Genomic DNA, 57,671 nt, shown 5'->3' with positions numbered 1-57,671 from the left:
GGCGTTCGCGTTGCGCCAGGGCGGCGGCAGCTTCCACCTGGCCGACTGGCTGATCTTTGCCGCCGTGCTGCTGGCAGCACTCGGCTATGCCGAAGGCGGGCGCCTGGCGCAAACGATGCCGGGCCAGCATGTGATTTCCTGGGCGCTGCTGCTGGCCGTGCCTTTTGTCTTGCCCGTGACGCTGTGGAACGCCTGGCCGCAACGCGCGCTGATGGCGCAGGCCAGCAGCGTGGCCTGGCTGGGTTTTGCCTACATCTCCGTGTTTTCCATGTTTATCGGCTTCTTTTTCTGGTACCGTGGCATGGCGCTGGGCGGCGTGGCGCGCGTGGGGCAGACGCAGCTGCTGCAGCCTTTCCTCTCCCTGGTGGGCGCGGCCGTGCTGCTGAATGAGCCATTGACGGGCGAAAGCCTGCTGTTTGCCGGCGCCGTGATCGCCGTCGTGGGCATCGGACGCAAGCTGAAGTAAGGTTCCCTGACGCCCATTTGCAACGCCGTTGCGCGTGCGCATGGGCACGGCGGCGTGCAAGCCGTACAATACCGCAGCACCATGGCGACGCCTATCCGGCGCCGCTTGCGCACGCACCGCCACAAGCGGGCCAACAAATCCAGCCGGCGCAGCTCGGCATCTTCTGTGAGACTCGTATGAAAATTGAAAATCCGAATCCGATCCAATGGCGCTTTGCCGAACGCGCGGAACAGCTGCAAAGCTCGTTCATCCGCGAAATCCTGAAGATCACGCAGCGTCCCGAGATCATCTCGTTTGCCGGCGGCCTGCCCTCGCCCGCCACCTTCCCCGTGGAAGAAATGAAGACCGCCTTCGACAAGGTCCTGTCGAACAATGGCAAGGTGGCCCTGCAATACGGTCCCACCGACGGCTACCTGCCGCTGCGCCAGTGGATCGCCGACTCGCTCTCCGGCAATGGCAGCACCATCCTGCCCGAACAGGTGTTGATGACGTCCGGCTCGCAGCAGGCGCTGGACTTGCTGGGCAAGGTGCTGATCGACGAAGGCAGCCGCGTGCTGGTGGAAACCCCCAGCTACCTAGGCGCCCTGCAGGCGTTTTCCGTCTACCGTCCCGAATTCGTGTCCGTCGATACCGATGACGAAGGCCTGGTGCCGTCGTCGATCAACCCCGTCGCCGATGGCGCGCGCCTGTTGTACGCGCTGCCGAACTTCCAGAACCCGACGGGCCGCAGCCTGTCCGTGGCGCGCCGCGTGGAACTGGTGGAAACTTGCGCCCGCCACGGCCTGCCGCTGATCGAGGATGATCCGTACGGCGCTCTGAGCTACAGCGGCGAGCCGTATCCGAAGATGATCAACATGAATCCGGACGGCGTCATCTACATGGGCTCGTTTTCGAAAGTGCTCACGCCCGGCATCCGCCTCGGCTACGTGGTGGCGCCGATGCCGCTGGTACGCCGCCTGGAACTGGCCAAGCAGGCGGCCGACCTGCACACCTCGCAGCTGACGCAGATGGTCGTGCATGAAGTGATCAAGGACGGTTTCCTGGAGCGGCATATCCCCAGCATCCGCAGCCTGTACGGCAACCAGTGCCAGGCCATGCTGTCGGCGCTGGAAGAGCACTTCCCGGCCGGCGTCACCTGGACGAAGCCGGAAGGCGGCATGTTCATCTGGGTCACCCTGCCGAAACACATCGATGCGATGAAACTGCTCGATGAAGCCATCGCCAACAAGGTCGCCTTCGTGCCGGGCGCGCCGTTCTATGCCAACACGCCGGACACGCACACCTTGCGCCTGTCGTTCGTGACGGTGCCGCCGGAACGCATCCGCGAAGGCATCGCCATCCTGGGCAAACTGATCGCCGCAAAAATGTAATCGCACTCTCCACGCCCCGCAACTGCGGGGCGTGCCCCCCGCTGCCCCGGCGCCACCGGGCACGCATCTTTGCCGTTTAAAAACAGCTTTCACGATAGCAACTGCGTTTATTTATTTTTAAAGATAGCATAAAAATAATATTTTCACGCCTCGCGCAGCATCGATTTTTTCACCCAAAAAATTGGCGAGGCGGTATGATTTGACCGCTGCATCAGATTTGAGCCCGGTCAGCATCACCGAAAATGCAGCAAACGCTGGCAGCGCAGAGTACATCGAGAAGGCCGGAAGCAATGAGTCCAGGCAGTGTGGAGCATTCCCAGCGGCATGAAGCCGCCATTTTGATTGTCGACGATGCGCCGGCCAACCTTGAGCTGCTGCGCAAGCTGATGAGCGAACAGGGTTATCAAACCTATGTTGCCACGTCCGGCGAGCGGGCGCTGGCGATTGCCCAACGCGCCCAGCCCGACCTGATCCTGCTCGACGTGATGATGCCGGACATGGACGGCATCGAGACGTGCCGCCGCCTCAAGCAGCATCCGCTGACGCAGCGCATCCCCGTCATCTTCATGAGCGCCAGGACGGAAACGGAAGACGTGGTGGCCGGCTTCGACTGCGGCGCCGTCGATTACATCAGCAAGCCGCTGCGCATGGCCGAAGTGCGCGCGCGCGTGCGCGCCCAGCTGCAAATCCGCAGCAACAATGAAACCCAGCAGGAACAGGCCGAGCGCCTGCGCACCATCGTCAACAACATGGCCGAGGGCTTGCTGATCATCGAGGCGAACGGGCGCATCCAGTACACCAACCCGGCCTGCGACCAGTACCTGGGCTACCGCGAAAACGAACTGGCCGGGCGCTTCATCGGCGAGCTGCTCAGCCCCCTCGTGACGCAGGAATACCTCGACTACTTCGCCATGCACGCGGCCAATCCGGAAAAGGCGCACAACCACGGTACGCGCGAAGTGGCGATCCGCCACCGCAACGGCGCGGCGCTGAGCATGGACCTGACCCTGACGCCCATGTATCTGCGCCAGCCCCTGTATATCGGCCTGCTGCACGACATCACGCACCACAAGCAGTCGGAAGACGCGCTGCAGCGCGCCGCCTATCTCGATCCGCTGACCCAAATAGCCAACCGCCGGCATTTCGACAGCTTCCTGGAAAAAGAGTGGCAGCGCGCCGTGCGCGGCGGCGGCGCCCTGTCGCTGGTGGTGCTCGACGTCGACCACTTCAAGCTGTACAACGACAGCCTGGGCCACCCGGCCGGCGACAGCTGCCTGCAGCAGGTGGCGCAAGCCATCGATGCGCATGCTAGCCGCTCCGGCGACCTGGCGGCCCGCTACGGCGGCGAGGAATTCGTCCTGCTGTTTGCCGATACGGACGCGGCCAGCGCCCTGCACCTGGCCGAGGCCATCCGCGCCAGCATCGAAGCGCTGCGACTGCCGCATCCGCGCTCCACCACCTCGCCGTGGATCACCGTCAGCATCGGCGTGGCGACCATCCGCCCGCACCAGCTGGACGACCGCGAAGCGCTGTTCGTCGCCGCCGACCGCGCCCTGTACGTGGCCAAGGAAGCGGGCCGCAACCAGGTCCGCGCCACGCACTCGGGCAGCACGGCATGGGAAACGGTCAAGGCGATCGTTTTACGTTGACGTTTGAAGTTGGAAGTTCAACGAAACATGTCGCGAACCAAGAGTGGGCCCACGCCCGATGCAAAGGCACTCCGGGCCAAGCGGGCCTGAAAAATGTCGAGGGCAAGGCGCAGCGACGCAGACAGTACGCATGTACGGCAAGGAAGCTGCAACGCTGCCATCGGCATTTTCTCAGGCCCGCGTCTCCGGCCCGCCATTTTCAGAAATAATCAGAATTTTCTCGACACGCTCAATTTCGCATTGCGCCCCACACCGGTGACCGCCTCGCTCAGGTAGGGCATGTAATTGCGGTTGAAGACATTATCGACCGTCAGCCGCACCTCCGTGCCGCGCCACACGCCCTGCCTGCCATTCCATGACGCGAACAGGGTATGCAGCGCATAGCCTTTCGACGGCGGCAGGCGGTACACGTTCCCCACCGGCAGCACGCGCTCCTGCTTCGCCACGAAGCGTCCCTGCCAGCCCATGCTGGCGCCCAGGTCGGGCATGCGCCAGCCCAGGCCCGCCATCAATTTATCGGGCGCGATGGTCGACACGGGTTCGTCCCGGCCCCACGGGTCGCGCTGGGAACCGGTGCGCGTGCCGCGCTGCTTCGACAGCGAGGCGCTGGCAAACAGGCGCGGCGAATTGTAGTAGGACTCCACTTCCACGCCCTGCGTATGGAAACCGGCCAGGTTGCGGTAGTCGGACAGCGCCGGCGGCACCTTGCCCGAGCCCGGCTCGTAGCCTTCGACCAGCACGCCCAGGCGCGGGCCGATATTGTCGCTGACACGGTTGCGGTAGACCGTCAGGCGCAACTGCGCGTCGTCGCGCTCCATGAACACGTTCTGGCGGTGCAGCATGGCGCCCGCGCGCACGGCCGTCACGCGCTCGACGGCCAGATCGCGGCTGGTGCCCGGCGTCGATGAACCGAGCCTGGACGACACATAGTATTCGTTCGAATACATCTCGTCGATCGTGGGCGCGCGCCAGGTGCGGCTCAAGTCGCCGAACAAGGCCAGCGTGCCGGACGCCTTCCAGAACAGGCCCAGACGGGGCGACCAGTCTTCGTGCGCCTTTTCGCTGAAGTCGTGGCCGGCCGCCGCCAGCGGACTGTTGTAGCGCGGCGCCTTGTTCGGCACGCCCTCGGAGACGACCCGGTCGTGGCGCAAGGCCGCCGTCAGCGTCAGGTCGCCATACGTCATCGCATCCTGCAGATACAGGCCCGTCGTTTCCTGGCGCCCGGCCGGCATGTAGTAGGGCTGGAAGTAGCCGTAGTTGTAGCTGGGGTCCTTCAACGCCGTCGACGACGGGTAGTACATCAGGGTGTCGCGCACATTCTTGTGCCATTGCAGGCCCGTTTGCAGCACGTGCGACACGGCGCCCGTCGCAAACACGCTTTCGTTGCGCACTTCCGCGATGCGGTCCACGTACGAGGCCCAGCTCTCGTTGCCCAGGGAGCCCAGGTAGGAACCCGGCGAAGCCGATGGCAGGCGCTTGTCATGCTGGTCCGTGTGCGAATAGCCGGCGCTGGCCGTCAGCTTGATCCATGGATTATCTTGCGGCGCGTACTGCCACTTCACGGAATAGGTGTCGTCGTCCTGGTCGCGGTAGACGGCCTTGCGCTGCCACGCCTCTTCCAGTCCATATTTTTTGATTTCCGCCTCGGTCGGCGTGGGCACGTCCTCGCCCATGGCGGCGAACGGGCCCCAGCCCGAACTGCCGCTCTTCATCGCCGTCAGGGTCAGCAGCTGCTCCGGCGTCAGCCGGATATTCAGCTTGGCCAGGCTCGATGGCGCGTCGATGGCGGAAAAGCGGAATGGCTTGCCGTCAGGCTTGCGCAAATCGTCGGACTTGCGCCGCGTGGTGAAGGCCATCGCGTCGAAGCGGCCGTCTTGCGTGCGGCCGTAGACGGCCACGGTGGCGTCGTTTTCTGCATTGTTCGAGTGGCGCGAGTACTTGAGCATGGCGCCCACGCTCTCGCCGCCTTCGAGCAAGTCCTGCGCATCCTTGGTCTCGACCGTGATGACGCCGCCGAAGCCGCCATTGCCGTACAAGCTCGTATGCGCGCCCTTGTTCACTTCGATCTGCTTGATCAGTTCCGGCTCGATGAAGATGGAACCCTGGCGGTATTTTTCAAAACCCTTGGGCACGCCGTCGAGGATGACTTTCACGTCCTGCACTTTGTTGAAGCCCCAGATATTGAGGCTCTGGCCGCTGGGACGGGCCGTGCCGGCCAGGTCCACGCCAGGCAAGGTGTCGAGCAAGGACGCGACATTGTCGGCCTGCTGGCGTTCGATGTCGGCGCTGGTGATATACGAGCGTCCGGCCGTGCCGGCGCTGATGGCGTCGCCAAACACGCTGATGGCCGGCATCTGTACCGCATCGGCCTTGTCCGCCTTCGCTGCCGCCCACGCATGGCCGTGCGCGCCGCCCAATGCCAGGGCCAGCGCGGCGGCCAGCGGGGTCAATCGTTGTTTGCTGCTCTTCATCGCTATCCTTGCCTGGGTTTGCTTGATGCTTGTGGAATGAAAAACGCTGGGCAGAGGACAGGCGGTGCACGATCAAGCGGCGGCGTTGACGGAAGCGTTGCGGCGGAACCCTGCCCGCGCGGACACGCCGCCGGCGCATGGCCGGCGGCGCACTGCAGTCACCGGGATACGTTGCCTTGGTGAAATGCGGAACACATCATATACTGGATGAGAATGATTCGCAATAGCATTGATGGCGTAGTTACTCCGGATAGCCGGTGATGTCGGCGATCTCGCGGTACAGCGGTTGCAGCCGCGCATACATCTTGCTGTACACGCGCCGGTACAGCTGCTCATAGATTTTACGGTGCTCGGGATGGGGCTGGAAGACCTTGCCCCTGCGCGTCATCGCTTGCACGGCGGCGGGAAAGTTTGCATGCCAGCCCAGGCCCACGCTAGCGGCGATGGCCGCGCCCAGGCCCGAACTTTCATACACGTGGGCGCGCGCGGCGGGCAAGCCGAAGATGTCGGCCGTCAGCTGCATGGCCGCATCGCTTTGCGAGCCGCCGCCCGCGATGCGCAGCTCCGTGATGGCGATGCCGCTGCGCCGCTCGATGCGCTCCTTGCCTTCGCGCAGCGCATACGCGAGGCCTTCGAGGATGGCGCGGTAGATGTGCGCGCGCGTGTGCACATCGCCAAAGCCGATCATGGCGCCCTTCGCTTCCGGCCCCGGCACCTTGATGCCGGGACTCCAGTACGGCTGCAGCATCAGACCCATGGAGCCGGGCGGCACGGCCTCGACCAGGCGGTCGAACAGCGCTTCGGCAGACAAGCCCATGCCATCCTCGGCAGCCGCCGCCCGTTCGCGGTCGCCAAACTGCTCCTTGAACCAGTTGACCATCCAGTAGCCGCGGAAAATCTGCACTTCCGTGCTGTAGGCGCCGGGCATGGCGGCCGGGTACGGCGGAATAAAACGCGTCACTTCCACGTACTTGCGGCTGGTCGTGTTGATGGTGGCCGTGGTGCCGTAGCTCAGGCACGCCACGTGCGGTTCGACGCAGCCGGCGCCCAGCACTTCGCACGCCTTGTCGGCGGCCGCCGCCAGCAAGGGCGTGCCCTCCGGGATGCCCGTCGCCGCGGCGGCCGACGCCGTGATGGCGCCCATGCGCGTGCCCGGCGTCACCAGTTCCGGCAGCATCGAGCGTTGTATCGCCAGCGCCTGCCACTTCCAGTCGAAGCGCCCGGCCCAGGCATGGCGCTTGTAGTCGAACGGGATGTACGCCACCTGCGAGCCCGTCGAATCGATATATTTTCCGCACAGGCGGTGATTCAAAAAGCCCGACAGCAGCAGGAATTTGTGCGTGCGGCGCCAGATGTCGGGCTGGTGCGCCGCGATCCAGTTGATCTCGGCCTCGCGGCGGAAGTACGTGATCGTGCCGTCGAGGCGCGTGGCGCGGAAGGCGGCGCGCCACCACGGCGCCAGCGGGGGAATGTCGCGCGTGCTGCGCTGGTCCAGCCAGGTGATGGCGGGCCGCAGCGGTGCGCCGTGTTCGTCCACGTTGACCACCGTGCCGCGCTGCGTCGTCACCGCCACGCCGGCCACCGAGGATTGATTGATGTCCGTGCTGCGCCACAGCTGCTGGCACGCTGCGCACACGGCTTGCCAGTAGCCGTCGGCGTCGTGCTCGGCCCACCCGGGGTGGTCCGAGTAATACGCTTCGAGGAACACTTGCGCCTTCGCCGCCAGCGTCCCCTCCCGGTCGAACAGCAGCGCGCGCACGCTTTGCGTGCCATTGTCGATGGCAAGAATGTACGGCCCCTGGCCGGAGACGCTGGTCATCGCTTATGCCAGGCTGGCCAGCGCGGCGCGCAGCGCCTGCAGCAGCGCCTGCGGATCTTTTTCAGGCTGCGCGCTGAAGACGGGCACTTCCCAGTCCTGCCCGCGCACGGCCACCACGCGCAAGCGCCCCTGTTCGCTCCAGGCCGGATACCAGCCCACGTCGACGATGTCGCCATTCGCGCACGTGATTTGCAGCAGGTCTTCGCCCAGGTCGTCGACGAGGGTATCGATGGGCTGGCGCAAGTCCAGCGGCGACAGGCTGTCGTAGGTGATGCGGGCGTCGCCCAGCGCCAGGGGCTGGCCAAACAGGGTCGTGTCGATGATGCTCTCCTCTTGTTTATTTTTTATGGCTTTTCAATCGCCCTGCGGCACGCTGTAATGGCGGCACCACAAGGCCAGGTAGCGCCGCTGTTCTTCCTCCCAGCGCGCATCGTCCCAGCCCAGTTCATGCTGACAGATGGCGCGCAGGCGCGGCATGATAGCAAGCGCGCCGCCGGCCAGCTGCAAACCGAGGCGCGTGCGTCGCAGCAGCAAGTCGTCCAGGTGCTGCACGTCTTCCATGCGCGCGCCCCAGCGCAGCTGCGCCCACAGCGTCTGCGTGCCGGGAATCGGCTCGAGTTCACCGTCCCGCGCCGCATCGCACAGGGCCTGCGCCCCCGCGCCATGACGGCCCAGCAGGCGTTCGCGCTGCTCGCCGTCGAGCAGCAAGGCCTTGCCCGACAAGGGCGGCGTGGCGTCGAAAATCGGCAGCGGACGCAAATCCGCCTGCCAACCCGGCAGCAGCGGCGCGGCGCGCCGCAAGGCGTCGAGGGCGATCACGCGGAACGTCGTCAGCTTGCCGCCCGCCACCGTCAGCAAGCCGTTTTCCAGCCATAGCGCATGTTCGCGCGCTTCCTTCGACGGGTCAAGCCGGCCGCTGTCGATCACGGGGCGCACGCCGGCAAACGTGGCCAGCACGTCGTCTTCGCCCAGCGCCAGCTGCGGGAATTGCCAGCGCAGCGCCGCCAGCAGGTAATCGAGTTCGCCGCGCGTGATGGCCGGTTCCAGGTCCAGGCTGGCGCCGTGGTCGACATCGGTGGTGCCCACCAGGGTCACTCCCTCCCACGGATAGGCAAACACGGGGCGGCCATCGTGCGGGTGCATCAGGCTGACGGCTTGCGCCAGCGGCAAGCGCCACGCCGGCAGCAGCAGATGGCTACCGCGCAGGGGCCGCAGTTTCGGCTGCTCTCCCACCTGGCCGCGCAAGGCGTCGGCCCAGGCGCCCGTGGCGCTGATCACCAGGCGCGCGCGCGTGGTGAATGTCGCGCCATCGACCGCATCGTTCAAGGTGGCGCCGGCGACCTTGCCATCTTCGCGCAGCAGCGATGCCACGCCCAGGTAATTGACGGCCACGCCGCCATGACGCCGTGCCTCCTGCAGCACGCGCAGCACCAGGCGCGCGTCGTCCGTCTTGGCGTCCTGGTACAGCATGCCGCCCCGCAGCCCGTCGCGCCGGACGTGCGGCGCCAGCATGGCAAAGTCAGACGCATCGACATAGCGGCGCGCGCGCTTGCCCGCCATCACGTCGTAGATGGCCAGGCCCAGCATGAACTGGTGCCGCCCCGGCTTCCTGCCCGCGTAGTCGCCGAAGGCGAAGCCTTGCGGCTCGACCAGCCCGGCCGCATCCGCCAGCAAGGCTACCCGCTCGTGCACCGACTCGCGCGTCATGGCGAACTGTCCCTGCTTCAGGTAGCGCAAGCCGCCGTGCACCAGCTTTGATGACCGGCTCGACGTGCCCCAGGCGAAATCGCGCTGTTCCACCAGCAGCGCCTTCAAGCCGCGCCGCGCCGCTTCCAGCAGGATGCCGGCGCCCGTGATGCCGCCGCCGACGATCAGCACATCCCACTCGCGCGCCAGGACGCCAGGCAGATCCGCCCTGTTCACGATGGGCCTCCGGCCTCGGGCAGCAGTTTGCCGGGATTCATCATGCCCTGCGGGTCGAACTGGCGCAGCAGCGCACGCATGGCGGCGATGCCCAGTTCTCCCTTTTCGGCCATCAGCCACGGCGCGTGGTCCGTGCCCACGCCATGCTGGTGGCTGATGGTGCCGCCGTTGGCGACGATGGCGGCGCCGGCCGCGTCTTTCAAACTGCGCCAGCGCGCCATGTTGTCTTCATACGTGGACGCCAGCCGGTACACATACGTGGTGTAGACGCTGGCGCCCTGCGCATACACGTGCGACAAATGCGTGTACGCGTGCACCTGCTCGCCGTGCTGCGCCAGCGCGCGGGCGCCCGCCTGCTCCAGCGCCGCCATCATGGGCGCCACGCGCGGCCAGTCGACGGCCGTTTCCACCGTGTCGATGACATAGCCGTGTTCCCACGCGCCGTTGCGCAGGTAGACGTTGCGAAAGCGTCCCTGCTTCCACTTGTCGCCCATGTGGCGCCCCACGTGCACGCCCCCGTGCCGCCGCGCCAGCGCCAGCGCCCCGCGCAGGGCCGCGCGCGCCGGTTTTTCGTCGCCGCTGACGCCAAGCATCAGCATGCACTTGCCTTCGCCGCAGCCGCGCAGCGACAGGTAGCCTTCCAGCAGTCCCACGAGTTTTTTATGGCCGGCCAGGGTCAGCATGGTTTGCGTTTCGACCGCGTTCGACAGGCGCAGCATGCACAGGGACAGGCGTGACTGGGCCAGCGTCCGCACGGCCGCCTGCGCCTGGCCCCAGTCGGCGAAAAACACGGCGTGGAACGCCTCATACGGCGGCAGCGGCGAAACGCGCACGGTGGCCTGCGTCACGATGCCCAGCCGCCCTTCGGAGCCGAGCACCATTTCGCGCAGGTCGATGCCGGCCGCCGAGGCGGGAAACGTGGGGATGCTCAAGGTGCCGGACGGCGTTTCCACCTCGCCGCCCGCGAACAGCTGCTCGATGCGGCCATAGCGCAGCGATTGCTGGCCCGACGAGCGCGTGGCGATCCAGCCGCCCAATGTGGAATACTCGAACGACTGCGGATAATGGCCCAGGGTGTAGCCCTGCGCGCGCAGCTGCGCCTCCAGGTCGGGGCCATACACGCCCGCGCCGAACGTGGCCAGCTGCGCCTCGCGGTCCAGGTGGCCCAGCGCGCACAGGCGCACGAGACTGATCGACAGCACGGGGCGCGGCCCCGCCGCCACCGTCAAATGCCCGGCCACGCTGGTGCCGCCGCCATGAGGAATGACGGTCACGCACGCCTGACGCGCATACGCGAGCAGCTGGCGCACCTGCAGCGCGCTGTCGGGAAAGGCCACGCCGTCGGGCACCGCGCCGATGCGGCCGTGGCGTAATTTAAACCAGTCGGGCAGACTTTGACCGAGCGCATGACGCACGCGCGTGGCAGGCCGGGTGTCGATCAGCGGATGCGGCGCCAGGCGCGAGGCGGGCACCTGCGCGCAGGCGTCGTCGAAGCTGGCGTCGGCTATGCCGCTGCCCGGCCCCAGGCGCTCGCGCAGGAATGCCAGCGCATCCTCGTTCAGCGCATACACGATGCTTTCATCTCCCCAGCCATTCCAGCGTTGCATGGACATCCCCTGTATTCGGCCAGTTGCGCGCCACGGCGGCTTGCTATACTGTTCTTGCCTGATTTTCTTGCTAGATCAATAGCATATGCCGCCACAGACGAAGGGTATTGGTTTTTCATGACAATCGCATTGTTCCATCATGACAAGCACTGACGGCCGGGTCGCCGGCGCCTATCTGCTGCCGCTGCTGGAAGCGGCCGGCGCCCACGGCATCGATAGCGTCACCCTGGCGCAGGCGGCCGGCGTGGCGCCGCACGGCCTGGAAGCGTCCGCAGCCAGCCTGGCCGCGCGCGACTACGTGCGTCTGCTCGATGCGGGCGCGCTGCTGGCGGGCGACGCGCATTTCGGCCTGCACGTGGGCCAGCGCGTGCGCATGGGCACGTACAGCGCGTATGGCTTGATCTTGCTCAGTTGCAGCAACGTGGGCCAGGCGCTGGAACAGACGGCCCGCTATGAACGGCTGGCGCACGACCTGGGCCGCTCGACCCTGCAGCGCGACGGCGCCATCGCACATTACCGCTGGGCCAGCAACTATCCGGGCGCCGGCCGGCACCTGGTCGACAGCGTCTTTGCCGGCGTCAAGGTGTGCGGCGACTGGCTGGCGGGCATGCCGCTGCCGCCGGCCCGGCTGGCCTTTACCCACGATGGCGGCGGCGACTTGCTGCGCCATGCGGCGCACCGCGACGAATACGTGCGCGTGCTGGGCAGCCTGCCCGCCTTCAACGCCCCCGCCAACACGGCCACCTTCGACGCGCAATTGCTGGACTGGCCCGTGCCGAACGCGGACGTCAGCCTGTATCCCGTGCTGTGCCGGCATGCGGAACAATTGCTGGCGCAGCGCGAGGCCGAAGCGGACACGGGCGCCGGCATCGATGCGCAGGTGCACGCGGCCATCGTGGGAGGCTTGCGTCAGGGTTCGGCGCGGCTGGCCACCGTTGCCGCAGCACTGGCCGTCACGCCGCGCACCCTGCAGCGCAAGCTGGCCGACGCGGGCACCAGCTTCCAGGCCGTGCTGGATCAGGCCCGCTATGGCCTGGCGCGCGACTATCTGCGCGAGCCGGACCTGTCGCTGGTCGACATCGCCTTCCTGCTCGGCTACCAGGAACAAAGCGCGTTCAACCACGCGTTCCGCACCTGGTCAGGCACCAATCCCGGCGCCTGGCGCCTGCAGCAATTACAGGAAAAGCAAGCCGGCTTACAGGCGTGCGCGGGCCATGCCTGACGCGTTTTCTGGCTATACTGGCAAAGTCTGACTTCCCACGATCACTCCAACCCGCAATGCAAAGGATTAATATGCAACTCAAAGACAAAGTCGCACTGATTACCGGCGCCGCCAGTGGCATCGGCAAGGAAATGGCCATCGAATACGCAAAACAGGGCGCCAAGGTCGTCATCGCCGACCTGGTCCTGGAAGCGGCCAGCAAGACGGCCGAGGAAATCAAGCAAGCGGGCGGCCAGGCGTTTGCCGTCGCCATGGATGTCTCCAGCGAAGAACAGGTCGACAAGGGCGTGGCCGATGCCGTGGCCCACTTCGGCGGCATCGATGTGCTGATCAGCAATGCGGGCATCCAGATCATCAGCCCCGTCGTCGATTACCCGTTCGACCAGTGGAAAAAGATGCTGGCCATTCACATGGACGGCGCCTTCCTCACCACGCGCGCCTGCATGCGCGAAATGATCAAGGCGGGCCGCGGCGGCGCCATCATCTACATGGGTTCCGTGCACTCGCACGAAGGCTCGCCGTTCAAGAGCGCCTACGTGGCGGCCAAGCACGGCTTGCTGGGCCTGGCCAAGGTGGTGGCCAAGGAAGGCGCGAAAGACGGCATCCGCGCCAACGTCATCTGCCCCGGCTTCGTGCGCACGCCGCTGGTCGACAAGCAAATCCCCGAACAGGCGGCCCAGCTGAACATCAGCGAAGAAGACGTAATCAAGAAAGTGATGTTGAAAGACACGATTGACGGCGAATTCACCACCACGCAGGACGTGGCGCAAACGGCCATCTTCCTGGCCGCCTTCCCGTCGAACGCCCTGAGCGGACAATCGATCGTCGTCAGCCACGGCTGGCATATGCAGTAATAGTGACGCCCGCCCACATCGGCTGCGCGGCGCCCTGTGCGGCCTGCGATGCTCGCTGTGCTCCAGCACAGCTGCGCGTCTCGGCCACACATCGCTGCCGCTCGCGATGATGTGGACGGGCGCTGTTGCGTGAGTGTTACCCCTCAGTTTTTCCCCGAAAGTTCTCAATTGCAAGACAACACTTACCGCCACCCGCGCGCGGGCTGGCCGGGGCGCGTGTTTGCCGCGCTCGCCAACTGCACGCATTTCGCCAAGCTACGCCAGGCCGTCATGTCGCGCCTGCCCTTCCTGACCCTGCACAGCGACGTGCGCGACGTCGTCTACGTAAGCTGGCTGGTCGACGCCGCTGCCGCGCAGAACTTATTGCCGCCAAGCGTGGCCCTGTGGCAGCGCGACGGCAAGACGCCATTCACCGTGCTGACCTACCGCCACGGGCATTTCGGCCCTGCCCTGCTCGGCCCGCTGCGCCGGTTGCTGCCGTCTCCCCTGCAAAGCAACTGGCGCCTGTACCTGGAGCGCACGCCAGCGGGCGCACCGGATGTGCCTTGCGTGTATTTTTTGAAAAACATCATGGCCAGCCTGCCGCATGCGCTGGGCACGCGCCTGTTCAGCGATATCCTGCCCACGCACCTGGCCGCCGGCATGGCGCTGGAGGTCACGGCCACGCAGGCCCGCTGCAGCATTGCCAGCGGCGCCGGCAGCGCTCCGGCGCTCGATGTGCAGGCGGCCATCACGGCGGCGCATGGCCTCGATGCCGAATGGCAGCAACTGTTCGGCAACTGGCGCGACGCCGTCGCTTTCCTCGCTTGCCAGGATGCGGCCATCGCGCACGTGCCGCGCAACGGCAAGCTGGTCTTCGGCGAAATCGACTTGCCCGTTGATGTGGATCAAGTGCAAGCGCTGACAGCCTTGCGCGCCGACTGCGGCTTGCTGGGGCAGTTGCCGCCCGTATCGAAGCCGTTTGCCTTCCTCGTGCCCAAGGTTGCCTTCAAGGCGCTGTCAGAGCGCCTGCTGTAACGCGGCGCTCCGGCGCGGGCGCGGGCGGGCCGCCGCGCCGCCGCTCCAGCTTGAACAGGGCCATCGCTTGCTCCAGCTGCAAGGCCTGGTCTTGCAGCGATGCGGAGGCGGCCGCCGATTCCTCGACCAGCGCCGCGTTCTGTTGCGTCACTTCATCCATTTGCGTGACGGCCATGTTGACCTGGCCGATGCCATGGCTTTGCTCGCGCGAGGCCGAGGCGATCTCTTCCATGATGCCGTGCACGCCCTGCACGGCGCCCAGCATTTCGGCGCTGCTGACGCCCGCCTGCTGCGCCAGCTTCGCGCCCGCCTGCACTTGCTCCAGCGACGCCGTGATCAATTGCTTGATTTCCGTGGCGGCCGCCGCGCTGCGATGGGCCAGGCTGCGCACTTCGCCCGCCACGACGGCAAAACCGCGCCCCTGGTCGCCCGCGCGCGCCGCTTCGACGGCCGCGTTCAAGGCCAGAATATTCGTCTGGAAAGCGATGCCTTCGATAATGCCCGTGATGTCGCCGATCTTCTTCGACGAGACGTTAATGCCCTCCATCATGCGGACCATCTGCCCGACGATTTCGCCGCCGCGCCCTGCCAGGCCGTGCACCTTGCCCGCCATGTCGCTGGCCTGCACGGCGTTGCCGCTATTTTGCTGCACCGTGGCCGCCAGCTGCTCCATGCTCGACGCCGTCTGCTGCAGGGCCGAGGCCTGCGCTTCCGTGCGGCCGGACAAATCCATATTGCCGGCGGCGATTTCCTGGCTGGCCATGCTGATGCGCAGGAAATTGCCGCGCACGTCGCCAACGATGGAATGCAGGTTCACGCGCAGTTGGCGCAAGGAACGCAGCAACTGTCCCATCTCGTCGCGCCGCGTGGTGTCGAGCTCGCCCGTCAGGTCGCCGCCCGCCATCACGTCGCAGGCCTGGCGCGCCCGCTGCAGCGGTTGCAGCACGGCGCGGTGCAAGCTGTGCCAGAAATACAGGGTCGCGCACAAGGCCAGCACGGACAGGCCCGTCAGCCAGCCGTGGGCCGCAGCCGGCAACGCGCCCGCATTCCACGCCAGTTGCAGCAGTAATACCAGGCTCAGCAGGCCCAGGTTCCAGCCGATGCGCTGGCCCAGCGGCAGGTCGCGCAAGCGCGCCAGCCTGGCCAGCCAGCCCGTGCGCACGGCCGCGCCCTGGCTGATGACGATGCCGTCGGCCTGCCCCGCTTTGATGCGCGCATACAGGGCGGACGCCTGCGCCACTTGCTGGCGCGTGGGCTTGGTGCGCACGGACATGTAGCCGACGGCCACGCCGTCTTCGACCACCGGCGTCACGTTCGCCAGCACCCAGTAATAATCGCCGCTCTTGCAGCGGTTTTTCACCATGCCGCTCCACGAGCGTCCCGAGCGGATGGTCGCCCAGAAATCGGCGAACGCTTCGGCCGGCATGTCCGGATGCCGGAGGATGTTTTGCGGCGCGCCGATCAATTCTTCCGCGCTGTAACCGCTGACGGCGATGAAATACGGGTTGGCATAGGTGATATTGCCTTGCAAGTCAGTAGTCGAGACGATGGTCTCGCTATCGCTCAGTGTGATTTCGGTATCGCTGACGGGAAGATTGAGTCGCATGGTCACATCCTCAAAAGTAGCCCGTACGGTGACGGGTTTGCGGACAAGGAACGGTCGCCAGCCAGCAAAGCGGGCACGGCACTGGCACCATTATTTTAATATTTTATTATTAACAAAATGCACTTTATTACGGCCCTGCCGGCCGTCATGCCACGGCAGGTTCGCCGGCCCAGTAACGGTCGATGTCCTGCAGGCGCCACTGGGCTGCGCTTTCCGTGGAAACGATGCGCTCCTGGCAGCCCGGCGCGGCCAGATCGAGCAGAGTCGGGACGATGCAGGTGCCGGCGCGGATGGAAAAAAACACGCGCACGGTGGGCTGGGTCAGCGGCTTGCCCGGCGACTGTCCCACCACCACGGCCAGGCGCTCCGACTGCAGCCGCACCAGGGTGCCCAGCGGATAGATGCCCAGGCATTTGACGAAGGCGGCAAACAGTTGCGCGTCCAGGTGCCCGCCGCGCCAGCCTGCCATGCGGCGCAGCGAATCGGCCGGGCACCAGCCCTGCTTGTACGGCCGGTTCGAGGTGATCGCGTCGTACACGTCGCAGATGGCGCCCATGCGCGCAAACAGGCTGATTTCCTCGCCGCGCAGCCCCTTGGGGTAGCCGCTGCCATCGAGTTTTTCATGGTGGTGCAGGCACACGTCGAGCGCCACCGGGTCGATCTCGCCCACTTCCTGCAGCATGCGGTGGCCGGCGGCCGGATGGGCGCGCACGGAGGAAAATTCCGCTTCGCTCAGGCTGCCCGGCTTGTTGAGGATGGCGGACGGCACGGCCATCTTGCCGATATCGTGCAGCAAGCCCGCCAGACCGGCCGAGCGCACCTGCTCGGGCGCCAGGCCCAGCTCCCTGGCCAGCGCCGTCATCAGCGCGCATACGGCCACCGAGTGCATATACGTGTAATTGTCGGCGGATTTCAGGCGCGCCAGGCCCAGCAGGACGTCGCCGCCGCGCTGCATCGAGGCGGCAATATCGTCGACCAGTTCGTAAGCTTGCGCCGCGGACAAGGCCTTGCCCATGCGCACCTCGTCGAACATCGTCTGCACGGCCTGGCGCGAGCGTTCGATCAGGCGCCGGGCGCGCGCCAGCTCCTCCTCGCGCGAGCGGGGCGGGCCCGGATCGGCGACGGTTTTGCTTGCGGGCACCGTCGCTGGCGCGGCCGCGGGAGCGCCTGCCGCGGCAGGCGGCGCGGCGGGCGGCGCGACTTGCGGCGCCTGCCCGCGCGTCGTGTCGATCCACACTTCGCACAGGCGTGCCGAGCGGATACGCTCGAGGTCAGCCGGCGACTCCAGCAAGAAAGAACGCGTCCAGAAAGGGGTATCGAGCCAGGAACGGCCCAGACGTTCGACATACATTCCCAGCATCAGTTCGCTACTCGTTATTTTTTTCAGCACGGCGGTTCTCCAGACATTCAGATCGCAGCATTTACTTGCGCATTATCAATATCATACGCCAAAAATAACGATTACAGCAAATATATTGTTTTATATGGCAGAATCACAACATAAATAAAAATAATCACCAATTCTATCATTTTCATTTCATAAAATATTGAATCAACAAATATATCAATTCAGCCATATTGCCTACGCTGAACTGTATGTCTGGTGCTGATGAGGGATGCGATATGCCTGCCGGCGGCCGCATAGGCCGCCACGCAGGCTGGACGTGCAGGAGGGAAGTGCGTGAGCGCCAGACGCCCCGAAGTGGGGCTGGTGCTATGCAGAAAGGAATGTCAGGCCGCTGGGCGAGCGGGGTGGCGCCCGGCAGCTTAGCGCGGCACGTAGCGCCAGCCGGCGTTTTCCAGCATGAAGGTCAGTTCCGTCTTGATGCCTTCCGGACGGCTCGGCACGCTCAATTGCGTATCGCACACGAGGTAGCCCGTCTTGCGCTTGACGTCGCACTCGTTGACGGCCTTGACCTGCATGGTGCTTTGCGCTTCCTGCATCTGCACGTCCTTGGCCGCCTCCGGATTGCGCGCCACTTCTTCCTTGGCCCAGGCGCGTATCATCGCTTGCGCCTCGGCCGGCGACGGTCCCGCAAACTTGGCATCCTTGCGCTCGACGCCGACCCAGGTGCCGTTATCGTTATGTAGCGGCAAGACCATAAAACCGTCGCGCATGCCGGCGCTCATGCCGACCAGACACACCACCTCGCCCGGCACTTCCTGCGAATCCTGGCAACCCTGCAGGCTGGTGGCCTTGACGGGAATGGGAACCGGTATCGACGATTGCATCCTGGCTTGCGTTTTGGCCACGCCCGCCTGCACGGCGGCCTGGATGTGTTCGAGCGTGGGCATGGTAGCGGCCTGGGCCGGCAAGGCGGCGAACAGGGCGGCGGCGGTCAGGGCGAGGGTAGTCAGGCGCATGGGTGTCAAAAGTAGTGATCAAAGGCCGGCAGTCTAGCACTTTGCATAAAAACAGCTGTTTCTATACAGACATGTTCCCTGCCTCGGGCGCGAGAAAGGCGCCGCCCCCGTCCGCCTGTCCGCGCAGGCGCAGGCCGATGGCGCGCAGCATCTCGACCAGCTCGCGCAAGCGCATGCCCTCGTCCGTCAGCTGGTATTCCACCTTGACGGGCACTTCCGCATAGATCGTGCGCGTCAGCAAGCCCGCCTCCTCCAGCGCGCGCAAGTCCAGGGTTAGCATGCGCTGCGAGATATTCGGCACGGCGCGGCGGATTTCGCTGAAGCGCTTCGGCCCCGCCATCAGATAGCTGAGCAGCACCGCCCTCCAGCGCCCGCCCAGTAAACGCATGGCTTCTTCCACGGCGCAGCCGGAGACATTGTCCTTCATGGCGATCCCTATCTGGTATAAAAAATGTACCTATACCACATTATTCTGCCTTCTTCCAAATAGTAACCGCAGCGACTAGACTGCCCTTCCCTCACCTGAATGGAACTCCAGCATGGAAACCACCCTGATCTACAGCGTGCCGTTCGGCTGCTCGTTTGCCGCCATCGCCGCCCTCGAATGGAGCGGCTTGCCGTATCGCCTGGCCCGCGTGGAAGCGCGCGACCCGGCCAGCAAGCAGCATCCGGCCTTTCTCGCCATCAATCCCCTGGGCCAGACGCCGGCCCTGCTCACGCACGCGGGCACGCCGCTGCTGGAAAGCATGGCGATCCTGCTGCATATCGCCGCCCGCGCGCCGGACAGCGGCCTGGGCTTTGCGCAGGGCACGCCCGCCTGCGACCGCCTGAACAGCGCGCTGTCGTTTCTGCACACGACCTTCCACGCGGCCTTCATGCCCGCCTTCCAGGCGTCGCGCGCGGCAGAAAACGATGCGCGCGCGGCCGTCTGGCGCGAAATGGCCGTCGAGAAGGTCAACAAAAGCCTGGCGCACCTGGAACGCCTGCTTGAAGGCCGCGCCTGGCTCGCTTCCGATGCCGCGCCGACGATTGCCGACGCCTACCTGGCCGCCACGGCGCGCTGGGCCGAACCGCTGCAGCTGGCGCGGCTAAGCGACTATCCGCACGTGGCGCGCGTGCTGGCGGCGCTGGAACAGGACCCCGGCATCCGCTTTGCCCACGCCATCGAGGCGGGCTTGCCGGCCGCCAGCCGGGGCGGTTTCCTGGGCCACGTGGCGCTCGACCAACTGGCAGTTCCGGCCGGCTAACCGGCGGTCAACTCCCGCAGCGGGCGCGTCTTTATTGCTATGATGTCGGGCTGCCGGCGGTACAGCCGGCCACGTTCATATCACATCAACAACGTCGCAATAACATTGGGAGTTTTAATGAGTTTACGTCTGCTGCTCTTGGGAGCATTCAGTGCCGCCATGGCCACCACCGCCGTTGCTGCGGAATCGGCGCTGGCCGCGCCGCGCGGCTTCACCGTGGAAGACATGGTCGCCATGGAACGGGTGGGCAGCCCCGTGCTGTCGCCGGACGCCACGCGCGTCGTCTACACGGTGCGCACGACCAACCTGGAGAAAAACCGCGGCAACACGCAGCTGTGGATGATCGACCTGCGCGCGCCGAACGCGGCGCCGCGCCAGCTCACGCGCGGCGACGCCAGCGCCAGCGATCCGCAATGGTCGCCGAACGGCGACGCCATCTACTTCCTCTCGGGCCGCTCCGGCTCCTCGCAAGTGTGGCAGCTGCCCCTGAACGGCGGCGAAGCGGCCAAGGTCACCGACCTGGCGCTGGACGTCGATACCTACCGCCTGTCGCCGCAGGGCGACCGCCTGGCCTTCAGCATGGGCGTCTTCCTCGATTGCGCGGACATCGCCTGCACCAGGAAGCGCCTCGATGAAAAAGCGAAAAACAAGGCCAGCGGCATGGTCTACGACCAGATGTTCGTGCGCCACTGGGATACCTGGGCCGATGGCCGCCGCAATGCGCTGTATTCGGCACCGATCGACGCGGCCGGCAAGGTCAGCGCCGCGCCCGTGAGCCTGAGCGGCACCCTCGATGGCGACGCGCCATCGAAGCCATTCGGCGACAACGGCGAATACCACTTCAGCCCGGACGGCAAGACGGTGGCCTTCTCCGTGCGCGTGGCCGGCCGCACGGAATCGTGGTCGACCAATTTCGACGTCTACACGATTCCTGCCGCCGGCGGCCAGGCGCCGCGCAACCTCACGGCCGACAATCCGGCCTGGGATGCGAAAGCCAGCTATTCGCCGGACGGCCGCACCCTCGCGTATGTCGCCATGACCAAGCCTGGCTTCGAAGCGGACCGTTTTCATTTGGTGCTGATGGATGTCGCCACGGGCAAGAAGCGCACCGTGGCCGACGACTGGGACCGTTCCGTGGCCGATTTCCGCTGGACGCCGGACGGCAAGGCCTTCCTCGTCGCCGCCGATGACGTGGGCCAGCACCGTCTGTTCCACATCGACGCGGCCAGCGGCAAGGTCAACGCGCTGACGGGCAAAGGCGCCGTGGGCGACTTCGACGTGCGCGGCAATACCATCGTGCTGACGCAAGCGAACCTGGCCTCGGGCGCGCAGCTGTACACGCGCAAGCTCGACGCGAAGTCCGAATCGGCACCGATGGTGCAGCTGACGAAACAGAATGCGGCAGCGCTGGCCAACGTGCGCTTCGGCGAATATGAGCAGTTCTCGTTCGCGGGCGCGGATGGCGAAACCGTCTACGGCCACGTCATGAAGCCATGGAACGCCAAGGCCGGCGAAAAGTATCCGATCGCCTTTTTGGTGCACGGCGGCCCGCAAGGCAGCTTCGGCAACAGCTGGAGCTACCGCTGGAATCCGCAAGTGTATGCGGGCGCCGGCTACGCCACCGTCTTCATCGACTTCCACGGTTCCACCGGCTATGGCCAGAAATTCACGGATGCCATCAGCGGCGACTGGGGCGGCAAGCCGCTGGTCGACCTGCAGAAGGGTCTGGAAGCGGCCACCAAGAAGTTCCCGTGGCTGGACCGCGAGCGCAGCTGCGCGCTGGGCGCGTCCTACGGCGGCTACATGATGAACTGGATCGCCGGTAACTGGCCGGACGGCTTCAAGTGCCTGGTCAACCACGACGGCGTGTTCGACAACCGCGGCATGGCTTACGCGACGGAAGAACTGTGGTTCACCGAGTGGGAAAACGGCGGTACCTATTACGATGCGCCAGCCAAGCACGAGCAGTTCAACCCCGTCAACTTCGTGAAGAACTGGAAGACGCCGATGCTGGTGGTGCAGGGCGACCTGGACTTCCGCATCCCCACCGCGCAAGGCCTGGGCACCTTCACGGCGCTGCAGCGCCGCGGCATCCCGAGCAAGCTGCTGGTCTTCCCGGACGAAAACCACTGGGTGCTGAAGCCGGCGAACTCGCTGCTGTGGCATCACACGGTGCTCGATTGGTTGAATACGTATACAAAGAAATAACCCGCAGCAAAGAAATAACCCGCAGCGCAAAGGCTGGGGTCGGCCCCTCAGGGTCCGACCCCGGTACTTCGCCTTCAGGGGTTAAAAAAACCGCGCGGTGCATCTCTGCACCGCGCGATTTTTTGTTTTGTAGGTCGGATTAGCGCCGCGCAGCGGTGCGTAATCCGACATCACCACCGCTCCCGCTCAATAGCTATTGAGCGCCTTGGCGAACTTCACGATCCACAAACGGCTAGGACGCTCGCGGTCGTCGCCGCGCGCCACGCGGATGGTGTTGGCGGCATTGCAGCCGGCCGCGCTGCTCGTGACGATGGTGCCATTGGCATCGACCGTGCACTTGGTCACGTCGGCGTCCGCCACTTCCACGCCATTCGCGTCGAAGAGCTTGGTTTTCAGGCCGAAGTCATTGTCGTTGGCCAGCGCGATGGTGGAGTCGTCGATCAGGGTCAGGCCTTCTGCCTTTTCCGCCGCCCAGCCGATGGCGTTCAAGTCCAGCAGCAGCGTTTTCTTCAGCGGCGTGACAGCGGCCCAGTCGGCGCCATTGACGGCGGCGCCGCCCATGCTGCTCTTCTCCAGGTCGGACGTCGTCGCGTTGAAGGCGGCGGCCGCGATGTCGGTGGCGCCCTTCAGTTCGACCAGCATCAGCTTGTTGAAGACCTTGCCCGACGGTGCGGCGCCCTGCTCGATGACGAGGAACTTGCCGCCGCCCAGCGCCACCATGTCGCCCAGCTTGGCGTTGCCCGTGCGGCCATCCTGGTAGTCGGCCGCGTTGAGCGGATACGCGTACATCTTCCCGCTGGTGCCCGTCACCGGGTCGAATTCGATCCAGCGCGTGAAGCGGGCAAAGCGCTCGACCTGTTCATTCTTCTTCGTCACAGAATATGGTGCCGTGCCGTCGGACAGAGGGCTTTGCAGGAAGGCGTACAGCTTGTCGTTGCTCGTATCTAAGGTCATGCCTTCCATGCCGCGGTTCGCGCGGCGCTTGGCGAACAGCGCCGGCAAGCCCTTGCCCGGCTCGTACTTGGCCTGGATGATACCGGTGGCCGCATCGATCCTGACGATGAAGGGACCGTATTCGTCGGACACCCACAGCGCATTGCGCTTGGCATCGACGACGATGGCTTCCGAATCGAGGCCGCCCGCGTTGAAGACGGCCTTGCCGGCGGCGTCGAACTTCATCGCATCCATGACGGGAATCTCGGCAGAATTGCCGACCGCGCCCACGGGCACGGGCAAGCCCGAGCTGTTGACGGTGGCCGACACCTTGATCGGCGTCGACGAACCCAGCACGGCGCCGTTCTTGCCGACCGTGATCACGCCGAACGAAGGCGCAAAACTGGGTGACGGGAAGATCTTGCTGCCGATGGTGCCCTTGCCCGATGGATCGGGCACCAGCGGGCCGTCGCCGTTCGGGCCGCGGTCCGTCAAGCCATAGAATTCCAGGTCGCCCGCCGCGTTCTTGCCCTTGTAGGCCAGGCCCGAGCCGTACGACGGCAGGAAGCCGTTCGGGAATTCTCCCTTGATTTTCGCATTCGCGCCTTCGTACGGCACGTAGAATTTGTCGGCCGCCTGGATCTGGTAGCGCGTCACGGTGACTTTCACTTCGCCGACAGGATTGGCCTGTGTCAGCGCCTCGTTGACGGGCGCGCCCGCCTTCGAAGCGAGGGTGTCCTCGAAATGCTCGCGCACGAGGGCGCGGCGTTCGGCATCGACCGTGCGGCCGGCGAATTTTCCGCCTACCGACGCCAGGTGCGCGGCCAGGGCCGTGTTGAAGACGGCCGGGGCGGTGGCAAAGTCCAGTGTCTTGCCGGCCAGCGCGGCCTTCACTTCGGCCGTCAGCTTGATGCCGTTCGACGGATCGCTGTCGTCGTCGAGCAGTTGCAGCGCCAGCAGGCGGTTGACGACCTTGTCATCCGCCACATTCGTGCTGGCGGCCAGCGCCAGCGGCGTGACGACGGCGCCGCATGGGGCCGAACCGAGGGCCAGGCCGCCCACGCTGAAGGCTACCGTCTCGCCCGGGTTGCAAATGAATTCGCCCTTGGCATTGGTGCTGGCCTTGGGGGCGCTGCCGGCCACATAATCGAGTCCTTCCACCGCGCCGTCGAGGAACACACCCGTCTGCGCCACGGGCTTGGAAGGCTCCGCCGGCGGATTATCGCTGCCGCCGCAAGCGGCCAGGGCCAGGCCGGCGGCGATGGCCAGCAGGGTCAGTTTCGGGGTCGACGTTACAGCAGTATTCATGCATTCCTCGGCTAAGGTGGGGTTGAAGCCGTGGAGAGTAACTGCTCAAAGTGACAAGCCCATGACAGCCGTCACGCCAGTGGCGTATCCGCAACAGGTCCGCCGATGCCGCCGAAGCGGCCATCGGCCTGGCGCCGGAATTCCTTGGGCGTGACGCCCTTCACCTGCAGGAAGCGGCGGTTGAAGTTGGCCACGTTCTGGAAGCCCACGTCGTAGCAGACGTTCGACACGTATTGGTCGGTGTCCATCAGCAGCTGGCAAGCCTTGTTGATGCGCAGCCGGCTGACGAAATCCGTAAAGCTGTTGCCCGTCGCCTTGCGGAAGAAGCGCGAGAATTTACTCAGCGACATGCCCACCTGCTCGGCCAGCATTTCCGCCGAAATCGGCTCGCGGTAATTGTCCGTGATGTAGTTGAGGACGGAATTGACCTTGGCCAGGGTGGCGTCATCGTCGTAGGAACGCAGCGAGGCGCTCGACAGCAGACGGTAGTTGGCCGTGCGCGCCAGCTTGCTCATTAATTGCACGAATTCGGCGAAGCGCTCGGCCCCATGCGTGGCGCGGATGCGCGCCAGGTGCTGTTCGGCCTCGTGGCCCATGTCGAAAAACTCCACGCCATAGCTGGAGCGTTCGAGCAGCGGCAGCAGTTCGCGCAATTCGGGAATCACGCGCGCGGCGCCGGCCAGCGGCGCATGGGCGAACTGCACGATCATGTCGCGCAGGGCCACGCCGCCATCCGGCATCACGTTGGAAATCCAGTTGTGCGGCAGGCGCGGGCCCGTCAGCACCAGGTGGCCGGGCGAGAATTCGCCGATATAGTCGCCCACGAACAGGCGCCCGCTGGTGGCGACGATGAGGTGCAGCTCATACTCTTCATGGCAGTGCCAGCGCACGCGCGAGCTGGGATAGCCATGTTCCAGGTAATTGATGATGCCGTCGTAGCTTTCGCGTTCCAGCTCGGGCGCCTTGCGCTCGCTGTCCTTGTGCCATAGGTGTTCCATGCTCGTCTCTCTCAGGCTGTCCCCGCCCGTGCCATCGAATGTACCTCAAAAAGCTTCACTCGCCAAAACGGCCCAGCGCCTGCTGGCGAAACTCCTTCGGCGTCATGCCCTTCAATTCCAGGAAGCGCCGGTTGAAATTGGCCACATTGTTAAAACCCGCCTCGTAGCAGATGTTGCTCACATAGCGCTCCGTCTCCATCAGCAGCTGGCACGCCTTGTTGATGCGCAGGCGGTTGACGAAATCCGTGAAGCTGTTGCCCGTGGCGCTGCGAAAGAAGCGCGAAAAGGTCCGCTCTGGCATGTCCACCTGCTCGGCCAGCTGTTTCAGCGAGAACTGGCTGCTGTAATTGTGCACGATGAAGTTGATGGCGGAGCTGATGCGCGCCAGCGCCACGTCATCGTCGCTCGACTGCATGGGCACCGTCGACAGCAGCTGGTAGTCGCTGGTCTGCGCCAGTTCTCCCAGCAGGGTGAGAAATTCGATGAAGCGCGGCAGGCCGCTGCTGTCGCGGATGCGCCGAAAGCGCCGCAGCGACTGCTCGCTGACGCCAAAGAATTCCACGCCGTGCAGGGCGCGCTGCAGCAGCGGGAAGATGCCCTTCAATTCGGGAATGGCGGCTGCCATCGACGCCAGCGGCGCATGGCCGAACTGGATCACCATGTCGCGCAGGGCCACGCCCTCGGCCGGCGTGTCGAGCGAGACCCAGTTGTGCGGCACGCGCGGCCCCGTCAGCACCAGGTGGCCGGGTGTGAACTGACCGATGTAGTCGCCGACAAAGACCTTGCCGCTGCTCTCGACGATCAGGTGCAGTTCGTACTCGTCGTGATAGTGCCAGCGCACCAGCGCATTCGGAAAGCCGTGCTCGAGGTAGCGGATGAAGCCGAAACTGCCTTTCGGCTCGAAGCCGGGCGTGGCGTCGCGCTGCTGTTCCAGCTCCATCTGCGGCAAGGTGGCATCGGCTTTGCGTGGCATGGCGTGCCCTCCCCGTCAGGCGACGATCTGTTCCAGCGCCGCGCGCGCGCCCAGTCCATACAGCCTGGCCAGCGACTGCCCCACCGCCTGCGTGAACGCGGGTGCGTCGGACAGGTCGCCGAACAGTTCGCGCAGTGACAGCAGCGCCGCGGCGTCCGCCTTTCCCTGCAGCGCCAGCGCGCGCAGGCGCGACGCGTACGGATCGTTCAAGGGCATCTCACGCCCCTGCTCGTCGTGGCCTTCCAGGTAGCGGAACCAGCACGCCACGGTAAACGCCAGCAGCTTGATGGCGCCGCCTTGCGCCAGCGCTTCGCGCACGGACGGCAGCACGAATTTCGGGATGCGCGCGGAACCCTCCGTGCCGATGCGCGCCAGCTGGTCGCGCACGGCCGGATTCGAAAAGCGCTCGATCAGGGTGGCCTTGTAGCGTTCCAGATCGATGCCTTCCACGCTATCGAGCAAAGGCGTGACCTCGTCATCCATCATGCGCCGCACGAGCGCGCGGATGCCCGCATCCTCCATCGCTTCATGCGCAAACGTGTAGCCGAGCTGCATGCCGATGTAGCACAGGGCCTGGTGGCTGGCATTCAACAAGCGCAGCTTCATCTTTTCATACGGCAGCACGTCGTGCGTCATCTGCGCACCCACCAATTCCCAGGCCGGCCGGCCCTGCGGGAATTCGTCTTCGATGACCCACTGGCGGAACGGTTCGCACACGACGGGCCAGGCGTCGACGATGCCGAAGCTGTCGCGCACCAGCGCCCGGTGTTCATCGGTGGTGGCCGGCGTGATGCGGTCGACCATGCTGTTGGGGAAGCTGCCATGCGTGGCCAGCCAGCGCGCCAGTTCTGCGTCGCGCAAGGCGACAAAGGCCAGCAGCATCTTGCGCGTCACATCGCCATTGTTTTGCAGGTTATCGCAGGACATGATGGTAAATGGCGCCAGTCCCCGCTGGCGGCGCAGGGCCAGCGCGGCGGCCAGGTAGCCGAACGAGCAGCGCGGCGCCTCCGGGTGCGCCAGTTCCTGCACGATGTCGGGGTGCTGCGCATCGAATTCGCCCGTGCCCTGGTTGACGTAGTAGCCGCCCTCGGTGATGGTCAGCGCGACGATGCGCGTGCCGGGGTCGGCCAGCTTTTCCAGCACGGCTTGCGGCTCGTCGGGCGCATACAGGTAGTCGCCGATGCAGCCGATGATGCGCGCGCTATCGCCGGCCGCGCTGCGCTCGACCACCGTATATAAGCCGTCCTGCGCCCGCATGGCGTCGCGCATGGCCGCATCATGCGCGAGCAAGCCCACGCCGCAGTATCCCCATTCTGCGTTGCCGGGCAAGGCCAGCAAATCGTCGAGGTACACGGCCTGGTGGGCGCGAAAAAAACCGCCCACGCCGATGTGCACGATGCCGGGCACGAGCGTCTCGCGCGCATACGCGGGCACGGCGACGTTCGTCGGCAGCTTGGCCAGGTTCGATTGCTTCAATGCGATCGCTTCCATTACAGCGCTCCTTTCGTCGCCGCGTAGGTCTTGCCTGCACGGTCGAAATAATGGACGAAGCCCGGCTCGAACGTCAGGTGGGTCTGCTGGCCCGGCTGCAGGCTGCTGCGCTCCGCACCGCGCGACACCACCTGCACATTGTTCGGCAAGCGCACATAGGTGAGCGTTTCCACGCCTAGGGACTCTACCAGGTCGACGGTGACGGGCACGCTGCCCGGCTGCGCCGCGCCCAGGTGCACGTGTTCGGGGCGGATGCCGACAAAGCCGTCCGCCTGCGCCGCGCTGCCCGCCTGCGCCAGCAGCTGCGGCGCGGCGTCGGCGGGCACCACGTTCATGCTGGGCGTGCCGATGAATTGCGCGACAAAGCGGTTGGCGGGACGGTCATACAGTTCCAATGGCGAGCCATGCTGCTCGATCTGCCCGTCGCGCAGCACCACCACGCGGTCGGCCAGGGTCATCGCCTCGACCTGGTCGTGCGTGACATAGATGGTGGTGGCGCCCAGCTCGCGGTGCAGCTTGGCGATCTCGATGCGCGTCTGCACGCGCAGGGCCGCATCGAGGTTCGACAGCGGCTCGTCGAACAGAAACACTTTCGGGTCGCGCACGATGGCGCGGCCGATGGCCACGCGCTGGCGCTGGCCGCCCGACAATTCCTTCGGCGTGCGCTCCAGGAAGCGGCCAAGGTCGAGGATGGCGGCCGCCTTGTCGACTTTCTCGCGGATGATGGCCGGATCGACGCCGGCCAGTTTCAGCGCGAACGACATGTTCTGGAACACCGTCATGTGCGGATACAGCGCGTACGACTGGAATACCATCGCCAGGTCGCGCTTGGACGATGGCAGCGCCGTGATGTCGCGCCCGTCGAGCGACAACTTGCCGCCGTCGATCGGTTCCAGGCCCGCGATCAGGCGCAGCAGGGTGGATTTGCCGCAGCCCGACGGCCCGACGAAGACGACGAACTCGCCCTGTTGGATCTCCAGGTCGATGCCCTTGATGGCGCGGTGCTCGCCAAAGAATTTCTCGATATTGCTCAGTTGAAGGTAAGCCATGATGTCATCCAATAGTGTTTACTTAACAGCGCCGAAGGTCATACCCTGGACCAATTGTTTCTGGCAGAACCAGCCCAGTGCCATGATGGGCGCGATGGCCATCAGGGAAGCGGCCGACAATTTGGCCCAGAAGAGTCCTTCCGGGCTCGAATACGAAGCGATGAGCCAGGCCAGGGTGCCCGCGTTGGAGGCGCCCAGGTTCAGCGACCAGAACGATTCATTCCATGACCACACCATGCAGACCAGCGCCGTGGAAGCGATGCCGCCCACGGACAGGGGCAGCACAACGTGGCGGAACTCGTCCCACACGGTGGCGCCATCCATGCGCGAGGCCTCGAGGATTTCGCGCGGCAGTTCCTTCATGCTCGTGTACAGCAGCCAGATCATGATGGGCAGGTTCATCAGCATGAACATGATGGTCAGGCCGATGCGCGTATCGAGCAGGCCGAAGTACTGGTAGCAGATATAGATGGGCATCAGCGCGCCCACGCCGGGCATGTAGCGCGAGCTGAGCATGAATTTCAGCAAGCCGATGGTGCCGCCTGTGGGAAAGAAGGCCATCGAATAGGCGGCCGGGATGGCGATCAAGAGGCCGATGGCCGTCGATACCACGCTGGTAAACAGCGAGTTCCACGCGTAGCCGAAGTAATTGTCGCGCGCCAGCACTTCACGGAAGCTGTCCAGGGTCGGCGTGAAAAACAGCAGCGGCGGCGTGGAAATGGCTTGCCCTTCCGTCTTGAAGGCCATCAGACCCAACCAGAAGATGGGAAAGAACAGCAGCAGCGCGCACAGCCAGGCGGCGGCCGTGCGGCCATACAGATTGAGTTTGCTATGCATCAAGGTCTCCTTATTTCGACAGATTCTTGCCGATGACGCGCATCAGGAAGAAGGCGGCGATGTTGGCGATGAGCACGGCGAACAGGGCGCCGGCGGAAGCCGCTCCCACGTCATAGGACAGCAGTGCCTGCTGATAGATCATGAAGGTGATCGTGGTCGTGTCGAAGCCGGGACCGCCGCCCGTGGTGGTAAAGATTTCCGCAAAAATCGACAGCAGGAAGATCATCTCGATCATCAGCACCACCGAGACGGCGCGGCCCAGGTGGGGAATGTAGAGGTAACGCAGTTGCTGCAGATAGGTGGCGCCATCCATGCGCGCCGCTTCCAGCTGTTCGCGGTCCATCGATTGCAGGGCCGTCATGAAGATCAGGCAGGCAAACGGCAGCCATTGCCAGGAGACCATCATGATGATGGAAAACAGGGGGTGGGCCGACAGCCAGTCGACGGGCGTGGCGCCAAAGAAGAGGCTGATTTGCGCAAACAGGCCGTAGATCGGGTTGAGCAGCATGTTCTTCCACATCAGGGCATTGACGGCCGGCATGACGAGGAAGGGCGAAATCAGCAGCACGCGCACGATGGCGCGCCCCGGGAACGCTTCATTGATCAGCAAGCCCAGCGCCGTGCCCAGCACCACCGTGATCAGCATGACGGAAAACAGCAAGGTGAACGTGTTCTGCAAGGCCGGCAGGAAGGAGGCATCGGTAAAGAAAAAGTGGAAATTGGCCAGACCATGGAAAGGATGGCCGCTCGGATCGAGCATGGAATAGCGCACGAACGCGTAATACAGGGTGATCAGCAACGGGATCACGGAAATGACGGAGACGGCAAGCACGGCCGGCGTCAGCAAAGTCCGGGGGATAATGCGTTTCATAGGATACTCTTGGGACGTGAGGGAATGATCATCAACAGAAATCCGGGGTCAGACCCGTCGGGTCTGACCCCAGTTTTAAGCCACCAATCTCTTCGCCTGTTGATAAACCAGACGGCAAGAAAGGTCTTACTTGTAGTACCCACCCTTGCGCATCTCACGTTCCGCCGTCTGCTGCGACAACGCCAGCGCCTGCTCCACCGTCACCTTGCCCAGCAGCGCTGCCGCCATCTGCTGGCCTGCCGCCACGCCGATCACCTGGAATTCGGGAATCGACGCGAATTGCACGCCCACGTACGGCGACGGCGGCAAGGTGCTTTGCACGGCGCGTGTGGTGGCCAGGGCCTTGCCTTCGGCGGCGGCAAATTTCGCCACTTTCTGGAACTCGGGGCTCGCATACGTCGACTTGCGCGTGCCCGTCGGCACGTTGGCCCAGCTCGTTTCCTTGGCCACCAGTTTCACGTAATCGGGCGACGTGGCCCAGTTGATGAAGCGTTGCGCCTCGTTCGGATGCTTCGAGCTCGATGGAATCGCCAGCGACCAGATCCACAGCCAGTTGGCGCCCCGCTCCGTCACGCCGACGGGCGACTGGGCGAACGCCACCTTGTCGGCCACCTTGCTTTGCTTCGGATCGGTGATGAAGGAGGCGGCGATCGTCGCGTCGATCCAGATGCCGCACTTGCCCTGGTTGAACAGCGCGAGGTTTTCATTGAAGCTGTTGGCGGCCGCGCCCGGCGGGCCGTATTTCTTCATCAGGTCGACATACATGGTGACCGCGTCCTTCCACGGCTTGCTGGTAAATTGCGGCTTCCATTGCATGTCGAACAGCTGGCCGCCGTAGGAATTGGCCATGGTGGTGATCAGCGCCATGTTGTCGCCCCAGCCCGGCTTGCCGCGCAGGCAGATGCCGTACACGCCGTTGGCCGGATCGTGCAGCTTGGCCGCCACGTCGCGCAGCTGGTTCCAGCTGGGGCGGTCTTCGATCGTCACGCCCGCCTTTTTGACCAGGTCGCTGCGGTACATGATCATCGAGCTTTCGCCATAGAACGGCGACGCGTACAGCTTGCCGTCGCCGGACAGTCCCTCGCGGATGGCGGGCAGCAGATCGTCGATATCGTATTTGGCGTCCGGCTTGATCGGGATCAGCCAGTTTTTCTTGCCCCAGATGGGCGTCTCATACAGGCCGATGGTCATCACGTCGAACTGGCCGCCCTTGGTGGCGATATCGGTGGTCATGCGCTGGCGCAAGACACCCTCTTCCAGGGTCACCCACTTGAGCTTGATGTCGGGATTGGCTTGCTCGAAGAACTTGCTGAGCTTTTGCATTTCGATCATGTGGCCGTTGTTGACGGTGGCGATGACGAGGTCGGTTGCGGCAAAAGCGGACGAGCTGAGGCAGAGCGCGCCGGCGCACAGCGCGGCAATGGCGGAACGTTTCATTATGTGTCTCCAGTGTTTTTTGTCGTTGGCAATGCTCAGGTACTTAGCACCACGACCACAATGTAGCACCGGACTTTGATACTTTCTGATACTCCAAAACCGCAATTCGATACTCTTTTGCACCCCCTCCATGCACCAGAGTATCGATATTGAGTAAAAACAACACTTTGAAAGAAAGTATCGGTACTTGTTCGATTTGTATCAGGGTGGTTAAAAAAGCGCTGCTAGACTTGGTTTTCGGCATTAGACCGTGTGCGGTGACCGGCCTTCCGGGGCGCCACCGCTACCACCAACATTCTTCTGGAGACCGCATGAATCGCACTGCATTGAAAACTTTACCTGCCCTGCTCCTGGCCATTGCCAGCGCTTCCGCCATGGCCGACCCCATGTACCCAAGCGACGCCGAAGGCTTCCATGGCTACTTGCGCGCCGGCGCTGGCAGCAACACCTCGGGCGGCGGCGGTTCGCAAGGCTGCTTCGGTCTGGGCGGCAATACCATGAAATATCGTCTGGGCAATGAGTGCGACGCCTACACGGAATTCGGCTACACCAAGTCCGTCGCCCAGTCCGGCGGCGTGAACTACCTGGCCACCATCTGGGTCAACGCTTACGCGCCCAACTCGGATTTCGGCGACAACAAACTGGGCATCGTCAAGGCCTATGTCGAAGCACAGGGACTCGATTTCCTGAACGGCGGCACGGCCTGGATCGGCAAGCGCTTCTACTACCGTCCTGACATCCACATGCTGGACTTGCAGTACATCAACATGAACGGCACGGGCGCCGGCCTGGACCGCATTCCTGCGGGCCCCGGTAAATTCTCGTACGCTTTCTTCAAGGACAACGACATCAACACCGTGTCGAAGACCGGCGTCGTCAGCACCAAATCGGCCGTGCGCCAGAACTTCATCTACGGCGAGATTCCCGTCAATGAAAACGGCACCCTGGACCTGGCCGCGACCTACATCATCGGCGAAGGCAAGGACAACGACGCTTACGGCCAGAAGCACAATGGCTGGCAATTGTCGGCCTTCCACCGCCAGGCGAAAGTGTTCGGCGGCGGCAATACCTTCGGCGTGCAGTACGGCGTCGGTCCCGGCACCGGCAAGGGCGCGCAGTTCGGCGCGTCGGGCGACACCAATTTCGGTTCGGACGTGAAACGCACGCGCATCTTCAATGACATGGCGATCCAGCCGATGGCCAACTTCGGCATGGAATTCGTGGCCCTGTGGCAAAAAGACGAATCGAACGCCAACGGTTCCTCGACCTGGACCTCGGTCGGCGTGCGTCCCGTGTACGCGTTCACCAACAACTTCAAGCTGGTGGGCGAACTGGGCACGGACCGCGTGACGCAAGCGGGCGGCCTGCCGGCCAAGCGCCTGACCAAGCTGACCATCGCCCCGACAATCTCGGCCGGCCCTGGCCTGTGGTCGCGCCCTGAACTGCGCGCTTTCGTGACCTACGGCAAATGGAACGATGCGGCCACCGCCTCGGTCAATGCGTCGAACAACGGCGGCCCGATCTACAACAACAATACCAGCGGCACGTCATACGGTTTCCAGGTAGAGACGTGGTTTTAAGCTGAAACAACCCAGAAGCAAAGGCTGGGGTCAGACCCGACGGGTCTGACCCCGAAAAAAGGGCGGAACCGCGGTTCCGCCCTTCTCTGTTTACCCTGCCGGATTCAACTTACGGCAAGGCCACCGGCAGTTCCGGATACTCCTGCGTCAAGGCATACTTGGTGCCGCCCACGGTGACCGTGTAGTTGGCCGGTCCCGAGATCGGCAAACGGTAGTTCAGGGTCAGCGCCACGGAGCCGCCCGGCGCCAGCGATTGCCAGGCGGGAATCGCAAAGCGGGCCCGGTTGTAGTTCTTCGTGAAGCCGCCGATATTGTTCGGCCCCGTGTAGCCGGCATTGATCACCGTCAAGCCGAAGCCGGACTGGTCGCTCATGTCCGATGGCGCCGACACGGGATAGTCGAACTCCACTACGGTGCCGCCCGGCAGGGTCGACGCCGTGTTGTTCTTCACCGTCATCACCGGGTTGATGGGGAAGTTGTTGTCGCCCAGCTTCCAGCCGCCCAGGGTGATGCTGACGTTGGCCGCCGTGCCCGGCATGGCGATTTCGGCGCGCTTGTTGCCGTACGCGCCAGCCGTGCGGAAGGCCTGGTACAGCACGTCCGTCAGGGTGGTGCCCATGAAGTACTCGCCCTTGCCGCCATTGCGCGTGGCATCCCAGGCATAGTCGCCCGCCATTTCCCAGATCATCACGCCGCCGATATTGTTATTGACGATGTACTGGGCCTTGGCCGCGATCGACTGCGTGGTTTCCGTGGAAATAAATACTTTCTTGGTCGCATTCCACAGCCACGGCGCCACCATGGTGCTGCTGTAGTACGGCACATACGTGCCCACCAGCGCCTTGTCCGTGACTTTATACGCGTCCAGGTAGCTTGGAACGATGCCGTTCTGCAAGTTCAGCGCGTGCCAGATGGGGTTGCCGCCGCCCGGCGTGGGCTTGCCTTGTGTATCGAGGTCGTACCACACGTTGTCGATGCCGGTGGCGCCCGTGCCGCACGTCTTGGTGCCGGCGCAGGTGACGGTGGAGCTGATCAGCGGCGTCGTGCCCCACAAGCCATTGGTGCCGCCCGTCACATCCTTCCAGCCCCGCGTGTAGAACGGCACGCCGATATTGATGCGGCCCGCCTGCATGGCGCCCCGGTAGTAGCGATAGGCCCAGTCCGTGTTCAGGTAGCCGATGTTCTGGAACTGGTAGGCGTTACCGGCACGCAATTCGCCATCGTTGCCGTCGTCAAACAGCGCCGCGTTCGGTCCCACGTACTGATTCCACGCGCCGTGCAAGTCATAGCTCATCAGGCTGGCGTAATCGAGATATTTCAATCCCGACATATTTTCCTCGCCACGCAAGACCCAGCCCGAGGCGGAACCGGCGATGGTCAGCAGATAGTATTTATTGTCCTGCACGGCCGCTTCGTCGAGCTTCTGGCGCAGCACTTTCAGCAGCACGTTGTAGCTCGTCATCAGCCCGGCCAGCCGCGGTTTCGAGACGGCGAAGTCGTTCGGATTGCCCGCTTCATTGTTGGTGGTCGGGTGTTCGTAATCGACATCGACGCCATCGAAGAAGTTGTACTGGCGCACGAACGCCACCATCGAGTCGGCCAGGGTGTTGATGCCGGCCGTGTTGATGCTGCCGTCCGCGTTCGTCGTGGCCGTGTAGAAGCCGCCGCTGCCGGCCCAGCCGCCCACCGAGATCATCAGTTTCACGCCCGGATACTTCTTCTTGTATTGCGCAAGCAAGTTGAAGTGGCCCTTGTACGGCAAGGACGGGTCCATGGCCGCGGCCGGCACGTTGGGCCAGGTGAGGCCCGTATCGGGATTGGCCGCGCCGCTGCCGATGGAGATCTTCGACGTGGCCGGATCGACGGAAGCGAACGCATAGTTCAGGTGGGTGATCTTATCCCAGGGCAGGTTATTCACCAGGTAAGTCGGGCTGCCATCGACGCCCGTGCGCCAGCTGGCGAAATAGCCGACGATGCGCCGGTTCAAGCCATTGCCCAGCACTTCGCGCCCATTCGCGTCATATACCTTGCAATACGGCACATTCGGCACGGCCGAAATCAGGCCGTCGGGACGGCAAGCCGTGGGGGTCGGCGTTGGAGTCGGCGTTGGGGTCGGAGTCGGCGTTGGCGTTGGCGTCGGTGTCGGTGTCGGTGTCGGTGTCGGGGTCGGGGTCGGGGTCGGCGTTGGCGTATCCGTCACGGCCCACGGGCCCCACTGGTCGGCCGCGCTGGGAACATTGCCTTGCGTCCACCATTTGGCCTTGTAGGTGACGCCCTGGTACGTCACGCACTGGCCGCCCGTGTAGACGGTGGCGGCATCCCAGACGGCGCACGCTTCCACGGCGGCGAGCAAGGTGTTTGGCGTGGCGGTCGTGCCTTCCTGGCCCCCGCCGCAAGCGACGAGCACGCCGCTGAGCAGGGCCATCAATAATGCATTCGATTTCATGTTGTATTGGTCTCCGTTATGGTTTTACATCGAGAGCTGTTGCAGGCCCCTCAAGGGGCTCTTGTCAACTGTTATCCCTGGCCGGCTGTCCTGCATAGACTGCTACTGCAACTTCACATTCCAGTTGGCTTCCACGCATTTCACGTAGTTCCCGGCCAGCAAGGCGCTGTACGGGGTTTGATAGCTGACCAGCTGGCATTGGTTCTCGCCACCGGCGCTCCAGTTCTTTTCCCAATAGATGTTGTAGGCAGCGGAACTGGCCGGGGTGAAGCGTTGCATGTTGGCGCAGGACAGCTGTTCGCCGGAATAATCCCAGCCCATGTCGGCGGCAAATTGCTTGTAGTAATCGATACGGTTTTGCGCGGCCTGCTTTTCCGTGCCCTGCCCGCATTCGGCGTTGATGATCATGATGGTGGTGGCGAAATTATTGCCGGCGCCTGCCGTCGTATCGGCCGCGTTCGGCACCCAGGTGCCGTCGAGCACGTGCAGCATCGATGGTTTCGGCGGTTGCGGATAGACAAAGAAGAACGTGGCCGACGCCAGGTTCAGCCAGGTCGAGGCGACAAGGTCCGGATTCTTCAGCAGCACGGACTGGTCGCCGTCATGCATGGCTTGCGAGAACGGGCCGTAGTTGTAGTTGTACGACAGCTGCTTGGCGCCGCGGCCGAAATACTTCTTGAAGCTGCCGTCGGCATTCTTGCCGCACGTCCATACCTTGTTGAAGACGGGATCGGCGCACTCGACGTTGTAGCCGCAGCCGGCGCCCGTCTCGTCGCAGCCCAGTTCGCGCAAATATTTCAAGCCCTGGCGCCATTGCGGCAGCGGGCTGCTGGCGTTATGGTCGCCCGTTTCCTGCCCGAAATGGGCGAACATGGTGGCCAGGCTGTGGCGGCAGATGGCGTCCGCGTTGCGCCCGTCGCTGTAGTCGTCGCACACGGCGGGAAACTTGGCCACCGCTTGCAGGAAGCGCTGGTAGGTATAGCTTGTATCGCGCGCGGCAAAATAATAATCCCACTTCGCCGCCGGCAGCAGGCGTTCGACGCGCTTGACGTTGAGCGGATTGCCGGCCAGGCCAGGCTGGACGGCTTCGACGGCCGCATTGCCCAGCGTGCGGATCGACGCCTTGACCTTGCGGAAGAAATCGTTGTTCGTCAGCGCCGCCTCGTTCGCCTCGGCCTGGGCCCTGGTGGGCACGCCCGGCGTGGGAGTAGGCGTGGGTGTAGGCGTTGGCGTCGGGGTCGGCGTCGGGGTGGGCGTCGGCGTGGTGGTATCGAGACTCCACGGTCCCCACTGGTCGTTGTTCGGCGCCGTGCCCTGCACCCACCATTTGGCCCGGTACACCTTGCCGTCGTAGACGGCGCACTGGCCCGCCGTGTAGACGGCGCTGGCGCTCCAGGCTGCGCAACTGTCGCTGGCGGCCGTGGCGGCCAGCAGGGTCGATGGGGGTTCGGTGGTGGAATTGCCGCCGCAAGCGAGCAGCGCGCTGCCCAGCAGGCCAGCCATCAAGGGCGAGGCCAGCCGGCTAATTTGCCGTGTCTTCACAGTGTCTCCTGAACGTTATACGAAAACTATCGAAGTAGCTTTTTATGTTGTACGTAAAGAAAGCACAGCGAAGCGTCGGCTTTCTGCACCAAGAATGCGACGCCGAAAATTGGTAGTCAAGTGGTTTTATAATACGGTGTTTTTTACAATACCAGTGACTTGAGGCGGCGCGGCCACGGTGCGGCAAGCGAAGAGTGGGAAGAGAGAAAAAAGGCGTTTTCAAGACAACTGCCGGCAATACCGCGCCGGCAGCGCTGCGGCAAGTGGTATTGGCACTGCCGCAGGTGTTTTCAGGCCGATGGCGTTGCCGCACGTTGGTGTTGCGGATAATACAGGTCGTAAAACCAGCCATAGGCGCTTTCGATCTGCGCCTGGATGCGCGGCGGAATCGCATGCTGCCCGGGCGCGCTGATCGTCGCCTGCTGGCGGTGCGTGTATTTCATGCGGTAGTGGCTGTCGCTTTCCTGGATACCCACGGCAAGATCGTGCGGGTCGATCTGGAACGGCGCCAGGCCCAGCCACGCGTACAGGTGCGACATGCATTCCACGGGCCGCGCCATCAAGTCTTCGAAGCGCACGAAATACAGCTTTTGCTGCACTTCGGCAGGCAGGTCCAGCACGGCATGCAGGGAACTCAGCGGAGCGCCGATGGTGCGGTCCTTGGCAAACAGCATGTCGGCCCGGCCCAGGCGGTCGAAGTCGGCCAGATGGTCGACAAAATCGAGCAGGATGGTGCGCTGGTGCTGCGCTTCGATGGAGCCGTAGACCTGGCCCAGTTCACGCACGCAGACGATGATTTTCGCTTCCGGCGCCAGCTGCAGCAGCATTTCCACGCAATGCAGCCAGGCGCGGTTCTTGTCGACCACGCCCTGCTTGCCGCAATCGCGGTACCAGCCGCGCAGAAAGCCCTGCATGGCCGTTTTTAGGTGGCCGTAGCTGGCGTCGAAGGTGCTGTCGAGCTGCGACAGGAAAAAAGCGTCATCGCTGACCATGCGCCGCATGCCCAGCAAAGCGTTGCACAGGGGCGAGCTATTGCCTTCGCAATGCAAGTCGGGATGCTGCGCCAGCAGCTGGCACAGCAAGGTGGAACCGGCGCGTGGCAAGCCGGCCACGCCGATGAAATGGGATGTCATGCGATTGTACTTTCTGTTCAGCGCTGCGCCTCTGACGGAAAACAAGGATGATGCAGCCATTGTAAAAGTGTTGCGACGATGCGAAGGCATGAAAATGCCGCCTCGAAACACGAAGCGGCACTCCGGCGCCGGCATATGGTGACGCGGCGGACCTTACTGGCTGTCCTGGCGCGTACCGACGGAAACCTCAACCGGCAAGCGCAAGCCGCTGTCCACCACGCTCAGGCGCAGGCCTGGCAAGACATTGCTGACGACGTTGCCGGCCAGTTGCACCAGCGGTGCGCTGCCCGAGCCACCCTTCTCTCCCTCGCGCGGCGCATCCTGCGCGGCGGCAGGCTTGCCTGGCGCCGTCTCGCCGCTGACGATCATGTCGGCCTGCACCATATTGCCCTGCGACGGCGCCACGGCAACAGCCGCGATCACGTTCGCAACGGCGCTTTGCAGCGCTTCCGTCGGATTAACTTTCAGCACGCCGTCCACATAATTCAGGGCGTAATTGGTCGACGCCTGGCCCGAGGCGGAGACCAGATAATTGCCTGCCGCGGAAGCCGTCGTTGCCGGCGTGCCGAAGGCAAGCTGACCGCTCACTTCGGCGGCCAGCGTGTCGCCGCCGAGCAAGCCGCTGTAGCTGGCGCTGAAGTCGGGATTGGCGCGTCCCTGGTCTTTTGCCGCATTGTCGACTTTCACCGTCAGCAGTGCCTGCGAGATCGTGGCCGTGGTGCTGGCCGTGGTGTTGACCACGTAATTGCCCGCATCCGCCCCGCTCAGGCGTATGCCCGCCACCGTCACCGTCTTGCCCGCGCCCGCATTCTTGTTGCTGAAACTGGCGCCATCGCTGGCAATATTGAGCTGATCATTGCCGATACGGTTGTCGCGCAAGGAAACGACGGCGTTCGTGGTGGCGTCGTACACCTTGTTGATGCCGGTGGCGCTGACCGTCAGGGCCGCCGGCGTGATATCGGCCGTGGTGCTGGCCAGGCTGCTGGCCAATACGTAATTGCCCGCATCGGCGCCGGCCAGGCCCAGACCGCTGATCTTCACGGTCTTGCCCGTTGCCGCATTCTTGTCGCTGAACGCGCCAAGGACGGGGCCGCCAGCCAGGCTCAGGACGTCGCCGGCCACCATGCCATTGAAGCTGGCGCCCGCCAGATTCAGGCTGGCCGCCGTGCCGCCGTCATACACCTTGTTTGCCGCCACGATGCCGGAAATGGCGCTGATGGACGCCGGCGTGATGCTGGCCGTGCCACTGGCAACCGTGCTGGCAAGGTTGTAATTGTCCGCATCGGCGCCGCCGAGCGTGATGCCGCTGACCGCCACCGTCTTGCCCGTGCCCGCATTCTTGTCGCTGAAGGCGCCGTTGCCGGCCACGGTCAGGCTGTCGCCGTTCACCATGCCATTGAAGGTCGCCGCGCCGTTGAGCGTGGCCATGGCCGAGCCATCATAGGTCTTGTTGTTGACGCCCACGTTCGTCACGCCGCTGATGGTCGCCTTGCTGATGTCGGCGTTCACGTTGGCGGGACTGCTGAAGGCATAATTGCTGGCCAGGCCGGTGCCATCCTGCAAGCTGGCGCCGCTGATGGTCACCACCTTGCCGGTACCGGCATTCTTGTCGCTAAAGCTGCCGACACCGCCGCTGAAGCCCAGCGTCTCATCCGCGACCATGCCGGTCAGGGTGCCGCCCGACAAGACTGCCGCTGTCGTGCCATCGTAGACTTTATTGCCTGCAGTCACACCGGAGAGCGTGACGGCCTTGGGCGTGATACTGGCCGTGGCGCTGGCCGTATTGTTGAGGAAGTCATAATTGACCAGATCGCTGCCGGACAAGGTGATATTCGTGATATTGACGGCCTTGTTGCTGCCCACGTTTTTATCCGTGAATGCACCGCTCGCGCTGAACAATTGCACATCGTCGCCGGCAATCTTGCCGTTGATCACCGCCTGGCCGGGACTGAGGCTGACGTTGAGGTTGCCGTTATAGATCTTGTCCAGGGCGCTCAAACCGCTAATGCTGGAAATCGTTGCCTTCGCGATATCGCCCGTCATGCCGTTTGGCGTACTCAGCGTGTAGTTGCCGGCCAGGCCGCTGCCGTCGCTCAAGCTCACGCCGCCCACCGTAATGGCCTTGCCCGTGCCCGCGTTCTTGTCGCTGTAGCTTGCCCCCTGGACAGTGAAGGCCAAGGTTTCCGAATTGACCAGGCCATTCAGGGTGCCGCCGGTCAGGTTCGCACTGGCTGTGCCGTCGTAGACTTTATTGTTGCCAGTCAAGCCCGTCAGCGTCAGCGCCTTGGCGCTGATATTGGCACTGCTGCTGGCCGTGTCGCTGGCCAGGTTGTAATTGCCTGCGTCCGTGCCGCCCAGCACGATGCCGCTGACATTGACCGTCTTGCCATTGCCCGCGTTCTTGTCGCTGAAGGAGGCGGTCGCGTTCGATACCGTCAGGTTGTCGCCGCCGGCCATGCCGCTGAAAGCGGCGCCAGCCGTATTCAGGCTGACGGCCGTGCTGCCGTCATACACTTTATTTCCGGCAACGATACCGGTCACGCCGCTGAGGGTGGCCTTGCTGATATCGGCGCTGCTGCTGGCCGTGGTGCCGGTCAAATTGTAGTTGCCGGCATCCGTGCCGCCCAGCGCGATGCCGCTGATGCTGACCGTCTTGCCTGTGCCTGCATTCTTGTCGGCAAAACTGCCGCTGGCGCCCGCCACGCTCAGACTGTCGCCACCGATCATGCCCGCAAACGTGGCGCCCGCCGCATCCAGGCTGGCTGCCGTGCTGCCGTCATACACTTTATTTCCAGCAACAATGCCGCTCACGCCGCTGATGGTGGCCTTGCTGATGTTGGCCGTGCTGGTGGCCGTGGCGTTGGTAAAATCATAATTTCCAGCGTCCGTGCCGCCCAGGACCATGCCGCTGATATTGACCGTCTTGCCATTTCCGGCGTTCTTGTCGGCAAAACTGCCGCTGGCGCCCGAGACCGTCAGGTTATCGCCGCCCACCATCCCCGTGAACGACGCCCCAGCCATGTTCAGGCTGGCGGCCACGCCGCCGTCGTACACCTTATTTCCGGCAACGATACCGGTCACGCCGCTGATGGTGGCCTTGCTGATATCGGCTGTGCCGCTGGCCGTGGTGCCGGTCAAATTGTAGTTGCCGGCATCCGTGCCGCCCAGCACGATGCCGCTGATGCTGACCATCTTGCCTGTGCCCGCGTTCTTGTCGGCAAAACTGCCGCTGGCGCCCGCCACGCTCAGGCTGTCGCCACCGATCATGCCCGCGAACGTGGCGCCCGCCGCATCCAAGCTGGCGGCCGTGCTGCCGTCATACACTTTATTTCCAGCAACAATGCCGCTCACGCCGCTGATGGTGGCCTTGCTGATGTTGGCTGTGCTGCTGGCCAAAGTATTGGTGAAATTATAATTACCAGCATCCGTGCCGCCCAGAACCATGCCGCTGATATTGACCGTCTTGCCTGTGCCCGCGTTCTTGTCGGCAAAACTGCCGCTGGCGCCCGAGACCGTCAGGTTGTCGCCGCCCACCATCCCCGTGAACGACGCCCCAGCCATGTTCAGGCTGGCGGCCACGCCGCCGTCGTACACCTTATTTCCGGCAACGATACCGGTCACGCCGCTGATGGTGGCCTTGCTGATATCGGCTGTGCCGCTGGCCGTAGTGCCGGTCAGGTTGTAGTTGCCGGCATCCGTGCCGCCCAGCACGATGCCGCTGATGCTGACCGTCTTGCCTGTGCCCGCGTTCTTGTCGGCAAAACTGCCGCTGGCGCCCGCCACGCTCAGGCTGTCGCCACCGATCATGCCCGCAAACGTGGCGCCCGCCGTGTTCAGGCTGGCCGTGGCGGTGCCGTCATACACTTTATTTCCAGCAACAATACCGCTCACGCCGCTGATGGTGGCCTTGCTGATATTGCCCGTCAAGCCGTTCACGGGCACCAGCGCATAGTTGCCGCCGGCGCTGCCGCCCAGGGCCGCGTTGACCGTCACGGCGATGCCGTTGCCGGCATTCTTGCTGACAAACGTGCCATTCACGGTCGAACTGACATTGGCCAGGTCGCCCGCCAGCACGCCATTCAGGGTGCCGCTGATGGCGGCCACGGTGGTGCCGTCGTACACTTTGTCGCCCACCGCCGCACCGCTCAGGGTGACGGACTTGGGCGTGATCAACAAGCCGCCATCGATATAGCTGATGGCGTAGCCGGACTGGCCACCCGAAGCGTACAGGCCGCTGGCCGACACGCCATAGGTGCCCGCATTGACGGCGCCGGCGGCATTGCCCGCATACACGACCGTACCGAGCAGGTTGGCGCCATCCACCGTGTTCGAGTAGGTGACGCTATTGCTGCCGCCTGCGTAGGCCACGCCGTCATACACCTTGCTGTCGTAGGAAACGCGCACGGCGATCTGCTTCATGAACGAGCGCAGGAAAGGCGCGCTCTGGCCGTCGTAGACCACCCACATCTGCGCCAGTTCCCAGCCGGCGCCCGTGTAATTCGACAGGTTTTTCAGCTGCGCCGTCGTCATGGCGGTACCGCCCATGCTATTCGCCTGGCCGCTGGCCGTCGTGTCCCAAAAGCTGCCCGTGGCGCTGCCCGTACTGGCGCCCACCAGGCCGCCCACACTGCTGGAACCGCTCACGCCGCCGTTCGCATAACTGTTGGCGATGCTGCCGCCATTGCTGCCGACGAGGCCGCCGACGATGCTGGTGCCGCTCACGACCCCGCTGGCATAGCTGTCCGCCACCGTGCCCGTATTGCTGCCCACCAGGCCGCCTCCGGTGGACGTGCTCGTCACGCCGCTGGTGGCAAAGCTGCCGCTGATCGTGCCGGCATTGCTGCCGGCCAGGGCGCCCACATTCGTGCCGCCCGCTACGCTGCCGCCGGACAAGCCCACATTCGCCACCACCCCGCCGCTGCCGATGGCACCGAACAGGCCCACGTTGTTCACGCCCGCCTTGGCAATGGTCAGGCTGGAAATGATATGGCCGGTGCCGTCGAGGCTGCCCGTGAAGGCCGAACCTGCCGTGCCGACGGGGATGAAGCCAGTGGTTCCCCAGATATCCTGGCCATTGGCCGCCGTCGTCGCGGCGCTGAAGCTGCTGCCCAGCGTGTAGCTGGCTGTCTTGTTCATCGCCATCAATTGCAGCTGGTGCGCCGAATTGATGGTATTTGACCACTCCGACGCCAGCATGGGGCGCGTGCCGGCAGCGCCATTGAGGGTGCCGTCGGCGCTGACCGCCACCCAATTATTGCCGGTGGCGCCGCCCGTGGCCGTGAAATTGAACCCCACATAATTACTCGATACCAGCATCTGCGCCGTGCTCAGCCCTTGCGCATTCGAGGTGGCGCCATTGAAGCTTCGGCCGATGCCATTCAGGCCGGAATTGATCGTGCTGTCAAAATAGGCGCGGTTGACGCTACCGCCGTTGTGCTCGCCGACGATGGCGCCCACGCTGGCGCCGCCGCCCGTCACCTTGCCGGTGGTATAGACATTCGTGATGGTGCCGCCCACGTTGTAACCGACCACGCCGCCGGCCAGCCCGGTGGTCTGCACGTCGCCCGTCGCATAGCTGTTGCTCAAGGTTCCACGCAACAGGCCCACCAGGCCGCCGACATAGCCGCCGGTGGAGGTGACCTTGCCCGTCGCGTAGCTATTGCTGATGGTCGCGCTGCCGCTGTTATTGGTCCCCACCAGGCCGCCGGCACTGCCCGAGGCGTTCATCGCGCCGGTCGCGTAACTATTGCTGATACTGCCATTATTAAAGCTGACCAGGCCGCCGCCATAGTTGGCTCCTGCGTTCACGGTGCCCGTCGCATAGCTATCGCTGATCGCACCGGAGTTGGTGACCACCAGCCCGGCCGCCACGTAGCGCGTGGAGCTGGTGGTGGCGGAGCTGGAACTGTTCTTGATCAAGCCGCCTACGGCGTTGAGGCCCACAAAGCCGCCTGCCGCGCCGTAGCCGCCCGGCCCGGGATCGCCCGCGGAGACGACCGTGCCGGAGACGCGGCTATTGCTGATCGTTCCGGCATTGATGCCCACCAGGCCGCCCAGATTGACATAACCGGAGGCGCTCACGGCACCACTGCTATACACATTATCGATCTTGCCGCTGTTGACGGCAGCCAGTGCGCCTATGCCCGCATAGGTGCTGCTATAGTTGGCGGCCGATCCGGCAACGCTGACGCCGCTAAAACCCATATTGCGCACGGCAGCGGCAGCGCCGATATTGCCGAACATCCCGACAGGCACGTCAGGGCGGTTGATCGTCAACCCCACGATTTCATGGCCCAGGCCATCGAGCGTGCCCGTGAAAGGCGCCGCATCGCTGCCGATGGGCGCAAATCCCTTGCCGCCATCCCAGCCGGAGGTGCCGCGCGCATCGATATTGCTGCCCAGCACGTACTTGCCGGACAAATTGCCCTGCATGCCCTGCACGTCGCTGCCAGTGGTGCTGTTGAAGGCGCCCAGGCTGTTGATCACCTGATACACGGTCACGCTGCCATTGCTGCCCAGCTTGGTGCTGAAGTTATTGCCCGATGGCAAATCCACTTCGGCCTTGACGTTGTACGTCGACAGATTGCCGGCGGCGACCCCGCTCTGGCCGTATTCGAGCGCCAGGCTGGCCGTGCCTGCGCCGCGCATGGCCTTGTTGATGTTGATGTTGTTCTGTGCCGTCAGGGTCAGCTTGTTGGCGGTCCAGTTGATGTTGTCGTTGACGTTGATGTTGCCCTGCGTGCCGCTGCCGCCCGACACGCTCTGGATTTGCACATTGCCCGATTTCAAGGAGTTGCTCAGGAAAGCGCCCGTCATGTCGCCGCCGGAAACGGCGATATTGAAGTCGGTCGGGTCAATCAGCCAGGTGCCGGCCAGGCCCTTGCTCGATGCCGTCGTCACCTTCAGCGCATCGTCGATCTTCACGTGCGCGGCCGACGTATCGATGAAGCCGCCATTGCCGCTGTCGGACGCGCTGGCGTCCAGGGTGCCGGCCGCGTTCACCGTGCCGCTTTGCATGTCACCGAGCAATTTGATCGTGCCGCCGCGCGTGGCTATCGTGTGCGCCTCGATCACGCCCGTGTTGTTGACGGCGGTTTTCAGCAAGTCGCCCGCCGCCTGCGCCGTGAGCACCACGCTGCCGCCGTCGGCCTGGATCAGGCCGCCATTCTTGACCAAAGCGCCCACGGCGCCTGCGTTGACGGCCACATTGAGCAAGCCGTCACCGGCCACGTCCAGGGTGATCGCCTTGCCCGCCGCCAGGGCTACCGAACCCAGACGTGCCTGGATCGTGCCTTCATTCGAGACGTGCGCGCCCAGCAGGGCCACATAGCCGCCCGGCGCGCTGATGCTGCCCTGGTTCAGGACTTTCCCCGTGCCATTGCCGGAAAACTGGTACTTGCCCGCCATGAAGTCGGCGTTGCTGATGTCCAGGGTGGACGCCACCAGCCCGGCCGTGTTCACGGACGCGCCCTGGCCGAACAGGATGCCGTTCGGATTGACGATGAACACCTTGCCGTTGGCCGACAAGTTGCCCAGGATGGTAGTACCGTCGCCGCCCAGCACGCGGTTCAGGGCCACCGCGTTGCTGTTGGGCTGCTGGAACTGCACCGACTCGCCCTTGCCGATATTGAAACTGGCCCAGTTGATCACGGCGTTCTGGCTGCCCTGCCTGATCACCGTGGCGCCCGGCGCGCCATTGATCGTTGCCTGGCCCGCCACCACCGTGCCGCCCGCCGGCCCCGCCAGCGCCAAGGAGCCGTAACCGAGCATCAGCGCCGCCGCCATGCCGGTCAAGGCAAAATGCGCCCCGCCCCCGCTGCATCCGGGCAGCGAGCGCTTGCCGGCGGATTTGACGTTTTCGGAAACGGCGGCGTAGGCGCCGGTGGCCTGGTTCCAGATGGAGCGGTAGATGCGGTTCATGGCAGTGTCCTGATTCTATTAACTTGTCTTAATTAGAAGTATTTAATGGCTTGCAGCCAGAAACGGCCTGCCGCATCCGGTGCGGAAGTCGCCTTGGCATTGCCCAGCTTGTGCGCGTAATACGCCTTCAGGACGAGCGCATTGGCGCCCGTCCACGTCACGCCCACGCCGGCGCCGCTCAGGGTGCGGCGGTTCTCGCCCGCGCCCCAGGCGTCGCGGTTCAGCTTGACGGTGCCCGTGTCGGCAAAGGCCAGCACCTGCAGCTGGCCGGGAAACGCCGTGAACGCCGTGATGTTTTGGCGCAATTCCACATTCAGCACATAGCCCTGGTCGCCATACGCCTCGCCGCCCGGATAGGCGCGCACGCCGCCCACGCCGCCGATGCCCATCTTTTCGGAAACATCGAGGTTTTTCGAGGCTGCCTGGCCGCTGATCACGCCGAACAAGCTGGTCTCGCCGCCCAGGCTTTGCACGCGCGCCGCATTGAAGGCAAGCTTGTTGAAGTGGCCGTTGCTTTTCACCGTCAGCTGATCGATCAGCAAGGCCACCGGCGTCTCGATATCGATCTTGCCCGTGGTGTAGGTCACCGAATACGTGCTCACGCCACCGCCGCCCCAGCCGTCCTTGCCATCGCCATTCAGGTTCAGCATCCACACCTTGGCTGTCTTGTCGTTGACGCTGCCCGTCGATTCCGTCCTGTCCTGGAATGTCTTGTCGTCGTAGCTCACTTGCGCATACAGATTGTTGCTGCGCGAGCGGATCAGCGGATAACTGGCATACGCGCTGGCGATCTTCGCCGTTCCCTTGGCGTCGAGCACGGCAAATTCCTTGCCCAGCTTGTAATCCATATACGTGTAGGCGCCGCCCAGGCGCAACAGGCCAGCCTGTCCCTGATAGGCCAGGCGGCCGTAGTTCAAGCCATCGGCCGAAGTGAAGGCGCGCACGGTGGCCACGTCGCCTATGCCGGCCAGCTCGTTGATGTTCAGGGTGGCGCCGATGCGGTTGCGGCCTGTGTAGCGGTTGCCCTGGTTATCCAGGTCGATGCTGCCGTTGAAACGCGAACCGGGCTGCACGTCGACGATCAGGTCGGACGCGCCCAAGGACGCCCCCGGCGCCAGGGTCGAGCTCACCTGCACGCCCGGCAAGTCCGACAGCAGCAGCAAGCGCCGCTCCAGCGGCGGCGTGGCGATCACTTGCCCGTCGAGCCCGGCCAGTATCGTGCCGGCCAGGCCGTCGGACAGCGTGCTCTGATTGCGCAGCTGCACCTGACCATAACGGCCCGGCAGCACGTCGATGGCGACGACGCCACCCTCGATATCCTGCGCCGGCAGATAGGCCTGCGCAAGAAAATAGCCATGGTTCTGGTAATAACTGGCAATTTTTGATGCCATGGTGCGCAATTCGCCCAGGGTCAGCTCGCTCCCGGGCACGAAACCCGTGGCGGCGACCAGTTCGCTTTCGGCAAAGACGGGCGGTGCCGTGATCCGCAGGCGCTGTACGGTGATGCGCGTGGTATCGCCCACCGTCGTGGCCGGCACATTGCCCTGCTGTACGCGGATGGCTGGCGGCGCTTTCGGCAGCTGGGGCGCGGCGGGAATCTGCTGCAGCTGGCTGCCTGCGCCCGGAGGATCGACGGCCCAGGCGGTCTGGATCAGCGCCAGCAAGGTCAATGGAAGTAATGTGGTGTTCAAGGTCATCCTTTCAGGCGGCGCGCCCGCGCCAGGCAAGCCGCTGGCGGCTGTGCTGACGGGGAATACAAGAGCTGCAAAGGACGTATTTTTTTAGCATCATTGTCAAATACAATGACAACAAAAAAATAAATTCCCCTCAGCAACATTGACCCATTTTAGCCCGTCATCAGGCGAGAAAATACCTATCTGATGAGCTCTTTCACCACATTGGTGCGGTCTCGACAGGGATGCCCTTAAAATTCGCAAAACACCGTGAAAATGCGCCTTTCCGGCAAGAAATTCGTTGTCATAACACAACAAAATTGCATCGCTGTCACTATCGACATGCTATTCCATGAGCGCACCATGGATGAGAAATGAACAAGAGATTGGCATTATCACAATATAAAACAATGTTATTTTTTACATATGTGCATGTTCATCTGATGACACACTTTTTTGCTGCAAATTAACATGTCACATTCTTGCAAAAAATAGATAATCAATGAATAAATATTAGGAATGGAAACTTATTTATGGCGGCCACGCGGGGAGCGGGCGGCGCATATGATCGCGGCGAGGAAAACCGGCGTGGCAGGCATCGGCCACGCCGGATGCCGGCGGAAAGGAAGAGAAGATCAGCGACGCGGCCGCGCTGGCCGGGTCTTATCTGGACAGCACATATTTGGCCAGCGTGGCCGCATCGGCTACGCTGAGCTGGCTGAATGGCGGCATGGGCACGGGGCCCCATTTGCCGGCCCCGCCATTGCGGATGTTGGCCGCCACGGCAGCGACGCTGTCCTTGCCCTTGTATCGGGCGGCCACTTCCGCAAAGCCGGGGCCGACCACCTTCTGGTCGAGGGCGTGGCATGCCATGCAGCCGTTCGCCGCCAGCAAGGTTTTCACATCCTTGCCGCTGGCGGCAAGAACAGCGGCTGCGACGGGTTTCGTTGCGGCGGCAGGCGCAGCGGCGTCCCGCTCCGCGCCATAGGTTTTCACCAGGTAATCGACCATGGCCGGCATGTCCGCGTCGTCAAACTGGGCGCCGAACGGCTTTTTCATCTTCTTGACGGTCGCCTCCCAGTAAGCGCGCGGCGAAGCGGGCGGCTGGCTCGATGCATACTGGGCCGCGTGGCAGGTCATGCAGTTGCGCTGCACCAGCTGGTAGCCGAGCAATTCGCTGGGTTTGTAGGCCGCCGTTTCCGGCGGCAGCTGGATTTCCAGCGCGCCAGCGCTGCCGGCAAGCATCAAGGCCACGGCGGTGGCGAGTGTTCTGATCAGCATCCGGTTCTCCTCACACTGCCTGAATGCGCGTGGTTTCCACCACGTTGCGCATATAACCCATGGGATTCCACAGGGCTTTCATCGGCTGGCTCTGGCCGATGCGGTTGACGGCGCGCACCATCAGCACGTGCTTGCCCTTGCGCGGCGCCTTCATGACCATCGTCCACTCGCGGAACGAGAAACGTCCCAGGTCCTTGCCCAGCGTTGCTTCCTGCCACGTCTGGCCGCCGTCTGCCGACACGGTCACCTCGCTGATGCCCTGCCCGCCATCGAAGGCGATGCCGCGCAAGGCCAGGTCGCGCCCCGCCTTCACTTGCGCGCCATCTTGCACGCTGGTGATGAAGGAGCGCACGTTCAGGCGGCTGATCGGCGTCGTCTTGCCCACCGGTGTCCCCGGCTCGATGAAGCCGGAACCGTTGTCGGGGATGCGGTAGCCCGTGCTCATCCAGAAGCCGTCGAACGGTTTGTCGAGCACCGTGATGTCGCTCAGGTGCTTGACCCAGTAAGTGCCATAGAAGCCCGGCACGATCAGGCGCAGCGGATAGCCGTTGAGGAACGGGATGTCTTCGCCATTCATGGCCCAGGCCAGCAGGACGTCGCCCGCCATGATGTGCTCGACGGACAAGGCTTTCTGGAAGTCGGGGCCGTCGCCCACGGGCGGCGTTTCCAGGCCGTTGAAGGCCACCTGCACGGCACTGGCCGCGATGCCGGCCTTTTCCAGCACGGTTTTCAGGGGGACGCCCGTCCAGCGGGCATTGCCCATGGCGCCATTGCCCAGCTGCCCGCCATTCGCGCGCGGGGCGAAGAAGCCGCGGCTGTTGCCCGAACATTGCGTCACGGCCACCACGTCGACGGGGTCGGCCAGCTGTTTCAGTTCCGCGAGCGACAGTTCCAGTGGCGTCTTGACGAGGCCGCCGATGCGCAAGCGATAGCTGCCGCCATCGATGCTGGTGGGCAGGCCGCTCCAGTGATAGCGCACGAAGAACGCGTCGTTGGGCGTGATCGCGCCTTCGTTGAACACGCTGAACGGCGTTTCCAGCTGGGGCGGTCGGCTGGTCAGCAGGATCAGCGGGCGCTTTTGCGGGAAGGCCACCAGTTCGCGCTCGCCGTTTTCAAACGGCAAGGTAAGGGAAGCGGAGGCAGCCAAGGCTGACCCAGGCCCCGCCACGGCGGCGGCGCCCAGGGCGGCCGTCGTGCGCAGGAAGCGGCGCCGGCCTGCAGGCAACAAGGTCGTATCAGACATGTTTGAGCTCCACTTTGGTATCGGCCGCTTCGCCGCCGTTGCGGTCATCGTTGACCAGCTTCTTGATGTAGTACATGACGCTCATGATGGCCACGCTCAACAGGCCGAACCAGAACGACACGCGCTGCTCCGTATCGGACGACACGCTCATGGCGCCCAGGATCACCAGCATGGCGAAGATGGTGAAATACGTCAGATAGGGGAACAGCCACATGCGCACCTTGATGCGTTCCGGGCATTCGCGTTCCAGGCGGCGGCGCAAACGCAATTGAGATATCGCAATGAGCAAGTACACGAACAGGATCAGGATGCCGTAGGAGTTCACGATGAAGGGGAAGACCAGGTCGGCCGATACATACGAGACGGCAATGGCGAAATAGGCAAACAAGGTGCTGAACAGGATGGCGCGAATCGGTACGCCGTTCTTGCTCAGCTTGACCAGGCCCGTGGGCGCGTCGCCACGGCGCGTCAGCGCGAAGATCATGCGCGACGAGGCGTACAGGCTGGAGTTCAGGGCCGACAGCACGGCCGTCAGGATGATGGCGTTCATGATGTGGGCCGCGTACGGGATGTTCATGACGGTCAGGGCGCTGACGAAGGGCGTGGCGATGGCCGGCGAATCCCAGGGCACGATGCAGACGACGACGAACATGGACCCCACATAAAACATCAGCACGCGCATGACGACGGAATTGGTGGCGCGGGCGATGGCCTTGGCCGGGTCCGACGTTTCGGCGGCCGCGATGGTGACGATCTCGGCGCCCGAATAAAAGGCCGTGGCAGCGACGGCGCCGCTGAGCACGGGGCCCCAGCCGTGCGGCATGAAGCCGCCATGGCTGGTCAAAAAGCCCAGGCTTGGGATGCTGTTAGGCAAGCTGCCCGTGATGAACAGGGCGCCGACGAACAGGAAGACGACGATGGCGACCACCTTGATCGAGGCGAACCAGAACTCGAATTCGCCAAACGCTTTCACCGAGAACAGGTTGAGCACCGTCATCGACACGAGCAACACCAGGCTGATGGCCCACGAGGGCACGTCGGGCAGCCAGAAGTTGACCAGCTTGGCGCCGGCGATGGCTTCCAGCGCCACGACGACGACCCAGAAATACCAGTACATCCAGCCGCTCATGAAGCCGAGAAATTTCGAGACTTTCGGCTTGTCGTCGAAGGCCAGGCGCGCATATTCGTAAAAGGAGCCGACCACGGGCAGGGACGAGGCCAGCTCGCCCAGCATGCGCATGATCAGGACGACCAGGCCGCCCGTGAGCAGGAAGGAAAGGATGGCGGCCGGGCCGGCAGCCTTGGCGATGACGCCGCTGCCGACAAAGAGGCCGGCGCCGATCACGCCGCCGATGGCGATCATGCTCATGTGGCGTTGCTTCAGCGAGTGCTGCAAGCCGGTACTGTTATGCGATTCGCTAATCATGTTTTTGTCTCCTGAAAATCTCTGAAGCCCGGTGCGCCCTCGCCTGCTGCGGCCGGTTCCTGCCGCGCGGCTTTGTTTTATTTGGGCAACACCGTCAAGCAGCATCGATACATCATCAAATCAGTCTGGTTGGCTGCATGCCATAAGTCAATCTGGAAATGCAGCGGCCCGGCGCGGCGCCCAAGGGGCTGGCGCGCTGGAGGATACGTACGGGGTATGGCTCAGTTATTGCTGGTTAAAAAATAGGAGCGGCGGCAACACTTGTGGCATTAGCGCCACTCCCGGGAACGTCTTACACCTTGCCCTTCCATGGCACGAGGGTACGTTCGAGGTAGCGCATCATCAAATCAAACAGGAAAGCGAAGAAGCCGATCACGATGATGCCCATGATCACGACATCACTGGCGAGGAACTCGGAGGCGCTGAGCACCATGTAGCCGAGGCCGCGCGTGGCCGCCACCATTTCGCCCGCCACCAGGGTAGTCCAGCCCACGCCGATGCCGATGCGCATGCCGGTGAGGATTTCCGGAATCGCTGCGCGCAGGATCACGTGCACGATCACCTGGAAACGGGTGGCGCCCATCGAATAGGCCGCGTGGATTTGCTCCAGTGACACGGAGCTGACGCTGGCGCGGGCCGCGATGGCCATCGGCGCGAAGATGGCCAGGAAGATCAGGTAGACCTTCGAAAACTCGCCGATGCCGAACCAGATGATAACCAGTGGCAAGTAAGCAAGCGGCGGCAGCGGACGGTAGAACTCGATCAAGGGATCGAAGATGCCGCGCGCCACGCGGTTCACGCCCATCATCACGCCGACGGGGATGGCAAACAGGCAAGCCAGGCCAAAGGCGCCGAACACGCGCACCAGACTGGCGACGGTATGTTCCCACAGGGTGGCGCCGCCGAAACCGGTGGTGGCCGCCATGATGAATTTTTCATAGACAGCTTGCGGCGACGGCAGGAACAGCGGTTTCACAAGGCCGCTGGCCGTCACGCCAAACCACAGCAAGAGCACGGCGATGACGGTGACGGTGGCGATGCGGCTGGAATTGCCCTGCCCCGGCGCGCCGAACGCTTCGCCGGGCATGGCGCAGCGGGGAGCAAACAGGCGGCCAAAAAAGCCGGCGCGCTTGGCGGTGGTGGGAGGAAATCCCACGACGGATGGGCTATGCATGGGACACCTCCAGCTCTTTATTGACGGCGCGCTCGTCGCCATAAATGATGTTGAGCACGGTTTCGCGCATCTTGATGAAGTCCGGGCTCGATTTCACGGCGCGCGCATCGCGGCATTCGAGGAAGCGCTTGTTGAAATCGAGTTCATACGTGTGCGTGATGCGGCCCGGACGGGGCGACATGACGATCAGCCGGTTCGCCAGGAACAGCGCCTCGTCGACGCTGTGGGTAATGAAGAAGAACATGGTGCTGGACTTGGCCCAGATATCGAGCAGCAATTCCTGGATGGTTTCGCGGGTCAGCGCGTCAAGCGCCGCCATCGGTTCATCCATCAGCAGCATGGCGGGATTGCTGGTCAGGGCGCGGGCGATGCCCACCCTTTGCTGCATGCCGCCCGACAATTGATAAATCATATTGTCGTGAAAGTCCTTCAAGCCGACCAGCGCCAGGTTCTTGGCCGCCTGTTCGCGCCGCACGGCTTTCGGCACGCCTTGCAGCTTCAGGCCGAATTCCACGTTTTCCATCACGTTCAGCCATGGCAGCAAGGCGTGTTTCTGGAACACGACGCCACGGTCGGCGCCCGGCCCTTCCACTTTATTGTCCCCGAGCATGATTTCCCCCTTGGATGGGGCGATAAAACCTGCCATCAGGCTCAGCAAGGTTGTCTTGCCGCAACCGGAAGCACCGAGCGCGACGACGAAGTCCCCGCTATTGATGGTGAGATTGATATTATTTAAGGCATGTACGCGTTCACCGGCCGTCTTGCCCGGATAAATCACGCTGACATCCTTGACGTACAGATTTTCCATCGTGTCCCCACAGTTCTGTTCAACGCACTCTGTTCAGTCAGCGCGCCCGGAGGCGCGCCATCGCACAACGTTTACTTCAGCAGGCCGGCGGCCTGTGCATACCTGGGTGTCACATATTTGGCGTAATCGGGAGCCAGGCTGTCGATCTTGCCTTCAGCTTTCAAAAATTGCGCGGTGGCCAGCAAGGCTTGCGCCACGCCGCCCTTCGCGCCGCCACCGAGCCAGGCCGGCGACGCCTGTTCCTGCAGCGATGGATAGGCGTACAAGGCCACGGAAGCGGCCACGTCCTTGGCAGCCGCGCCCGAATGCTTGACGTTGGCTTTCACTTGCGGGGAATCGATGGTCCACGCCTTCGGATTGGCGCGGTAGTCGGCGTCGGCAGCGGCCATCACCTTGACGAACTTGGCCATGAAATCGGCATTCGCCTCGCCCCAGGCGCGCTCGACGGCCATGCCGTCAAACGTGGCCTTGCCCTTCTTGCTCAGTTCGCCGGAAGTGACGAGCACCTTGCCGTTTTGCTTGAGTTTGCTCAAGGCCGGATCCCACACGAAGGCGGCATCGATGTCGCCCCGTTCCCAGGCGGCGGCGATCTGGTTCGGCTGCATGTTGAGCAATTTCACTTCCGTGGGCTTGATGCCCCACGTTTCCAGCGCGAACATGGTGTGGAAGTGTGTGGTGGAAACAAACGGCACGGCGATCTTCTTGCCGCGCAAGTCCGTGGGTTTGCTGATGCCGGCGCCATTGCGGGCCACCATCGCTTCGGCTTCGTTGATGTCGTCGATGATCCAGAACAGCTGCAGGTCGACGCCGCGGCTGACGGCCGCCGTCAATGGGCTCGAACCGATGACGCCGATCTGCACGTCGCCGGAGGCCATGCCCGTGGCTACCTTGGCGCCCGAGTCGAACTTGCGCCAGTTGATTTTATAGCCGGTGGTCTTTTCCACTTCGCCGCTGGCGATCGCCACCAGGAAGGGGCCGTTGATTTCCTGGTAGGCAATCGTTACTTCCTTGCCCTGCGCGAAGGCCGTGCCGCTCGATGCGACCGCCACGCCCAGCACCAGGGTGCCGAGAACGGCGCGGCGCAGCGTTGAAAAAACCGTTTTGCTCGCGTTTTTGCTCGTGTATGTGTTCATGTCTCACTCCAAGTTATTGTTATGTGTGAACGTTCGGGCAATCTCATCCCTTTAGGGAGGCGCCGCTGTTTGCTCTTTGTCAACCATGCGGCGGCTTAGTACGGCTACTGCTATTTAAAACACTTCATCCTTCAAGTGATACCAGCGGTACAGGAAGCGCTGGCCCAGGCGGCGGAACGGGGCGAACGCTTGCGACTCGACCAGTTCCATCATGTTCGGGTACGGCAATTTCGAATTGAAGATCGGCAAGCCCGTGTCGCTGGCCTTGCCCGCGATGCGTTCGGCCATGCGCCGACCCGCCTGCGCCGAGTACATGACGCCGTTGCCGCCGTAACCGAGTGAATAGAAGATCGATTGCTTGGGGTCGGGTTGCACGATGCGCGGCATCATGTCGTGGCTGACGTCGACCCAGCCCCACCATGAGTAATCGATGGGAATACCGGTCAGCGCGGGGAACTTGCGGTGCAGATCGTTGATCAAAAACTGTTTATATCTGTCGTCCGGCGCGTCGGCGCCCGTGATGGCGCTGCGGCTGCCGATCTGCACGCGGTTGTCCGGCATCAAGCGGTAGTAGTGGCGCAGGATGCGCGTATCCGTGATCACCTGGTGGGTGCGGAAGTTGCACGCCTCGATTTCCGCCGGGGTCAACGGGCGCGTGACGATGGAATTCGACAGGATCGGCAGTAGCCGGTTTTTCACTTGCGCATGCAGGTGGGGCGAGGTGTAGCCGCCCGTGGCCACGGCCACAGAGCGGGCCCGCACCACGCCGCCCGGCGTTTGCAGGTAATGCACGCCGTTGCGCGTTTCCCAGCCCATCACAGGGCTGGACGGATGCACCTTGGCGCCCAGCGCGCGCGCCTTGCGCAGGTAGCCGAAGGCCAGCTTGCCCGCGTGGATGCCGATGCCTTCCGGTTCGTGCAGCGCGCCGGCCGCTTCCTTGTCGTCGACGAATTCGCGCTTGACGGTGTCGGCGTCGAGGATGCGGGCGTCGTACTTGAAGATCTCGCGCATGACCTTGGCCTCTTTTTCCAGCGCGGGCATGGCTTTCGCTTTGTGGGCGATGTACAGGTGGCCGCCCGGCTGCGGGTCGCAATCGATGTCGGCCGTGATCTTCTTGAAGGTTTCCATCGCGTCGCACACTTCCGTGTGCAATTTGAGGGCCGTGTCCATGCCGTAACGGGCGATCCACTGCGAGCGCTTCAGGCGGCCCGTCGTGCATTGCGCCTGGCCGCCGTTGCGCGTGCTGCAGCCCCAGCTGACCCGGTTCGCTTCCAGCACGGTAGCCTTGATGCCGTGTTCCTGGGCCAGGAAGATGGCGCAGGAGAGACCGGTAAAACCCGAGCCGATGATGGCCACGTCGACGTCGATGTCATGCGTGATGGGACCGTCGTCGGCGGGCGGCTCGCCGGCCGTGCCGATCCAGTAGGTGGGCGCGTAGGCATTGCCGTGGCCGGGGCGCTGGGCCACCAGCGGATCGAAGGCGGGATCGTAGGGCGTGCGGGCGGCGGTGCTGCTGCCCAGTACGTCAGATGGAGTGTCGACAGGTTTGTTCATGATCATTCCCGGTGAACGTACTGGCTTAAGCTTTGACGACGGGTGGGCGATCCTTGCGGAAGGCGTTCTTCACGGCGATCTTGCCGTCGCGGAAAGTGAAGATGTCGACCATGCGCGCCTCGATGCGCGTGCCGTCCGCCTTGGTGCCGGCAAAGGTCGATTCCGTCACGCCGCGCTGGCCGCTGACGAAGTGCTCCGGGTTGAGCCAGGCGGCGTCGGGAAAGGTTTGCCAGGCCAGCTCGAAACCGGCGCGCACGGCGTCGCGGCCGACAAAACTCTTGCCCAGCAAGTCAGGGCCGGCCACGGCGTGGAATTCGCAGTCGTCGGCCATGGCGGCCATCAGGGCCTCGATATCGTGGCGGTTCCAGGCATCGCCGAAGGCTTGCAGAAAGTCGATGGTGACGGCGTCGGTGTGCGGTACAGGGTGGTTCATGGTGGTCTCCGTAAATCGTTTTTGATACGCTACGTTCCGTTTTTTGTCTTTTATTGAATTTAAGCCTTAAGCATGGCCTTGTCAAATCAAATAATTCAATTACCGGGACGCTTTGTCTTCTTTATTGAAATTATGATGTTTTCATGACAATCTGTGAGAATTTGGTCACAACGCTTTGTCGGATTACGCCGGGCTTTGCCCGGCTAATCCGACCTACGCCAGCACCACGCGTAAATTGCGTAGGTTGGGTAGGTTGGATTAGCCCAACGGGCGTAATCCAACAACCTCAGCGCATCAAACGTAGTCTTTATATTTATCCAGATGACGAATTGGTTTACTCAGCGCATCGCGGCGGAACGGGTCGCCCAGTTCGCGCGTGCACATGATCTCAATGATGGTGGTCTTGCCTTCATTCATCTGCATGTCGATCGCCTTCTTCAGGGCCGGCCCCACGTCTTCCAGCTTGTCGACCGTGATGCCTTCGGCGCCCATGGCCCGCGCAATTTCCGCGAAACTCTGGTTGTCGAGCTCGCCGGCAACGAAGCGGCGGTTGTAGAAATCGACCTGGTTCTTCTTTTCCGCGCCCCACTGGCGGTTGTGGAACA

Annotated in this window: 40 protein-coding genes (2 of these 40 cut by a window edge); 9 read left to right on the top strand and 31 right to left on the bottom strand. The window is 63.7% G+C overall.

Annotated features, from left to right (window positions below):
* The 3 genes from AC1RBA_RS19145 to AC1RBA_RS19135 form a co-directional block, all read left to right on the top strand.
* Positions 1-466, top strand: the 3' portion of a protein-coding gene (locus AC1RBA_RS19145; RefSeq protein WP_099410643.1) for a DMT family transporter. 449 nt of this gene lie to the left of the window's left edge; the window shows 466 of its 915 coding nt (coding positions 450-915); its start codon lies beyond the left edge, outside the window; the stop codon is at positions 464-466.
* A 176-nt stretch (positions 467-642) separates the two neighbouring features.
* Positions 643-1,836 (top strand): aminotransferase-like domain-containing protein, encoded by a 1,194-nt coding sequence (locus AC1RBA_RS19140; protein WP_492419595.1) that lies wholly within the window; start codon positions 643-645, stop codon positions 1,834-1,836.
* Positions 1,837-2,126: 290 nt separating this feature from the next.
* Complete coding sequence (locus AC1RBA_RS19135; RefSeq protein WP_492419594.1) at positions 2,127-3,485, top strand: diguanylate cyclase; 1,359 nt, start codon at positions 2,127-2,129, stop codon at positions 3,483-3,485.
* Positions 3,486-3,694: 209 nt separating this feature from the next.
* On the opposite strand, the gene AC1RBA_RS19130 is transcribed toward AC1RBA_RS19135, so the two are convergent.
* The 5 genes from AC1RBA_RS19130 to AC1RBA_RS19110 form a co-directional block, all read right to left on the bottom strand.
* On the bottom strand, positions 3,695-5,956 hold the full coding sequence (locus AC1RBA_RS19130; protein ID WP_492405097.1) for a TonB-dependent hemoglobin/transferrin/lactoferrin family receptor: 2,262 nt from the start codon (positions 5,954-5,956) through the stop codon (positions 3,695-3,697).
* Positions 5,957-6,197: 241 nt separating this feature from the next.
* Positions 6,198-7,775, bottom strand: a complete 1,578-nt coding sequence (locus tag AC1RBA_RS19125; protein WP_492419593.1) for an FGGY-family carbohydrate kinase — start codon at positions 7,773-7,775, stop codon at positions 6,198-6,200.
* Between the two features lie 3 nt (positions 7,776-7,778).
* Positions 7,779-8,018, bottom strand: a complete 240-nt coding sequence (locus AC1RBA_RS19120; protein WP_492419592.1) for a hypothetical protein — start codon at positions 8,016-8,018, stop codon at positions 7,779-7,781.
* A gap of 111 nt (positions 8,019-8,129) precedes the next feature.
* Entirely contained in the window at positions 8,130-9,698 is a 1,569-nt protein-coding gene (locus AC1RBA_RS19115; protein ID WP_492419591.1) for a glycerol-3-phosphate dehydrogenase/oxidase, read from the bottom strand.
* Positions 9,695-11,305, bottom strand: coding sequence for an FAD-binding oxidoreductase (locus AC1RBA_RS19110; RefSeq protein ID WP_492419590.1), 1,611 nt, complete (start codon positions 11,303-11,305; stop codon positions 9,695-9,697). The genes AC1RBA_RS19115 and AC1RBA_RS19110 overlap by 4 nt, the downstream gene beginning before the upstream one ends.
* A gap of 139 nt (positions 11,306-11,444) precedes the next feature.
* Here AC1RBA_RS19110 and AC1RBA_RS19105 point away from each other — a divergent pair, with 139 nt between their 5' ends.
* The 3 genes from AC1RBA_RS19105 (at position 11,445) to AC1RBA_RS19095 (ending at position 14,398) form a co-directional block, all read left to right on the top strand.
* Positions 11,445-12,527: an AraC family transcriptional regulator gene (locus AC1RBA_RS19105; protein ID WP_492419589.1), complete on the top strand. Its 1,083-nt coding sequence runs from the start codon at positions 11,445-11,447 to the stop codon at positions 12,525-12,527.
* Between the two features lie 71 nt (positions 12,528-12,598).
* Positions 12,599-13,381 (top strand): 3-hydroxybutyrate dehydrogenase, encoded by a 783-nt coding sequence (locus tag AC1RBA_RS19100; protein ID WP_099410649.1) that lies wholly within the window; start codon positions 12,599-12,601, stop codon positions 13,379-13,381.
* Positions 13,382-13,549: 168 nt separating this feature from the next.
* Positions 13,550-14,398: a DUF2071 domain-containing protein gene (locus AC1RBA_RS19095; RefSeq protein WP_492419588.1), complete on the top strand. Its 849-nt coding sequence runs from the start codon at positions 13,550-13,552 to the stop codon at positions 14,396-14,398.
* Here AC1RBA_RS19095 and AC1RBA_RS19090 read toward each other — a convergent pair.
* The 4 genes from AC1RBA_RS19090 to AC1RBA_RS19075 all read right to left on the bottom strand — a co-directional run bounded on the left by AC1RBA_RS19090 (position 14,370) and on the right by AC1RBA_RS19075 (position 18,795).
* Positions 14,370-16,004 carry a methyl-accepting chemotaxis protein gene (locus tag AC1RBA_RS19090; protein WP_492419587.1) on the bottom strand — a complete coding sequence of 545 codons (1,635 nt, stop codon included), beginning with the start codon at positions 16,002-16,004 and terminating at the stop codon, positions 14,370-14,372. The genes AC1RBA_RS19095 and AC1RBA_RS19090 overlap by 29 nt on opposite strands.
* Positions 16,005-16,149: 145 nt before the next feature.
* Positions 16,150-17,394 carry a cyclic di-GMP phosphodiesterase gene (locus tag AC1RBA_RS19085; protein ID WP_492419586.1) on the bottom strand — a complete coding sequence of 415 codons (1,245 nt, stop codon included), beginning with the start codon at positions 17,392-17,394 and terminating at the stop codon, positions 16,150-16,152.
* A 377-nt stretch (positions 17,395-17,771) separates the two neighbouring features.
* Positions 17,772-18,368 (bottom strand): hypothetical protein, encoded by a 597-nt coding sequence (locus AC1RBA_RS19080; protein WP_492419585.1) that lies wholly within the window; start codon positions 18,366-18,368, stop codon positions 17,772-17,774.
* Between the two features lie 61 nt (positions 18,369-18,429).
* Positions 18,430-18,795, bottom strand: coding sequence for a winged helix-turn-helix transcriptional regulator (locus AC1RBA_RS19075; protein ID WP_492405112.1), 366 nt, complete (start codon positions 18,793-18,795; stop codon positions 18,430-18,432).
* Between the two features lie 112 nt (positions 18,796-18,907).
* On the opposite strand from AC1RBA_RS19075, the gene AC1RBA_RS19070 reads away from it, so the two are divergent.
* The gene (locus tag AC1RBA_RS19070) at positions 18,908-19,615 is read left to right on the top strand and encodes a glutathione S-transferase family protein (protein ID WP_492405114.1); all 708 of its coding nucleotides are present in this window, start codon (positions 18,908-18,910) and stop codon (positions 19,613-19,615) included.
* Positions 19,616-19,732: 117 nt separating this feature from the next.
* Entirely contained in the window at positions 19,733-21,823 is a 2,091-nt protein-coding gene (locus AC1RBA_RS19065; protein ID WP_492419584.1) for a S9 family peptidase, read from the top strand.
* 186 nt (positions 21,824-22,009) lie between these two features.
* Here AC1RBA_RS19065 and AC1RBA_RS19060 read toward each other — a convergent pair whose 3' ends face one another.
* From AC1RBA_RS19060 to AC1RBA_RS19025, 8 genes are all read right to left on the bottom strand, one after another.
* The gene (locus AC1RBA_RS19060) at positions 22,010-24,064 is read right to left on the bottom strand and encodes an esterase-like activity of phytase family protein (protein ID WP_492419583.1); all 2,055 of its coding nucleotides are present in this window, start codon (positions 24,062-24,064) and stop codon (positions 22,010-22,012) included.
* 71 nt (positions 24,065-24,135) lie between these two features.
* On the bottom strand, positions 24,136-25,062 hold the full coding sequence (locus AC1RBA_RS19055; protein WP_070288842.1) for a helix-turn-helix domain-containing protein: 927 nt from the start codon (positions 25,060-25,062) through the stop codon (positions 24,136-24,138).
* Positions 25,063-25,117: 55 nt separating this feature from the next.
* Positions 25,118-26,035 (bottom strand): helix-turn-helix domain-containing protein, encoded by a 918-nt coding sequence (locus AC1RBA_RS19050; protein ID WP_492419582.1) that lies wholly within the window; start codon positions 26,033-26,035, stop codon positions 25,118-25,120.
* A gap of 15 nt (positions 26,036-26,050) precedes the next feature.
* Positions 26,051-27,526: a mannitol dehydrogenase family protein gene (locus AC1RBA_RS19045; protein WP_492419581.1), complete on the bottom strand. Its 1,476-nt coding sequence runs from the start codon at positions 27,524-27,526 to the stop codon at positions 26,051-26,053.
* Positions 27,526-28,575, bottom strand: a complete 1,050-nt coding sequence (locus AC1RBA_RS19040; protein WP_492419580.1) for an ABC transporter ATP-binding protein — start codon at positions 28,573-28,575, stop codon at positions 27,526-27,528. The genes AC1RBA_RS19045 and AC1RBA_RS19040 overlap by 1 nt, the downstream gene beginning before the upstream one ends.
* An 18-nt stretch (positions 28,576-28,593) precedes the next feature.
* A complete protein-coding gene (locus tag AC1RBA_RS19035) occupies positions 28,594-29,412 on the bottom strand; it encodes a carbohydrate ABC transporter permease (protein ID WP_070219870.1) in 819 nt (272 codons plus the stop codon).
* 10 nt (positions 29,413-29,422) lie between these two features.
* Positions 29,423-30,283 (bottom strand): carbohydrate ABC transporter permease, encoded by an 861-nt coding sequence (locus AC1RBA_RS19030; protein WP_070219872.1) that lies wholly within the window; start codon positions 30,281-30,283, stop codon positions 29,423-29,425.
* Positions 30,284-30,409: 126 nt separating this feature from the next.
* Positions 30,410-31,720, bottom strand: a complete 1,311-nt coding sequence (locus tag AC1RBA_RS19025) for an ABC transporter substrate-binding protein (RefSeq protein WP_492419579.1) — start codon at positions 31,718-31,720, stop codon at positions 30,410-30,412.
* 311 nt (positions 31,721-32,031) lie between these two features.
* Here AC1RBA_RS19025 and AC1RBA_RS19020 point away from each other — a divergent pair, with 311 nt between their 5' ends.
* On the top strand, positions 32,032-33,300 hold the full coding sequence (locus AC1RBA_RS19020; protein ID WP_070308472.1) for a maltoporin: 1,269 nt from the start codon (positions 32,032-32,034) through the stop codon (positions 33,298-33,300).
* Positions 33,301-33,409: 109 nt separating this feature from the next.
* Here AC1RBA_RS19020 and AC1RBA_RS19015 read toward each other — a convergent pair whose 3' ends face one another.
* The 14 genes from AC1RBA_RS19015 to xsc form a co-directional block, all read right to left on the bottom strand.
* On the bottom strand, positions 33,410-35,746 hold the full coding sequence (locus AC1RBA_RS19015) for a chitinase C-terminal domain-containing protein (RefSeq protein ID WP_492419578.1): 2,337 nt from the start codon (positions 35,744-35,746) through the stop codon (positions 33,410-33,412).
* 102 nt (positions 35,747-35,848) lie between these two features.
* Positions 35,849-37,288 (bottom strand): glycoside hydrolase family 19 protein, encoded by a 1,440-nt coding sequence (locus tag AC1RBA_RS19010; RefSeq protein ID WP_240453583.1) that lies wholly within the window; start codon positions 37,286-37,288, stop codon positions 35,849-35,851.
* Positions 37,289-37,578: 290 nt separating this feature from the next.
* Positions 37,579-38,421, bottom strand: a complete 843-nt coding sequence (locus AC1RBA_RS19005; RefSeq protein WP_070312010.1) for a sulfotransferase family protein — start codon at positions 38,419-38,421, stop codon at positions 37,579-37,581.
* Between the two features lie 153 nt (positions 38,422-38,574).
* On the bottom strand, positions 38,575-46,341 hold the full coding sequence (locus tag AC1RBA_RS19000) for a YDG domain-containing protein (protein WP_492419577.1): 7,767 nt from the start codon (positions 46,339-46,341) through the stop codon (positions 38,575-38,577).
* A 32-nt stretch (positions 46,342-46,373) separates the two neighbouring features.
* Complete coding sequence (locus tag AC1RBA_RS18995; protein WP_070290391.1) at positions 46,374-48,038, bottom strand: ShlB/FhaC/HecB family hemolysin secretion/activation protein; 1,665 nt, start codon at positions 48,036-48,038, stop codon at positions 46,374-46,376.
* Between the two features lie 639 nt (positions 48,039-48,677).
* On the bottom strand, positions 48,678-49,295 hold the full coding sequence (gene sorB, locus AC1RBA_RS18990; protein WP_492419576.1) for a SorB family sulfite dehydrogenase c-type cytochrome subunit: 618 nt from the start codon (positions 49,293-49,295) through the stop codon (positions 48,678-48,680).
* Between the two features lie 10 nt (positions 49,296-49,305).
* On the bottom strand, positions 49,306-50,538 hold the full coding sequence (gene sorA / locus AC1RBA_RS18985; RefSeq protein WP_070313153.1) for a SorA family sulfite dehydrogenase catalytic subunit: 1,233 nt from the start codon (positions 50,536-50,538) through the stop codon (positions 49,306-49,308).
* A complete protein-coding gene (locus AC1RBA_RS18980) occupies positions 50,531-51,964 on the bottom strand; it encodes an amino acid permease (RefSeq protein ID WP_070219219.1) in 1,434 nt (477 codons plus the stop codon). Before AC1RBA_RS18980 ends, sorA begins: the two co-directional genes overlap by 8 nt.
* A 292-nt stretch (positions 51,965-52,256) precedes the next feature.
* The gene (locus AC1RBA_RS18975) at positions 52,257-53,051 is read right to left on the bottom strand and encodes an ABC transporter permease subunit (protein ID WP_492419614.1); all 795 of its coding nucleotides are present in this window, start codon (positions 53,049-53,051) and stop codon (positions 52,257-52,259) included.
* A gap of 79 nt (positions 53,052-53,130) precedes the next feature.
* Complete coding sequence (locus AC1RBA_RS18970) at positions 53,131-53,946, bottom strand: taurine ABC transporter ATP-binding protein (RefSeq protein ID WP_070219220.1); 816 nt, start codon at positions 53,944-53,946, stop codon at positions 53,131-53,133.
* 71 nt (positions 53,947-54,017) lie between these two features.
* A complete protein-coding gene (tauA, locus tag AC1RBA_RS18965; protein ID WP_070290386.1) occupies positions 54,018-55,079 on the bottom strand; it encodes a taurine ABC transporter substrate-binding protein in 1,062 nt (353 codons plus the stop codon).
* Between the two features lie 114 nt (positions 55,080-55,193).
* Positions 55,194-56,633 (bottom strand): NAD(P)/FAD-dependent oxidoreductase, encoded by a 1,440-nt coding sequence (locus AC1RBA_RS18960; protein ID WP_070290394.1) that lies wholly within the window; start codon positions 56,631-56,633, stop codon positions 55,194-55,196.
* A 25-nt stretch (positions 56,634-56,658) separates the two neighbouring features.
* The gene (locus AC1RBA_RS18955; protein WP_070290384.1) at positions 56,659-57,066 is read right to left on the bottom strand and encodes a nuclear transport factor 2 family protein; all 408 of its coding nucleotides are present in this window, start codon (positions 57,064-57,066) and stop codon (positions 56,659-56,661) included.
* Between the two features lie 294 nt (positions 57,067-57,360).
* Positions 57,361-57,671, bottom strand: the 3' end of a protein-coding gene (gene xsc / locus AC1RBA_RS18950; RefSeq protein ID WP_474295692.1) for a sulfoacetaldehyde acetyltransferase. 1,498 nt of this gene lie beyond the right edge of the window; 311 of the gene's 1,809 nt are visible here — the last part of the coding sequence; its start codon lies off the right edge, out of view; it ends in the stop codon at positions 57,361-57,363.

The sequence above is a fragment of the Janthinobacterium sp. GW823-FHT03B06 genome (assembly GCF_058796955.1).
The sequence above is the reverse complement of the archived record's forward strand: the minus strand, read 5'-3'. Positions and strand labels throughout refer to the sequence as shown.

Bases quoted from the DNA above. Each gene is read 5' to 3' on its own strand.
- AC1RBA_RS19140 (WP_492419595.1), top strand. From the start codon at position 643: ATGAAAATTGAAAATCCGAATCCGATCCAATGGCGCTTTGCCGAACGC.
- AC1RBA_RS19135 (WP_492419594.1), top strand. From the start codon at position 2,127: ATGAGTCCAGGCAGTGTGGAGCATTCCCAGCGGCATGAAGCCGCCATT.
- AC1RBA_RS19130 (WP_492405097.1), bottom strand. From the start codon at position 5,956: ATGAAGAGCAGCAAACAACGATTGACCCCGCTGGCCGCCGCGCTGGCC.
- AC1RBA_RS19125 (WP_492419593.1), bottom strand. From the start codon at position 7,775: ATGACCAGCGTCTCCGGCCAGGGGCCGTACATTCTTGCCATCGACAAT.
- AC1RBA_RS19110 (WP_492419590.1), bottom strand. From the start codon at position 11,305: ATGCAACGCTGGAATGGCTGGGGAGATGAAAGCATCGTGTATGCGCTG.
- AC1RBA_RS19105 (WP_492419589.1), top strand. From the start codon at position 11,445: ATGACAAGCACTGACGGCCGGGTCGCCGGCGCCTATCTGCTGCCGCTG.
- AC1RBA_RS19100 (WP_099410649.1), top strand. From the start codon at position 12,599: ATGCAACTCAAAGACAAAGTCGCACTGATTACCGGCGCCGCCAGTGGC.
- AC1RBA_RS19090 (WP_492419587.1), bottom strand. From the start codon at position 16,004: ATGCGACTCAATCTTCCCGTCAGCGATACCGAAATCACACTGAGCGAT.
- AC1RBA_RS19080 (WP_492419585.1), bottom strand. From the start codon at position 18,368: ATGCGCCTGACTACCCTCGCCCTGACCGCCGCCGCCCTGTTCGCCGCC.
- AC1RBA_RS19075 (WP_492405112.1), bottom strand. From the start codon at position 18,795: ATGAAGGACAATGTCTCCGGCTGCGCCGTGGAAGAAGCCATGCGTTTA.
- AC1RBA_RS19070 (WP_492405114.1), top strand. From the start codon at position 18,908: ATGGAAACCACCCTGATCTACAGCGTGCCGTTCGGCTGCTCGTTTGCC.
- AC1RBA_RS19065 (WP_492419584.1), top strand. From the start codon at position 19,733: ATGAGTTTACGTCTGCTGCTCTTGGGAGCATTCAGTGCCGCCATGGCC.
- AC1RBA_RS19060 (WP_492419583.1), bottom strand. From the start codon at position 24,064: ATGAATACTGCTGTAACGTCGACCCCGAAACTGACCCTGCTGGCCATC.
- AC1RBA_RS19055 (WP_070288842.1), bottom strand. From the start codon at position 25,062: ATGGAACACCTATGGCACAAGGACAGCGAGCGCAAGGCGCCCGAGCTG.
- AC1RBA_RS19050 (WP_492419582.1), bottom strand. From the start codon at position 26,035: ATGCCACGCAAAGCCGATGCCACCTTGCCGCAGATGGAGCTGGAACAG.
- AC1RBA_RS19045 (WP_492419581.1), bottom strand. From the start codon at position 27,526: ATGGAAGCGATCGCATTGAAGCAATCGAACCTGGCCAAGCTGCCGACG.
- AC1RBA_RS19040 (WP_492419580.1), bottom strand. From the start codon at position 28,575: ATGGCTTACCTTCAACTGAGCAATATCGAGAAATTCTTTGGCGAGCAC.
- AC1RBA_RS19035 (WP_070219870.1), bottom strand. From the start codon at position 29,412: ATGCATAGCAAACTCAATCTGTATGGCCGCACGGCCGCCGCCTGGCTG.
- AC1RBA_RS19030 (WP_070219872.1), bottom strand. From the start codon at position 30,283: ATGAAACGCATTATCCCCCGGACTTTGCTGACGCCGGCCGTGCTTGCC.
- AC1RBA_RS19025 (WP_492419579.1), bottom strand. From the start codon at position 31,720: ATGAAACGTTCCGCCATTGCCGCGCTGTGCGCCGGCGCGCTCTGCCTC.
- AC1RBA_RS19020 (WP_070308472.1), top strand. From the start codon at position 32,032: ATGAATCGCACTGCATTGAAAACTTTACCTGCCCTGCTCCTGGCCATT.
- AC1RBA_RS19015 (WP_492419578.1), bottom strand. From the start codon at position 35,746: ATGAAATCGAATGCATTATTGATGGCCCTGCTCAGCGGCGTGCTCGTC.
- AC1RBA_RS19005 (WP_070312010.1), bottom strand. From the start codon at position 38,421: ATGACATCCCATTTCATCGGCGTGGCCGGCTTGCCACGCGCCGGTTCC.
- AC1RBA_RS19000 (WP_492419577.1), bottom strand. From the start codon at position 46,341: ATGAACCGCATCTACCGCTCCATCTGGAACCAGGCCACCGGCGCCTAC.
- AC1RBA_RS18995 (WP_070290391.1), bottom strand. From the start codon at position 48,038: ATGACCTTGAACACCACATTACTTCCATTGACCTTGCTGGCGCTGATC.
- sorB (WP_492419576.1), bottom strand. From the start codon at position 49,295: ATGCTGATCAGAACACTCGCCACCGCCGTGGCCTTGATGCTTGCCGGC.
- sorA (WP_070313153.1), bottom strand. From the start codon at position 50,538: ATGTCTGATACGACCTTGTTGCCTGCAGGCCGGCGCCGCTTCCTGCGC.
- AC1RBA_RS18980 (WP_070219219.1), bottom strand. From the start codon at position 51,964: ATGATTAGCGAATCGCATAACAGTACCGGCTTGCAGCACTCGCTGAAG.
- AC1RBA_RS18975 (WP_492419614.1), bottom strand. From the start codon at position 53,051: ATGCCCGGCGAAGCGTTCGGCGCGCCGGGGCAGGGCAATTCCAGCCGC.
- AC1RBA_RS18970 (WP_070219220.1), bottom strand. From the start codon at position 53,946: ATGGAAAATCTGTACGTCAAGGATGTCAGCGTGATTTATCCGGGCAAG.
- tauA (WP_070290386.1), bottom strand. From the start codon at position 55,079: ATGAACACATACACGAGCAAAAACGCGAGCAAAACGGTTTTTTCAACG.
- AC1RBA_RS18960 (WP_070290394.1), bottom strand. From the start codon at position 56,633: ATGAACAAACCTGTCGACACTCCATCTGACGTACTGGGCAGCAGCACC.
- AC1RBA_RS18955 (WP_070290384.1), bottom strand. From the start codon at position 57,066: ATGAACCACCCTGTACCGCACACCGACGCCGTCACCATCGACTTTCTG.